This window comes from Microbacterium sp. 20-116, assembly GCF_041079415.1.
Classification (GTDB): domain Bacteria; phylum Actinomycetota; class Actinomycetes; order Actinomycetales; family Microbacteriaceae; genus Microbacterium.
On the sequence record NZ_JBFYGP010000006.1, the window covers coordinates 112,593 to 168,112 of the forward strand.

Sequence of the window (55,520 nt, forward strand, 5' to 3'; positions counted from 1 at the left end):
CGGTCGGGGGCGGCGGGGCGCGAGAACAGGGCCCGGGGCGTTCCGGCGGCGGTCGCATCCTGCGCACGGGCGCGCGCATCGAGCTGGGTGACTGGCGACTGGCGTACTTCCGCGCCGAGTTCGCCGACCACGGCCGACCGTACGGGGGCCGCCAGGGCGGCGAGCTCTCGGATCAGCGCAAGCAGCCGCCGCGCGGCGGCTCGGGTCCACTCAGTCGGGCGACCGATCCGGAGTAGCGCTCACGCGCCGGTCGTCCCGCGGGCCCCTTCGGCGTCGAGACGGCATTTCGCTGACGAAACCGTTGCAGCGTGCAACCGAGATGTCAGCGAGATGCCGTCTCGCGGTGGTCAGGGGCTTCTCGCGTCGGCGGAGGGGCACACGCCCGGCCGTGCTCACGGGAGCCGCACGGCGCGTGGCCGCCAGGGCGCGGCATCCGGGGTCTAGAAGACGATCGTGTGGTTGCCGTGGCGGATGATGCGGTCCTCGGCGTGCCAGAGCACGGCCCGAGAGAGCACCTGGCGCTCGACGTCGGCGCCGCGACGCGCGAGCTCGGCGGACGAGTCGGCGTGCGTCACGCGGACGGTGTCCTGCTCGATGATCGGGCCCTCGTCGAGATCGCTCGTGACGTAGTGCGAGGTCGCGCCGATGAGCTTGACGCCGCGCTCCTTCGCCTTCTTGTACGGCTCCGCGCCGATGAAGGCCGGCAGGAACGAGTGGTGGATGTTGATGACCGGCACGCCGATCTTGTCGAGGAAGTCCGGCGAGAGGATCTGCATGTAGCGCGCCAGCACGACGAAGTCGACGTTGCCCACGAGCAGCTCGAGGATGCGGGCCTCGGACTCCGACTTGTCGGGACCGGGCGTCGAGGGCACGTGGAAGAAGGGCACACCGAACGAGCGCACGTCCTCGGCGGCCGTGGTGTGGTTCGACACGACCATGGGGATGCTCACCGGCAGGTCGCCGCGGCGGTGGCGCCAGAGCAGGTCGAGAAGGCAGTGGTCCTGCTTCGACGCGAGGATCGCCATGCGCTTCGGCGTCGACAGGTCGGTGAGCGTCCATTCGAGCTCGAAGCCCTCGCCGAGGGTCTTCGCGAGATCGGCCTCGATGTCGGGCAGAGCCACCGACAGGTTCGGGCGGTGGAACACGACCCGCTGGAAGTACGCGCCTCCGCGAGGGTCGTCGGAGTACTGGTCGAAGGCGACGATGTTGCCGCCCTGACGGGCGATAAGCGCCGACACCGCGGCGATGATGCCGGGGGTGTCGCTGCCGTGGACGATGAGGCACGCGTGATCGGGCTGCAGGTGGGGGCTCGCGGAGACCATCGGACCATTCTGCCGTGCGCGGGTGGCGTCTCCGACCACGGGTGCGGAGCGGTCTGCCCGCGCTCGGAGGGCCGAGGCCGCCCGTCCCGCTCGGGCGACGGTGAGACCGAGGTGCCCGCCCCGCGGACTCAGAGACGCACGACCACCTTCTGCGCCGAGACGCCCGCGCGCTGCCGATCGAGAGCGTCCTGCAGCGCGCCGAGGCCCTCCCCGACGACGAGCGGCGCCGGCGCCGGGCGCAGGGCCCCCTCGGCCAGCATCCGCGGCACCACCTCGCCCCAGAGGCGCGGACCCATGGCGTCGTCGCGCAGGCTGCTGCCCCAGACGAAACCCGCGCGGATGCCGAGGCGCCGGGCGCGCAGGTTCGAACGCACCGTCCCGAGCCCGATGCGAGCGAAGACCGGCAGCATGGCCGGGAACAGGCGGCGGCTCCCGACGAGGGAGTCGAGCGAGATCGGCGTGCTGGCCATGGCCAGCCGCTTCCCACCCGTCCGCGACAGCACCTCGAGGCACGCGTCGGTCGAACCCGCGCCGAGAGCGACGGCGCCGACGACGGAGCGTCCGGCCACGGCCGCGACGAGGTCGTCCACCGCCGAGGGGGAGCGATGATCGACGACGTCCCCCGCGCCGAGCGAGCGCACGGTCTCGGCGTTCTTCCCGGATGCCGTGGTCACCACGTCGTAGCCGGCTGCGCGCGCCAGTTGGATGGCGTTCATGCCCACGCTGGTGGATCCGCCCCAGATCACCACGACGCCGTTCTCGGCAGCTGACGCCGGGTCACCCGGCATCCGGAGTCCGAGATGCTGCGGCTGGAACAGGGCGCAAGCGGCCGTGGAGAGGCCGAGCGGGAAGACGGCGGCCTCCTCGTCGGAGAGATTCTCGGGGGTCGGGGCCGTGAGGCGCTCGAGCAGGGTCGTGTAGTCCTGGAAGGCCCCCTCGCGGAGCGGATCCCTCCCGCGGTCGGTGCCGGTCGCGAGTCCGAAGACGCGCTGTCCGACGTGGAATCGCGTCACGTCCGCGCCGACCGCGACGACCTCGCCCGCCACGTCGGAGCCCAGGACGGCGGGGGTGCGCAGCCACCGATAGGTGACGCGACCGGTGCCCTGGATGACCCAGTCGACGGGGTTGATCGCCACCGCGCTCACGCGCACGAGCACCTCGTCGGCGGCCGGCATCGGGGTCTCGAGGGTGGCGGGGCTGAGCGCGGTGCGAGGGGCGGGGAGTGTCGCTGCGGCGTGGACGGGCATGGGGGCACCTTTCGTGCGATGACACGGAGTGTCTTCACTATAGACGTGATGACACCAGGTGTCGTCACGTAGGATCGCGGCATGGCCAGATGGGCACCCGATACACGAGAGCGTCTGCGCGCGGCGGCCATGCAGCTCTTCGCGGAACGCGGCTTCGAGGCGACGACGGTGCCCGACATCGTCGAGCGAGCGGGGGTGACGCGCCGGACGTTCTTCCGTCACTTCGGCGACAAGCGCGAGGTGTTCTTCGGAGATGACGAGATCCCCCGGCTCGCCGCCGAGATGCTCGCGGCCGCTCCCGCCGAGACGCCGCCCTTCGCGATCGCCTGGGCCGGATTCCAGACCCTCGCCGCCGAACGGTTCGAGCCCCGCCGCGACGAGATCGTGGCCGCGCGGCGGCTCATCGAGGCCGAGCCCTCCCTTCGCGAGCGCGATCTGCAGAAGCAGGCCGATCTGCGCGCCGCCGTGGCCGAGGGCTATCGCGCACGGGGCGTCGATGCGCTGCGAGCGCGCGTGCTCGCGGGCGTCGCGGTCGAGCTGCTGCAGACGGCTCTGGAGCAGTGGGCGGACGACGAGGCGCGCACGCCCCTGGTGCAGCACCTCGAACGAGTGCGCGACGAGATGGCGGACGTTCTCGACGCCGGTCCGTCTGCGTAGACGACCCGCGGAGGATCCGGCCTGCGCCGGGGCGCGATTCGTGCACTGGTGCGGTCAGTGCGCGCCCCAGTGCACCGATCGCGCCCCGGTGCGGAGAGTGCTCACCCCGCAACACGGGCCGGCGCACCGGTCGCGCGCCGAGCAGGACCGCCCCGCCGCCGATGTCGGTGGGCGGCGATAGCCTGGAACGCGTGATCAGCTCCCTCCGCCTCGACCGGCCGGGGTGGCGCACCTGGACGCTGTGGGGCGTGGGCGTGCTCGCCTACGTCGTGTCGATCATCAACCGCACCTCGCTCTCAGCCGTCGGGGTCGACGCGGCCGTGCGCTTCGGGGCGGATGCCTCGGCGTTGTCGATGTTCGCCGTCATCCAACTGTTCGTCTACGGGGCGATGCAGATCCCCGTCGGGCTCCTCCTCGACCGCTTCGGCGCGCGTCCGATGATCGCGATCGGCATGGTCCTGATGGCCGCGGGCCAGCTCGTCATGGCGTCGGCGGATGCCGTGGGGATCGGCATCCTGGCCCGTGTCCTGATCGGCGCGGGAGACGCGGCGATCTTCCCGAGCGTGCTGCGCGTGATCGCGACGTGGTTCCCCGCCCAGCGGGCGCCCGTGCTCGTGCAGCTGACCGGCATCATCGGTCAGCTCGGCCAGATCGTCGCCGTCGTCCCGCTGGCGGCCCTGCTGCACGCCACGAGCTGGAGCGTGGCCTTCGGCAGTGTCGCGGGTCTCGGTCTGTTGTTCGCGGTGCTGACCTTCCTGATCATCCGCAACCGTCCGCCCGAGCGCCGATCCGACCCGGTCGACACGTCCGTCGACACGCAGACGGGTGCGATCCGCGTCGTGCGGTCGGCGCCCGACCTGCGGCAGGGCTTCCGCGAGTCGTGGGCGCACCCCGGCACGCGCCTCGGCTTCTGGTCCCACTTCGCCACGCCCTTCGCGGGGACGGCGTTCATGCTGCTCTGGGGATTCCCGTTCCTCACGGCGGGCGAGGGCCTGGCGCCGGCCACCGCGTCGCTCGTGATGACCTCGCTCGTGCTGTTCAGCATCCTGAGCGGTCCCGTGATCGGGGCGCTGTCGAGTCGGCATCCCACCCGTCGCTCTCGCTGGCTCGTGCTGCCCACGGTCGTGTTCCAGGCGGTCGTGTGGATCGTGGTGATCGTCTGGCCGGGGCCGGCGCCCGTGTGGCTGCTCATCGTGCTGATGTTCGCGCTGTCGACCGGGGGACCGGCTTCGATGATCGCCTTCGACCACGCACGGACCTTCACGCCCAGTCACCGCCTCAGCACCGCGACCGGAATCGTCAACGGCGGCGGGTTCTTGGCGGCACTCCTGGCGATCCTCTTCATCGGTATCGCGATGGACGTGCAGGGGGCGGGCAGCCCCGAGACCTACTCGCTCGACGCGTTCCGCCTGGCTTTCCTCACGCAGGTGCCGCTGTGGCTCGTGGGGGGGATCGCGATCGTCATCGAGCGTGGGCGCACCATCCGTCACGTCGGCGGCGTGCTGCCGCGGTGAGCGGGACGGGCCGCGATGCGAGGATCGACAGCATGAGCGCGATCGACATCCGCCCCCTCGACACCGTCGACGGCATCCACGAGGCCGCGCGCGTGCTGGATCGCGTGTGGGGCGAGGACGGGACCATGCCCGCCAACATCCTGCGGGCGCTGGAGCACGCCGGCAACTACGTCGTGGGACTCTTCGACGGCGACGAGATGATCGGCGCGTCAGCGGCCTTCTTCGGTCCACCCGCCGAGCGGTCGATGCACTCGCACATCACCGGGATCGTCCCGGGGTATCAGGGCCGCGGCCTGGGCCGGCAGCTGAAGAACCACCAGCGCGAGTGGGCGCTCGAGCGCGGCGTCGGCCGCATCACGTGGACCTTCGACCCGCTCGTCGGCCGCAACGCCCACTTCAACCTCGCCGTCCTCGGCGCGCGCGTGACCGACTACCTCGTCAACCAGTACGGCGAGATGGCCGACGCCGTCAACCGCGGCGACGAGTCCGACCGGCTCCTCGCCGTCTGGGCCCTCGCAGAGCCGCCCGCGCCCACCCCGACGGATGCCGAGATCGCGGCCGTCGTGCCCGTGCCCGACGACATCGAGGGTCTGCGCGCCCGCGACCTGCGGGCAGCCGCCGAATGGCGTCGGCGTGTGCGCGACGAGGTGCGTGGGCACCTGGCATCCGGTCGCCGGATCGGCGGCTTCGACCGCCGGGGCTACCTCATCGTCTGAGGTTCAGGCGTCCGAGACCGGCTCGTCCCTCTCGGCCGCCGGGTCGCCCTGTCCCGGACCCGGGCGGACGGCCGCGTCGTCGCGCACGTCGATGCGCGTGACGCCGTCGTGCTCGCTGACGTCGAAGCGCGGGGCCGCGTCTTCCTCCGTCGCCTTCGGCGCGCTCGTCAGCTGGTCGTGACGGTTCTCTTCGAAGCTCTTCTCGTCGCTCATCGTTCTCACTCCTCGCCGGCCGAACGCCAGGCGTCCGACTCCATGTGCGATCCCGCCTGCGGGCCCATGTGCAGCATCCCGCCGTCGACGACCCAGCTCGCGCCGGTGACGTAAGCGCTCGCCGGCGACGCCAGGAAGCGGATCACGTCGGCGACCTCGTCGGGCTTGCCCGGGCGGCCGAGCGGGATGCCGGGGCGGTGGGTGCGATCGGCATCTTCGGCGGACATGTCGTTGATGGGGGTGGCGATCTCGCCGGGAGCGACCGCGTTGGCCGTGATGCCGTACTGAGCGAGTTCGAGCGCCATGGTCTTGATGAGGCCGCCGACGCCGTGCTTGGCCGCGACGTAGGGGGCCGAGCCGACGCGGGGCTGGTGCTCGTGCACGCTCGAGACGACGATGAGTCGGCCGCCGCGACCCGCCTTGACCATGCGCTTCGCCGCGGTGTGAAGGGCCAGGAAGGCACCGTCGAGGTTGAGCGAGATGTCGGTGCGCCAGGTGTCGAAGTCGAGGTCGAGGAAGCTGCCGCCGATGCCGCCGCCGGCGTTGTTGACGAACACGTCGAGACCGCCGAGCTCGTCGGCCATGGCGTTCACGGCATCCGGGACCGCGTCGAAGTCGGTCGCGTCGAACTGCGCGACGGTCGCCCGCACTCCGCGCTCGCGGACGGCGGCGGCCGTCTCTTCGGCACCGTCCTTGTCGGAGTGGTAGGTGACCGCGACGTTCATCCCGGCGTCGGCCAGGGCGAGCGCGGTGGCCGCGCCGATGCCCGAGTCGGAGCCGGTGACGATCGCGTGGCGGGGGGTGAAGTCGTCGCTCATGCGGCCGACGCTACGCGCGGGCGCGGGCCGACCGGCCGCCCTTGCCACGGCCGGGTGCGGACGTTATGGCCCGGCACGCCCGCGAACCGTCGGCGAGGGCCCGCTAACCTGCCCCCATGCCCCTCACGTGCCCCGCCTCCCTCGTGACCCTGGATGCCGTGGAGCTGCGCGTGCTGCACATGCCCCTCGTCTCGCCGTTCACCACCTCGTTCGGCACCGAGACGGTGCGCGAGGTCATCGTCGTCACGGCCGAGACGGCCGAGGGCCGCGGCTGGGGCGAGGTCGTCACGCAGCAGGCGCCGCTGTACTCGAACGAGTACACCCAGGGCGCATGGGACGTGCTCACCCGGTATCTGGTCCCGGCTCTGCTCGAGCGCCGCACGTTCGCGCCCGACGAGGTCGCCGGCATCCTGCGTCCCTTCGTGGGGCACCGCATGGCCAAGGCGGGGCTCGAGCTCGCGATCATCGACGCCGCCCTGCGTGCCGAGGGCCGCAGCTTCGCCTCGTCGATCGGCGCCGAGCGCGACCGCGTGCCCTCGGGCGTCTCGGTCGGCATCCAGAGCGCCCCGACAGCCCTGGTCGACACCGTCGGCGGGTACCTCGACGAGGGGTACGTGCGGATCAAGATCAAGATCAAGCCCGGCCGCGACGTCGACGACACGGCCGCCGTGCGCGAGGCCTTCGGGGCGATCCCGCTGCAGGTCGACGCGAATTCGGCCTACACGCTCCAGGATGCCGACACCCTCGCCGAACTCGACCGTTTCGGGCTCCTGCTGATCGAGCAGCCCCTGCAAGAGGACGACCTGGTCGATCACGCGACCCTCGCCCGGAGGCTGACGACCCCGGTCTGCCTGGACGAGTCCATCGTCTCGGACAAGGCGGCGGCGGACGCGCTCGCGCTCGGGTCGGCGGCGATCCTCAACATCAAGGCCGGACGGGTCGGCGGCTACGTCGAGGCCGTCGCGATCCACGATCGTGCGCGGGCGGCGGGGATCCCGGTCTGGTGCGGAGGCATGCTCGAGACGGGGATCGGCCGTGCCGCCAACGCCGCGCTGGCCGCGCTCCCGGGCTTCACGCTCCCGGGGGACATCTCGGCATCCGCCCGCTTCTACGCGCACGACATCGTCACCGAACCCGCCGTGCTGGAGGACGGGCACGTGCGGGTCCCGACCGGTCCGGGCCTGGGCGTCGAGATCGACGCGGCGGCGCTGGAGCGGTTCACCGTGCGACGCGAGAGGGTCGTGCGGTGAGGCGGCGCGGCGGTGAGAGCAGCGGCCGCGAGGGGCTCAGCGAGACCTCGGGCGAAGACGTCCCGTGGGGTCGTCCCGCGGTTGACGGCATCCCCCTTCCTCCGTTCCGGGATGCCGCCGCGCACAGGTCGTACCTGCTGTCGTTGCAGACGTTCATCGCCCTCCTCGACGAGGGAGAGCCGGCGCCCGCGACCATCGCGCTGCTCGCCGCCCTCGCCGCCGAGATCCCCCGGGACGACGCCGGGGTTTCCACGCAGTTGTCTCCGCTCGCTCTCGACGTGAGCCTGTCGACGTTCTTCCCCGCGCCGTGGACGCCGAAGGCCCTCGCCGGAGCACTCGCCGTGCGCGGCCCGTTCGCTCCGAGAGGGGGGTGGGGAAGCTGGGCGTGGGGCGGCGATCCCGACTATCGGGCGACCATCCACCGCGGTGGATGGTTGATCGAGCGGCACGAGCGCGGCTCCCGCACCCGAGCGACTCTGGCGCACGAGGGCGATCTGGTGCTGCTGTGGATGGACATGTTCCGCAACCGCTTCCCCTACCCGATCGCGCACATGCCGTCGACGGGGGCGGAGAGCCCCGCGGCCCTGGCCGCCGCAGCGCGCGCCACCCGCGGCGCCCATGCGGCGAACACCGCGATGCCGTACCTGCAGAACTGGCGGGCGGAGCGCGATCGGGCGCTGACCGGCGGGCCGGAAGAACACGGGCCGCTTCGATAAACTGGATGCCGCGCACTCGCGCTCGATCCCCACAACTTTCCCGACCATTGGAGCCACCGTGGCCGAACAGTCCCGCCTCGACAAGGTCATCGCCCTCGCCCGCCATCGCGGGTTCGTCTTCCAGGCCGGTGAGATCTACGGCGGTTCGCGGTCCGCGTGGGACTACGGTCCCCTCGGCACGGAGCTGAAGGAGAACATCCGTCGGCAGTGGTGGCAGACCTTCGTCCGCGGTCGTGGCGACATGGTGGGCCTGGACTCGAGCATCATCCTGCCCAAGCGCGTGTGGGAGGCCTCAGGGCACGTCGCCACCTTCACCGACCCGCTGGTCGAGTGCCTGCAGTGCCACAAGCGCTTCCGCGCCGACACGATCATCGAGGACTTCGAGGCGCGTAAGAACCGCAAGGCCGAGAACGGTCTCGCCGACGTCCCGTGCCCCAACTGCGGCACCAAGGGCCAGTACACCGAGCCGAAGTCGTTCTCGGGCCTGGTCAAGACCTACCTCGGCGTCGTCGACGACGAGTCGGGCCTGTACTTCCTGCGCCCCGAGACGGCGCAGGGCATCTTCGTGAACTTCTCGAACGTGCTCACGGCATCCCGCCGCAAGCCCCCGTTCGGCGTCGGCCAGGTCGGCAAGGCGTTCCGCAACGAGATCACGCCCGGAAACTTCATCTTCCGCACGCGCGAGTTCGAGCAGATGGAGATCGAGTACTTCACCCCGCCGGCCGAGGCGAACGAGTGGTTCGAGCACTGGGTCGAGGCCTGCTGGAACTGGTTCATCGAGCTGGGCATCGACCCCGAGAACATGAAGCGCTTCGACGTCCCCGAGGACGACCGCGCGCACTACTCCGCCGGCACGATCGACGTCGAGTACCGCTTCGGCTTCCCGGGCAAGGAGTGGGGCGAGCTCATGGGAGTCGCCAACCGCACCGACTACGACCTCAAGAGCCACTCCGAGGCCTCGGGCCAGTCGCTCACCTTCTTCGACCAGGCCTCGGGCGAGAAGTACACGCCCTACGTGATCGAGCCCTCGTTCGGTCTGACGCGCGCGATGATGGCCTTCCTCGTCGACGCCTACCGCGAAGAAGAGGTGCCCAACGCCAAGGGCGGCACCGACACCCGCACGGTGCTCAAGCTCGACCCGCGTCTCGCGCCCGTCAAGGTCGCCGTCCTGCCGCTCTCGCGCAACGAGCGCCTGTCGCCGTTGGCCCGCGAGGTCGCCGACACGCTCCGCGCGGCCGGCTGGAACATCGACTTCGACGACGCCGGCGCCATCGGCCGCCGCTACCGCCGCCAGGACGAGATCGGCACGCCGTTCTGCGTCACGGTCGACTTCGACTCGCTCGACGACAACGCCGTGACCGTGCGCGACCGCGACACGATGGGCCAGGAGCGCATCGGCCTCGACGCGCTGCAGGGCTACCTGGCCGAGCGCCTGCGCGGAGCCTGACCCGCGAGAACGAGAGACCGGATGCCGTGGCCCGAGGCCGTGGCATCCGGTCTCTCGTCGTCTCGGGGGAGTCGTGACAGCGCCGTGACAGCGCCCCCGCCGCCGTGACAGCGGTGCGGCAGAGCCTCCGGCGCATCCTGTCGTCATGACCACTTCCTCCACCCGCACTCCGGCCGTACGAGCCGAGGGGCTCGTCAAGACGTTCGGCTCGAACCGCGCCGTCGACGGCGTCGATCTCGTCGTCGAAGCCGGCACGGTCTACGGGGTCCTCGGCCCCAACGGCGCCGGCAAGACCACCACCATCAGCATGCTCACCACGCTGCTGCGACCCGACGGCGGCCGCGCCGAGATCTTCGGCCACGACGTCGCCCGCGAGCCGCACGTCGTGCGCCAGCTCATCGGCCTGACCGGGCAGTTCGCCTCGGTCGACGAGAAGCTCTCCGCGACCGAGAACCTCATGATCTTCGGGCGCCTGCTGGGCCTGTCCCGCGGTGATGCGCGCCGCAAGGCGAGCGAGCTGCTTGAGGAGTTCGGGCTCGCCGAGGCCGCATCCCGACCGCTCGCGAAGTTCTCCGGCGGCATGCGTCGCCGGCTCGACCTCGCGGCATCTCTCATCGCCCAGCCGCCGCTGATCTTCCTCGACGAGCCGACCACGGGCCTGGACCCCCGCACCCGCGGACAGATGTGGGACACGATCCGCCGGCTCGTGGCATCCGGATCCACCGTCGTGCTCACCACGCAGTACCTCGACGAGGCCGACCAGCTCGCCGACCGCATCGCCGTCATCGACCGCGGACGCGTCGTCGCCGAGGGCACGGCGCTCGAGCTCAAGGCCTCCGTCGGGCAGGCCTCGCTCGTGCTGCGCCTGCGGCCGGGCTCCGACCTCGACGCCGCCCGCGCGACCGTCGGACGGGTCCTGGATGCCACGGCCATCGTCTCTCCGGAGGCGGCGCGCCTCACGGTGCCGATGTCCGACCCCGACCAGGTCACCGACCTGCTCGTGGCCTTCCGCGAGGAGGGACTGCACCTGAGCGAGTTCAGCGTGCAGCAGCCCACCCTCGACGAGGTCTTCCTCACCCTCACCGGCTCGGGTGTGCCGACCGGCGACACCGCGGCGCGCGAGAGCGCCGACGACCTGGAAGGAGTCCGCTCATGAGCGCCCTCACTCTCGAACGCGACCTGCCTCGCACCGCGAGCCTCGCCCAGACCCTGCAGAACACCGTCACGATGGCGGGCCGCGGCCTGCTGAAGATCCGGCGCACGCCCGAGCAGCTCATCGACGTCACCGTGCAGCCGATCCTGTTCACCCTGATGTTCACGTACATCTTCGGCGGCGCCATCGCGGGAGACGTGCAAAGCTACCTGCCGATCATCATCCCCGGCATCCTCGTGCAGACCGTCATCACGACCTCGGTCGTCACCGGCACACAGCTGCGCGAAGACATGGACAAGGGCGTGTTCGATCGGTTCCGGTCGCTGCCGATCGCCCGCATCGCGCCGCTGTCGGGGGCGCTCCTCGCCGACACCGTCCGCTACGCCATCGCCACCGTGCTGACGTTCACGATGGGCTTCATCATGGGTCTGCGTCCGGCCGGCGGCATCTGGGCCGTGGTCGCCGCGGGCCTGCTCGTCATCGCCTGCTCGTGGGCGATCAGCTGGATCTTCGCGTTCTTCGGTGTCATCGCACGCAGCGCTTCGAGCGTGCAGGGCATCTCGATGCTGATCCTGTTCCCGCTGACGTTCCTGTCGAACGCCTTCGTGCCCTCGAACACGATGCCCTCGTGGCTGCAGTGGTTCGTCGACGTGAACCCGGTCTCGCACCTCGTCACCGCGGTGCGCGACCTCGTCAACACGGGCGCGGCGGGCTCCGACGTGATCATCTCCCTCGTCGGCGCGGCGGTGATCGTCGCGGTCTTCGCCCCGCTCACGGTGCGCGCCTACATGCGCAAGGCCTAGTCGAGAAGCGCGAGAAGGGTCTCGGCATCCACGTCCGAAAGAGCGGGACGGATGCCGGCAGCGGGCGCCGGGGTCACCTCGGCGCCCGCTGCCATGCGCTCGCGCACCCACACGGCGAACGGGGTGCGTTCGTCGGCGCCCCCGCGGACGGCGTCCGCCCGGGCGAGCGCCTCCTCGGCGCGGTCGAGGCGGTCGACGGCCGCGTTCCACCCCGCCACCGTGAGGAGCACGATGGCGATGATGGGATGATCCCGCGAGTCGACGGCGCGCATGAGCCCCGTGCGCAGGGCTTCGCGGGCCTCATCGTGTCGCCCCAGGAGCAGCAGAGCCTGGGCTCGTTGCGCGTCGATCCACGCGAGGAACTGGTCCGGGATGCCGGGTTGTCCGGCCAGGTCCATGCGTTCCATCTCGCGCAGGGCTGCCTCGCCGTCGTCGGCGGCGATCTCGATCTGGGCCGCGGTCATGCGCGCCTGCCCCAGTGCGCGGACGGATCCGTCCGCCGTCGCCGCGCGATCGATGTCGGCCGCCCGCTGCCGGGCGTGGTCGAGACGGCCGAGCCGGAGCAGGATGCCGACCGCCTGGGCCTCCTGCTGAAGAAGATCAGGCGTGGAGGTGAGGCCGCGGATCGCGTCTTCCGAGCGGTCGATGACCGCCAGCGCCTCGTCGAGACGGTCGGCGAGCACGAGCCACTCCGAGCGCAGCTGGCTGGCGAAACCCGTGCCCCACGGGTCGCCGAGCATCTCGAACATCTCCAACGCCTTCGCGCTCTCGACGCCCAGTACATCCATGTCGCCGGCGTTCTGCGCGGCTCCCGCGCGCAGAGCGTGCAGGATCGCGCGCGACCACGGGGGAGCCTCGGCGAGCTCGTCATCGCTCACGTCGACGTGCCAGGTGCGGGCGTTCTCACCCTCTCCCGCGAGGATCACGGTCGCAGCCAGCCGCAGCAGTGGGGCCACCAGCGCCGTCACCTCGGAGGGGTGCGCCGACGCCGCGGCTTCGAGCTCGGTGCGGCGGGCAGCATACGCCTCGCCGGTCACGGTTGCGGATCGACCGAGCTCGGGGAAGGACGCGGAGAAGAGGGCGAGCGACTCGACCACCACCCGGGCCTCGCTGTCGAGCGGGGCATCGGGGTCGGCGAACTCTCCTACGGCACGGCGCAGATCGTCGCCGCGTTCGCGCACCGCCCACGGCCACAGCAGGCTGCGCAGCAGCGGGATGCCATCTCTCCGATCGCTCGAGTCGACGTAGGTGCGCAGGGCTGCGGCCAGGTTCTCGTCGTTCGCGTCGAACCAGGCGAGGGCTTCCCGCAGCCCCGGCCCGCGCACGTTCTGCTCCCATCGCGCAGCGAGCCGGGTCAGGACTCCAGCCGCTCGCGCGCGGAACGACGCCTCGTTCCCGTCGTCGCGCAGGCGTTCGAGGCCGTACTCGCGCACGGTTTCGAGCATGCGGAACCGACCCTCGCGTCGGACGAGCAGCGAGCGGTCGACGAGGGCGTCGAAATCCGCGGCATCCCTGTCGAAGGCGCGAGCCACGGGGGCAGCGTCGGCCGCTCCGATCCCGTCGGCGAAGACCGCGGCGACCTGCAGGGCGGTGCGCTCGCCGTCGCTGAGGGTGTCCCAGCTCCAGTCGATCAGCGCGCGCAGGGTGCGGTGCCGCTGCGAGCTGAGCCTCGGCCCGTTCGACAGGAGCGCGAAACGGTCGTCGAGGCCCTCGTCGATCTCGGTGAGGGTCAGGGTGCGCGATCGCGCGGCGGCGAGTTCGATCGCCAGCGGCAGTCCGTCCAGGCGTCGCACGATGCGCTGTGCGGTCTCGCGCTCGTCGTCGTCGGGAACACGTCCCCGCGCCGACCGCACACGCTGGGCGAAGAGCGCGTCGGCGTCCGCCGGGGGGAGCGGCCCGAGGTCGACGAACGCCTCGCCGGCGATGCCCAGCGGTTCGCGACTCGTGGTCAGCACGCGCACTCCCGGGCTCATGCGCAGCAGATCGAGGGCGGCCTCGGCAGCCTCGTGGATGACGTGCTCGCAGTTGTCGAGCACGATCACGACGCGTCGACCGGTGACGGCCTCGGCCACGCGCTCGGCTGCGGTCAGGGGTGCGCCCGCCGATTCGGGCAGGCGGATGCGACGACCCACGGCACCCGCGATCGCCGTCCACACGTCTCCCGCGGCGGCCGGGGCGAGCTCGACGACGATCGAGTCGGCGACCGCGCGCGCCGTCTCGACGGCGAGGGTGGTCTTACCCGCGCCGCCGGGACCGATGAGGGTGACGAGACGATCGGTCGTCAGACGTTCGCGGATGGCATCGAGCTCGACCTCGCGACCCACGAGGGCGGTGAGGGCCGCGGGCGTGACATCGGCAGCGGGGAACGGCCCTGTCGCGGGCGCGGGCGCGGCGGTGACCAACCGCTCGGCGTGCGATCGGTCCTCGAGCAGGTCGCGGACGAGCCAGTCGAATCCGTCGTGCGGGGTCCACACCTCACCGTTCCACAGGGCCAACGCTTCCCGCGCCGGTGCGGCATCGCTCGTGGCACGAGCCTGAGCGACGAGATCCTGGAAGCGCGTGATGTCGATCTCTGTCCGCGGCAGGTCGAGTCGATAGCCGCCGGGGGGCGATGAGACCGCGCCGGCGGGGAGCGTCCGACGCAGACGCGAGACGAGGGATTGAAGAGCGGCGCGGGGATCGTCGGGGGTGTCGAGGCCCCAGATGTCCTCCGCCAGCGCCCGGTAGCCCACCGTGGTGCCGGCGTCGACGGCGAGGCGCAGCAGGAGCGACTGCTGCCCGCGGCCGGGCACGGTGGCGTCTCCCTCACCCGTGTCGACGCTCAAGCCGCCGAAGAACCGCACCCGCACGGTGTCCACCCTAGGTCGCGGGGTGCAGCGTCTCGCCCGGATCGCCCCTGTGTCCGGCCGTGCTGTCGCGCACGACGAGACGCGGGTGGGCGACTCGGACGGGATCGGCGAGGGTCTCGGCATCCCAGACCTCGACGAGCAGCTCGAGGCATGCCGCACCGAGCTCGCGCGCGGCGAGGTCGATCGAGGTGACCGGCGGTGACAGCAGGGCGTGGGCGGGCTCGTCGACGCACGCAGCGACGAGCAGGTCGTCGCCGACCCTGCGCCCCGCGCGGGCGGCGGCGGCGAGGGCGGTCGCCGCCGATCCGCTCGGGGCGATGACGACGGCGTCCACGGTGGGGTCGGCGACGATCTCCGTCACCACGGTGGCGATCTCGGCCGCCGTCGGCACGAACGACACGGTTCGTGACAGGCCGTCGAGGCCGTGCTCGCGGGCCCAGCTCTCGTAAGTTTCGGCGAGTTCCCGGCTCCACGCGGTCCCGTCGGGAGGGAGGACCGCCGCGATGCGCTGCGCCCCGCGCTCGCTCAGGTGCGCGAGCAGACGTCGCAGGGCGGCGGCGTGATCGATGGCGACGCTCGCACTCGTGCGTCCCATCCCGCCGAAGACGTGTTCGCCGCTGACCACGGGACGACCGGAGTCGAGCAGGGCTCGGATGCCGGCATCCTCGATCGAGGCGTCGACCACGACATATCCGTCGACGAACGATGCCGGGGCGCCGCTCGCGGCGTCGTCGCGATGGGGGAGCAGGATCACCGACAGTCCGCGGCGATCCGCGGCATCGACGACTCCGAAGGCGAAGTCGGTGTAGTACGGGAGGTGGGTCGTTCCCGCCGGGAGGTGGAGTCCGACGGCCCCCGATCGGGCGGTGCGGAGGTTCCGCGCGGGCATGTTCACCGAATAGCCGAGGTCGCGGGCGACGGCCGTCACGCGGTCGCGTGTCTCAGCAGACACCCCCGATTTCCCCCGGAGTGCGAAGGACGCGGCGGCGATCGAGACGCCCGCGCCGGCGGCCACGTCGTGGAGCGTCGGCTTGCGCGGGGTCACGAGCAGTGACGTTACCGGACGCGGGATCGGGGTGACCGTGCGGCGAAGTCTTGCGGGTTCGCGTACTTAAACGTTTAATGTCAGGGAAACACAACGAGCACGGAGACCGAAACACACGGTCCCTAGCCTCGGGTCACCGGACGCGCTCGACGACGACGCATCCCGGCCCATCCCGTGTCCGCCGCTCGCCGGCTCCCCCGAGAGGTTCCCGTGTCCACTCCCGTTCAGACCACTCCGACATCCGTCGGCGCCGCCCGGCTCCCCATCCGTTTCCCCACCGCCTCCTCGACGTTCCTCGTCGGTATCGCGGGCTACCTCGGCGTCAACATGTCGCCGTACATGATCGCCGCCGTCCAGGCCGGTATCGGTGCAGACGTGCTCACCGCGAGCTGGATCGTCACCGCCACCCTGCTCCTCACCGCCCTCGTCGGCCTCGCCGTCGCCCCCGCGTGCGCGGGACCGCGCCGCCGCCTGGTCGCGCGGGTCGGCCTGATCCTCGCGGTCGTGGGTTTCGGTGCTGCGGCGCTCCTCCCCGCCCTCGTCGTGACCGGGCTGCTGGTCGGCGGTGTCGGCGCGGGCGGGGCCGTCGCCGCCGCGGGTGCCGCGCTCGCCGCGTTCCGCAACCCCGATCGCGTGGCGGGCCTGAACGGTCTCGCCAATCGCGGCCTGATCACGATCATCCTCGCCGTCGTCCCGCTCATCGGTCTCGCCCCGCTCGACGTCTTCGGGTCGATGGCACTGTTCAGCCTCATCGCCCTTCTGACGGTCTCGTGGATGCCGGCAGCCCCGGCCGCCAGCGTGCACGCGGCGGCGGCGGTCGGCGAAGCCGTCCCCATCGAGGTGCCGCCCACCGGAACCCTCCGCACGGCCGCGCCGCCCTCGCGCGTGGTCACGATCGCGGGCTTCGTGCTCCTCGTGGTCTTCGCCCTGTGGGCCGCGAGCGAGGATTCGCTGTGGGCCATGGCCGGGGTCATGGGCGCCGACAACGCCGGTCTGACGCCCGAGGGGCTCAGTCTCGCGCTCAGCGGTGCCACCGCCGGCGGCCTGCTCGGCACGATCGCCCTCGTCGCGGTCGGCGATCGCCTGGGTCGAGGCATCCCGCTCGTCGTGCTGCTGGTGGCCGGCGGCATCCTGAAGATCGTCGAAGGCTCCGTGTCCGACCCGACCCTTTTCGTCGTGGTCTTCATCGCGTGGAACACGATCTACGCGGTCGCCTTCATGTACTTCGTCGCCACCGCTTCGGCCCTCGACGTCGACGGTCGGTGGTCCGGTCCGTTGCTGGCGACCTACCTCGTCGGCTCGGCGCTCACGCCGGTGATCGGCGCATCCCTGGTGGGGCTCCTGGGATACCAGGGCTTCGCCCTCACGCTCGCCCTGGCGAGCTTCGTCCTGGCCGTTCCGGCCGGCATCATCGGCGTGCTCTCCCGACGGCTCGAGCGCGCCGCGAAGGAGGCAGCATGACGCGCACGCTCTACCGCGGGGGGCGGATCTTCACCGCCCACACCGATCCGAGTCGGCAGTGGACGGATGCCATGGCCGTCGACGGCGAGACGATCGCCGCCATCGGATCCGAGGCGCTGGCGTTCGCCGCAGACACGGTGGTCGACCTGGAGGGAGCCGTGGTGCTCCCGGGCTTCACCGACGCCCACACCCACCTGCTGATGATGGGCGCGGCCCTGGCGCAGGTGCCGCTGACCGACGCGCGTTCGCTCGATGCGATCCAGGCGCTCCTTCGCGAGGCGCGCGACGCAGCGCCCGATGCGACGGCGATCTGGGGTCGCGGGTGGCTCTTCGACTCGGTCCCCGGCGGGGCTCCGACCGCGGCGATGATCGACGCCGTCGTCTCCGACGTCCCCGTGTACCTGGATGCCAACGACTACCACTCGTGCTGGGTGAACTCCGCCGCTCTGGCCGAACTCGGCATCACTCGGGACACTCCCGATCCGCTCGGGGGCGAGATCGGCCGCGACGTCGACGGGGAGCCGAACGGCATGCTCTTCGAGACAGCCGCGATCCGGTACGCCTGGGCTCGCCGCGACTCCTCGACGACCGACGCCGAGCGCGATGCGGCGGTCGATCGCGTCATCGACGCATACGTGCGCGCCGGCGTGGTCGGCGTGGTGGACATGGCGTTCAACGAGCACGGCCTCGCCGCCTTCGAGCGGGCGGCGGAGCGGCACGGTGGCACGCTCCCGATCCGGCTCGCCGCGCACTGGCTCGTCGAGAACACGGGCGATCGCGAACAGAACCTCGCGCAGATCGACCGCGTGATCGAGCTGGTGGAGCGCACCCGATCGTCGTGGGTGCGGGTGGTGGGTATCAAGCTCATCCTCGACGGCACGATCGACGCGTGCACGGCGGCGATGGGCGCGCCCTACGCCGACGGATCGAACGCCGCACCCATCTGGCCCCTCATCGACCTCGCGCCGGTCGTGGGCGCCGCCGACGCCGCGGGCCTGCAGATCGCCATGCACGCGATCGGCGACGCCGCGAGCGACGACGCACTCACCGCGCTCGAGCGCGCCTACGCCGCCAACGGCGAGCTGCCCCGGCGCCACCGCATCGAGCACCTCGAGTACGCCGCTCCCGGAACCGCCGAGCGGATGGTACGCCTCGGGGTCACGGCATCCATGCAGCCCGTGCACGCCGACCCGGCGATCTACCCGAACTGGGCCGCCATGCTGGGCGACGAGCGCGCCGACCGAGCCTTCGCGTGGCCGGAGTACGAGCAGGCGGGGACGCTGCTGGCTTTCTCGACCGACGCCCCGACCGCCCCGTACGACGCTCTCGCGAACATGTACGTCGCGACGACCCGGGCCTCTGCGCTGGACACGTCGGTTCCGGCGGTGCATCCCCAGTTCGCCCTGCCGCTGGCCGACAGCATCGCCCACGCCACGCGCGACACGGCGGCCTCGGTGGGCGACGGCGACTGGCGCGGGCGGCTGGCCCCCGGTTTCGCGGCGGATTTCGCCGTCCTCGACGCCGACCCCTTCGCCGAGGGCGCGGCCACGCTGCTGAGCGCGCGCGTCGTGCGGACCGTGCGGGCAGGAGAGACGGTCTTCGAAGAGACGACAGGGGACTCCGCGCCGCGCCACTGAGCTCGCAGCCCCGGTTGGGGAGGAGGGACGCGGTGGACAACCTCGGCGCCGCCCTCGCACTTCGCTAGCCTGGGGCGACGACCGACGCCGAGGGGGCACGATGACGGAAGTCGACGCTGGGGCACAACTCTCCGGGTTCGCATGGCCGCCGGGGCCGGGCGCACTCGTCGACACCTCGCGCTGCCCGTCGTGCTTCACGCCGATCGCCGCATCCCCGTGTGCCTCCTGCGGTCTCGACCTGACCGATGCGCGCACGGCGCGTGTGCTCGAACTGTCCCAGCGGATCGTCGCGCTCGTCGACGAGCGCGCCGACGTCCTCATGCGGGTGCACCGTGATGCGGAGGCCGCGGCTGCGGCAGCCCGCGCAGAAGACGAGCGGATGCCGGCTCCCCCGACGCCCGAGCTCCACCCGGTGCTGCCATCCCCGGTGGCGGCGCCCCCGGGCGACTCGATCGCGGCTGCGCCCGCACCGCTCTCGACGACGGCATCGGCTCCGGTCGCAGCCGCCGACGTGGTGTTCGCGCCACCGTCGGGGCCGGTGATCCCCCCGGGGCCGCTGGTCCAGCCGGGACCAGGCTCCCCGGCCGTGCCTCCGTCCGACGGTGTTCCCCCCGTGGAGCCGTCCTCACCCGTCCCCGCGGGGCCGTCCGCGCCCCGGCGTTCGAGCGTCCAGGTCTTCCTCCTGTCGGTCGGCGTGGTCCTCCTCGCCGTGGCCGCGGCCTTCTTCCTCACCGTCGCGTGGATCAGCGGCGGCCTCGTCCTGCGCTCCGTCATCATCGGACTCGTCACGGCCGCGATCATCGCCACCGCGTCGTTCCTGCGCCGACGCGGTCTCGGTGCCACCTCCGAGGGCATCGCGCTGCTCGGGATCGCTTTCGTGGCTCTCGATGTCTGGGCCGTCCGCGCCAATGACCTGGGCGGGGCGGCGAGCCTCGAACCGAGCGTGTACTGGGGCGCGACGACGGTGGTCGCGGGTGCCGCGTTCGTGGGCTGGTCGCGTCTGTCGCGCCTGCGCGCTCCGCTCTCGGTCGCCGTCGCGGCCCTCGCGGTCGGGCCCGCGATGCTGGTCGCCGGTCTCTTCACGCGCGATGCGGCCCTCGGGTGGTACGCGTGGGGGCTGGTGCTGCTGCTTCTGGCCCTCGCGGCACCGTTCGCGCCGCTCCTCGCTCGGGCTCCTCGCCCGGCGTTGACGATCGAGATCGGGGTCGTCCGGGGTCTCGCCGCCGTCGGTGCGGTCGTCGCGATGACCTCCGCCCTGATCGTCGACCCGCGCAGCACGGCGACCCCCGCGGTCCTCGGTGCGGTGCTCGCCCTCGGTCTCGCCCTCCACGCCCGGTCGTTCGCGCGCCGAGGTGCCGCGAGCCTGGCGCCGACGGCCGCGGTGGCCGCGGTCGTCGTCCTCGGGGTGGAGATCGCGGGCACGGTCGTCCGTGCGGCCGACGCGACCCTGTCGGTCACCGTCCCGGTGCTCGTCGCCTCGGCCGTCGCGCTGGGGCTCGACGCCGCCGCGCGTCGCGCCGCTCCGGGCCTCGGGCGGACGACCGTCGTCGTCGCTTCTCTGGCCGCGGCGATCGCCGCCGCCGTCGCCGCGATCCTGCCGCTGGTCGCCGCGATGAATGCTGTCGGAGCCGTGGTGGGTCGGTCGATCGTCGTCTTCGGGCGATCCGCCCTCGACCTCGATGCCCCGGATGCCGTCAGCACGGCGGCCGTGATCGCACTCGCGGCAATCGTCCTGCTCGCGGTCGCGGTCTGGCGTCTGTCGGGATCGTGGGCGCAGCGCCGCACTCCCGCGCTGATCGCCGGGGCGGCCGTCGCTCTGCTCGCGGGACCTCAGCTGCGTGTCGTGATCCTCGTGGTCGCCTGGTACCTGGCGCTCGCCGTGGTCGCCGTCATCGTCCTCCGCCGCCGTCGCGGCGACATCTCCCTCGCCGCGGTCGGGGGTTTCCTCGCCCTCGGCGCGGGGTGGTTGTCGTCGTTCTCCTCTCCGCTCGCGTGGGGGCTGTCCAGCGTCGTGGTCGCCGCCGTGCTCGCCGCGGTCGCCGGCGCGCATCCCGGTATCCGGGTGCCGTCCACGGTCGGGGTCGTCCTGTTCCTGTCGGGGAGCGCCGTCCTCGTTCCCGGGGCGCTGCGCGCCGGAGCCGACCTCGTCATCGCCGGCGCCACGCCGACCACGGTTCCTCTCGCGATGGCATCCCTGTGTCTCGTCGCCGTCGTCGCCCCGCTCTGGCGACGGCGGGGTCTCGACGTCGCGCAACGCAGCGCCGGCGTCGTCGCCGCCCTGTCGGCGATCGTGGTGGTCGCCGCCCCCGCGCTGTGGTTCCGCACGGGCACCGCGGCCGACGGCTGGATGCTCGTGTGCGCGCTGGTCGCCGCGGTCGCGTCGGCGGCTGTCCTCACGACGCCGTACCGGCCGTGGCGCGTCGCGCGGCCCTTCGCGGCGGTCATGACGCCCCTGCTCGTCGCGGGCGCGGCCGGTTCTGCGCTCCGGCTGATCGAGCCGCTGCCGCTGGTGCCGGCGATCGTCTATGCGGCGATCGCCCTCGTCAGCGCCGCGGCGGCCCTGCGCCTCCTCCGCGCGGACACGTCCACCCGTGCCTGCCTCGACACGGGGGCCGCGCTCGTGGCCGCCGTGTCGATCGTCGTCGTCCCCTCGCAGGGAGTCCGGTGGCTTCCGCTCCTGCTCGCGGCGGTGACCGCTGTGCTGTGGGCGACCGACGGCGACGGTCTCTTCCGCTCTCGCGGTCCGCGCCGGCACCTCATCTGGCTCGCGCTCGTGCTGGGCACCCTCGCGCTGTGGACGCGACTGTTCTGGCAGCAGACCGAGACCGTCGAGCTCTTCACCGTGCCGGTCGGCATCGCGCTGCTCGGCATCGCGGCCGGTCACGAGCGCGCTCGGCGGCTGGGAGGGGATCTTTCCGCGGTCACGCCCGCGGTGATCGCCGCCGCGGGAACCACCGTCGCGCTCGCTCCCAGCGCCCTTTCGGCCCCGGGAGATCTCGTCCACGTGCTGGCGGTCGCGGTCCTCTCGGCCGCGGTCCTGGTGGTCGGGGCCTGGGTACGTCCGCCGCGGACCCCCGACGAACTCCCCGTCGCGGTCGCCGCCGCCGGGGCGCTCGCGCTCGTACTGCTCACGGTCGCGCAGCTCGTCCCCTCCGTCGACCGGGGCGGCATCGGCATCGCGGATCTCGTCGTCGTGGTGTCGGTCGCGGCGATCGGCGCAGCCGCCGCGGGCGTCGCGCGACGCCCGGCCCCGTGGGCGGGGTCGTCCGCGCGCAGCGCTCTGGTCGGGGCCGCCGCACTCCTCGCGCTCGGATCGGCTGTGCTGGTCGCCGTCGACGGCGGCCCGATCGGGCGCATGGTGTTCGCGGTCGTGCTGCTCGGTGCCGTCGGCGTCGCCGCCCTGCGCGTGCGCCACCGGCTCGGGGGAATGCCGCTCGCGATCACCGCGCACTCCGGAGCGGGCCTCGTCGCCCTCATCGGCGTGGGGGCGGATGTCCGCCCGATCGAGTGGGCGACCGTTCCTCTCGCGCTCGTGTGGATCGCTGCCGCTTTCTTCGACCGTCGCCGCCCGGTCGCCCCGGCCTCGGTGCTGTTCGCCGTCGGCGGTGCGGCGGTCGGACTCCTGCCCTCAGCGGCGCTCGCCGACGCGTCGCTGGTGCGCGCGATCGGCGTGACGCTGGCGGCGATCGCCGTGCTGGTGGTCGGGGCTGTTCTGCTTCGCGGCGCGCTCGCCCCGCTGGCGACCCCGCTGATCGCCGTCGCCTCCCTCGGGCTGATCGTGGCCGCGTCGCTGCGCGGCCTGCACGAGCTCGCGACGGCGCTGTTCGACCTCTGGCTCGTCGCCGCGACCGTTCCTCTGGTGGTCACGGCCGTCCTCCTCCGCCGTCGGCGCACAGACGTCCTGCCCGGGCTGTCCCAGGCTCTCGCGATCGCCGCTCCCGCTGTCGCGGTGGCTCTCACCGCCACCCGTCTCTCGGCCACGGGCGAGGGCCCCCTGCGTCTGGTCGTGACGCTCGTCGCCGTCCTCGCCGTCGGTCTGTGGTGGCGGGATGCGGCCGTGCGGTGGGCCGCGATCGGCCTGTCGGCCGTCCTCGCGCTCCTGGCGATCGTTCTCGGCAGTGCCGATCCCGTGGAGGCGGCCACGGCGCCGCTCGCTGCGGCGCTCCTGGTCCACGGCATCCGGACTCTCCGTCAGCGTCCAGCGTTGCGGACGTGGCCGGCACTCGGTATCGGTCTGGCGCTGCTGCTCGTCCCCTCGCTGCTGTTCGACTTCTCGAGCGGCAACGCGCTGTGGCGCGTCCTCGCTCTCGGCGTCATCGCTCTGGCGACGCTGCTGGTCGGTGCCCGGTTCCGGTGGCAGGCCCCGGTTCTGCTCGGCGGCATCGTGCTGATCGTCCACGCCGTCGCCCAGCTCTGGCCGTGGATCACGTCGCTCTACGAGAGCGCCTCCGGCCTGTGGTGGCTGTGGCTCGGCATCGCCGGTGTGCTCCTCATCGTGATCGCGGCCACGTACGAGCGCCGCATCCGTGAGGTGAGGGCGGCCGCCCTCGCGATCAGGTCTCTCCGGTGAAGGAGGCAGCGCCTACGTCGTCGTCGCGTCCTTCGCGGCCGCTTTCGCGGCCCGCTTGGTCTCGCGCACCTTGGTGAGCGACTCCGGGTCCACGATGTCGGCCACCGAGCGGAACGAACCGTCCTCGCCGTAGGGGGCCGACGCTTCGCGCCATCCGGCTCCGTCGAAACCGCGCTGCTTGCCGAGCAGGGCGAGGAAGATCTTCGCCTTCTGCTCGCCGAAGCCGGGCAGCGCCTTCAGACGCTTCAGCACGGTTCTGCCGTCAGGGTCGTCGCGCGTCCAGAGATTCTCGGCCTTGCCGCCCCAGTCCTGCTCGATCGCCGCGCACAGCGCCTGCACGCGCTCCGCCATCGACCCGGGGTAGCGGTGCACCGCGGGTGACTGCGAGAACGCGGCGGCGAAGTTGTCGGGGTCCTGGTGCGCGATCGCGCCGGCATCCATCGACCCTGTGCGCTCCTGGATCTTCAGCGGTCCGGCGAACGCGGTCTCCATCGCGACCTGCTGGTCGAGCAGCATGCCGATCAGCAGAGCGAGCGGGTTGCTCGACAGCAGTTCGTCGGCGGCGGGGTCGTCGGTGATGCGCAGGCTCATGTGCTCATTCTCGCGCGTCTCGACGCGGGCGCGCGAGAGCGCATCTCGCTCCCGAGTCGGCGTCAGGTCGCCACCGCTACGTCAGCCGGATGCCGTTTCGTCGCCCGCCGCGGCTGCGTCGGGCTCGGCGATCCATTTCCGCGCGAAGGGCACGGCATCCATCGAAGCGAGGTCGGCGGTGACCTCGGAGATCTGTTTCTCGAAGTGCGAGACGCTGCCCGGCTTCAGTCGTTTCACGAGCGACCTGTCGACCCGGCGGATCACCGTCTCCGACACGGACGGCGCGTCTTCCTCAATCTGCAGCAGCCCCAACACGAGCGTCGCCGCCCACCGCGGAGCATTCCCGCGCCGACGTTCTCCCGCGACGACGTAGACCTCGGATGCCGGTGTGCTCACGGCATCCATCCTGCCCGACGCGCGCGTTTCGACGAGGGATCCGGCTCCGACGCAGCCGGCGCGGAGACCCGCTCCCCGCACCGAGGACCGCGGCGCGATGAGGGGTGGGAGGGCCCTCAGCCCGCGTCGGCGATGTCGCGACGCTCGGCGGCCGCGGGGTCGGCGACCTCGATGCCGAACAGCGCCGAAAGAGCGTCGATGTACTCGTCGGCGCGGCCGGTCTCAGCGAGTTCGTGCGCCCGGGTGGTCGGGGTGTGCAGCAGCACGCCGACGAGGTGACGAAGCGCCTGCTCGGTCTGACCGCCCTCGTCGCCGCGGGCGCGCACGCGGGCGACCTCGGCGTCGAGCACGCCGAAGACGTGCGCGCGCAGGGCCACGACGGCGGGGGTGATGTTCTTGCGCTCGCCGACCGAGGCGAAGCGGCGGGCCGCGTCGCGCACGAGATCGCGTGCCGCGTCGGTCGCCTGAAGCTCCTCGAGTGGGGCGTGCAGGCGGATCGTCTCGAGGTCGAGCAGGTCGACGCCCGGGACGGTGGCGACATCGGGGTCGACGTTGCGGGGCAGACCGAGGTCGATCACGAGTCGGCGCGCGGTGTGGTCGACGGGGCACACGCCCGCGGCGCCGTCGACGGCGGTCTCGTACGCGCCCCGACCCGCGGCGAAGGTCGCGGCGCTGAGCACGTGGTTCTCGCTCGTGGTGCAGGTGATCACGAGATCGGCGTGGGCGACGGCGCTCGGGAAGGTCTCCGCCGAGACGGCCCGCAGACCGTGCTTGACCGAGAATTTCGCGGCCCGGCCCGACGGTGAGTAGACCGAGATGTCTTCGGCGCCCTGGTCGCGCAAGGCTGCCACGGTGGCGGCGGCGTAGGCGCCGGTGCCGACGAGCAGCACCCGCTGGGTCGACCAGTCGGCGATGCGACTGTCGGCGAGTTCGAGGCCCAGGCGTACCAGGGAGCGTCCGGCGCGGCCGATCGCGGTGGAGTTCTTCACACCGCGCTGGGCTTCGGACGCGCGCTGGAACAGGCGCTCGAGTTCGGCGGAGGTGGTGCCGAGCTGACGCGATTCGTTGAGAGCGCGTCGCACCTGACCGGCGATCTCGCCCTCGCCGACGACGACGGATTCGAGCCCGGATGCCACCGAGAACAGATGCTCGGCCACATCGCTGCCACCGAGGACGGTGTAGGAGCCCTCGAGCTCGCTGGCCGGAACGCCGGTCGCGGACTCGATCGCCGCGAGGGTGGCCTCGATGCCGAGGGCGACCGCGGCGGTGACGGGCTCGTCCATGTCGACGTACGCCTCGAAGCGGTTGCAGGTCGCGACGACGACGGCGCCCTGGACGCACTCGTCGTGCTCGGCGATCAGGGGGGCGACGGGTGTCGCGGGTACGCTGAGCCGCTCGAGGAGATCGAAGGACGCGGTCTTGTGACTCGCGCTGACGCACAGCAGCACATCCATATTCTACGCTCGCGCTCCCCGGGGTATTCCGGGCGGCCTCTCGACGTCAAGGCATCCCCCGTCTTCCCCAGGCGCGGGTGGAAGGATGGATGCCATGGCCTCCCTCGACGCGCCCCTGCTCCGTGCCCTCCGTGGCGATCGTCCCGAGCGGCAGCCGGTGTGGTTCATGCGTCAGGCGGGGCGCTCGCTGCCCGAGTACCGCGAGCTTCGTGTGGGCACCCGCATGCTCGACGCGTGTCTGACTCCCGACCTCGCGGCGGAGATCACCCTCCAGCCCATCCGTCGCCACAAGGTGGATGCGGCCATCTTCTTCAGCGACATCGTGGTGCCGCTGCGTCTGGCCGGCGTCGATGTCGTGATCGAGCCGGGTCGCGGTCCGGTGTTCGCCGACCCCGTGCGCACCGCGGACGACGTGGCGCGGATCACCGCGATCGACCCCGACGACGTCGCCGCCGCGGCCGAGCCGGTGCGCGAGGCGGCCCGGCGCGTCACCGCCGAGCTCGACGAGGCGGTTCCCCTCATCGGGTTCGCCGGTGCCCCCTTCACCCTCGCCGCCTACCTCGTCGAGGGTGGGCCGAGCAAGGAGCACCTGCGCGCCCGCGGCATGATGCACGCCGATCCCGCGTCGTGGCACCGCCTGGCCGGCTGGCTCTCGAAGGTCTCGCGCGCCTTCCTCGATGCGCAGATCGCGGGCGGAGCGCAGGCCGTGCAGCTCTTCGACTCGTGGGCGGGGTCGCTGTCACCCGCGACGTTCCGCGAGTTCATCGCTCCGCACTCGCACGCCGCCCTCGAGGGCATCGAGGTGCCCCGAATCCACTTCGGCGTCGGCACCGGCGCCTTCCTCGACGACATGCGCCTCGGCGGTCTCGCCGACGCGGTGGGTGTCGACTGGCGGATGCCGCTCGATGAGGCGGCAGCCATCGTGGGTCCCGACGTCACGCTGCAGGGCAATCTCGACCCGGCGTTGCTGGGGGCTCCGTGGCCGGTGCTCGCCGCCCATGTCGACGACGTGCTCGCCCGTGGTCGCGCGGCGCGCGCGCACATCCTCAACCTCGGTCACGGCGTGCCGCCCGACACCGACCCCGAGGTGCTGACCCGCATCGTCGCCCGCGCCCACGGAGAAGACGCGTGAGCGAGCCCCTCGACCGGCTCGTCCGCCACGCTCACGAGACGCGGGTCGTCGTCGTCGGCGGCGGCATCTCGGGTCTGGTCGCGGCGCGCGAGTGCGCGAAGGTCGGCCTGCAGGTCACGGTGCTCGAGGCGTCCGAGGTGTTCGGCGGAGTCCTCCGCAGCGCCGAGGTCGGCGGGATGACGCTCGACGTCGGCGCCGAGAGCTTCGCGACGCGCGGCGGCATCGTGCGAAAGCTCCTCGACGAACTCGGTCTGTCAGACGACATCGTCTCGCCCAACCCGGCGGGCGCGTGGGTCGCGGGTGTCCCGGGAGTCGGGGCGGCGCCGCTGCCGAAGGGCGGGGTGCTCGGCATCCCCGACAATCCCTTCGCCCCCGACGTGCGACGCGTCATCGGCTGGTCGGGTTCGTGGCGCGCGTACCTCGATCGGCTCCGTCCCCCGCTGACGATCGGTCACGCGCACAGCCTCGGAAAGCTCGTGCGGTCGCGGCTGGGTGCGCGGGTGCTCGAACGCCTGGTCGCTCCGGTCACGAGCGGGGTCTATTCGGCCCGCCCCGACGACATCGACATCGACCTGGCGGCCCCGGGACTGAACGCGGCACTGACGCGGACCGGGTCGCTCACGGGCGCGGTCGCCGACCTGCGTGCGAGCCGTGCCGCCGCGCGGTCCGCCGATCAGCCGGCATCCGACGTCCCCATCGTGTCGGGCGGTGCCGCGAAACCCGCCGCCCCGGGTGGCGCTGTCGAGGGAATCGCGGGAGGCATGTCCCGCCTGGTCGACGCTCTCGTCGCGGGCCTGCGCGAGAATGGCGTCGAGCTGCGCACCGGGGTTTCCGCCCGTGCGCTGACCAAGACCGACGACGGCTGGACGGTCGCGACCTCCGCCGACGACGAGCCGCTGGCGGCCCGGGCCGTGATCGTCGCCCTTCCCGAGGGGCCCGCGCGCGAACTGCTGGCGCCGGTCGTTCCGGGCCTCGAGGTGGGTGACCCGGTCGCCCCCGTCGTCGAGGTGGTGACCCTGGTCGTCCATGCCCCCGCGCTCGACCGGGCACCGCGCGGAACGGGCGTCCTCACCGTTCCCGGAAGCCACGTCGCCAAAGCGCTCACGCATTCCACGGCGAAGTGGGATTGGGTTCGGGATGCCGCTGAGCCCGGCATCCACGTCGTGCGCGTCTCGTTCGGAGCACAGGGCGAAGAGCCCGCGACCGCGGCCCTCGACGACGAAGCGGCCGCAGCCCTGGCCCTCTCGGAGGCCTCGGCGATGCTCGGCGTCGAGTTGTCGGCATCCGCTCTGCGCGATGCCCATCGGGTGCGCTACGTGCAGTCGCAGCCCGCCGCGACCATCGGACGGGCGGCCGAGACCGCTGCCGCGCGGGGCGCCGTGCGCGCGGTGCCGGGTCTCGGCGCGACGGGCGCGTGGATCTCGGGCACGGGCCTCGCCCAGGTCATCCCCGATGCCCGCGACGAGGCCGACCGCGTCCGCAGCGACGCGCTCTGGTCCACCTGACCGCGATCGCCACTCGACCATGCCGCGCCGCCTGTCAAGGGTGGATGCCGATCGCGGCATACGTGACTACTGTGAGATTCGACCAGCACTGGATCGAGCGTGAGGAGACCCCATGAGGGGCAAAGCAGCACTCGTCGTCGGACTCGTGGCGGGCTACGTGCTCGGTGCACGCGCAGGCCGCGACCGGTACGAGCAGATCAAGACTCAGGCCGGCAAGGTCTGGGACCAGCCCGTCGTCCAAGGACAGGTCGAGAAGGTGAAGGCGTTCGGCGTCTCCGCTCTCAAGTCCGTCCCCGGCGTGGTGTGGAAGGGCGCGAAGTCGGTCACCGGCGCGGCGTCCGGTTCCGGCACCGTGCAAGAGCGCGCCGAGCGCGCGGGACGCGCCGCGAAGCAGTCGGCCCACGAGGTGGCCGATGTCGTCGAGGATTCCGTCGACGACGCCAAGCAGGCGGAGAAGGCGGCCACCACGCGCGCGCAGGCGGCCAAGAGCGGCTCCACCTCGTCCGGGAGCTGACGCATGACCACTCCGCGCGGATTCCGCGATCGTTCCGACGACAGTCTGTTCACCCTCATTGGCGACATCCCCGAGTTGGTGCGCAACCTCGTCGTCGCCGAGATCAACGGCGCGAAGGCGTGGGCGCAGCGCACGGCGAAAGACGCCGGGATCGGCGCCGGATGGTTCGTCGGCGCTCTGATCGTCGTCTTCTGGGCCGTTCCGGTCTTCTTCGCGTTCGTGATCGCGGGGCTGTCGTCGTGGTGGCCCGTCTGGCTGTCGGCGCTCGTCGTCTTCGGCGTGATGATCGTCGTCACCGCGATCCTCGCCCTTCTGGGCTACCTGCGCTTCAAGAAGCTCTCGAAGCGCGAGAACCCCGGCAAGGCCATCGCCGAAGACGTCCGAATCGTGAAGGAGGCCCGCGATGAGTATTGATCGTCCCGTCCCCGTTCCGCGTACCGCGGTGCCCCTCGGCATCACCGACCCGGTGCAGTCGGCCCGCGCCGAGCTCAAAGCCGCTCTCGCGGCCATCGAGGTCAAGGCCAACGCCCCGCGTCGCGCGAGCGAGGCCGTCGAGCGCAAGGTGCAGGAGGTTCGCCGAAAGGCCCAGCAGAACCCCGGTGCTGCTGCTGCCGTCGTCGCGGGCGTCGCCTCGCTCGTCGGCCTGGCCGTCTGGGGCATCGTTCGCGCCTACGCGCGCTGAGATCGCGCGAAGCGGCCCGTCTTCCTCCGGGAGGGCGGGCCGCTTCGTCGTTCCCGGGCGCCCGTGCCGGCCCGTCGTGCGGAGTTCGTCTGCGGCGCGCCGGGTTGTGCGGCCGTGTGGCGGTGAGTCTGCCGTGATCTCCGCGGGACGGTTCGGGACCGGATGCCGAAACCCTGCCGCCCGGCCCGAGGCCGGGATCCCGCCGCCCGACCGGATGCCGAAACCCCGCCGCCCGACCGGAGGCCGGGATCCTGCCGCCCGACCGGATGCCGAAACCCCGCCGCCCGACCGGATGCCGAAACCCCGCCGCCCGGCCCGAGGCCGGGCCCCCGCCATCCCGCCTACGGCTCGTTGGCGAAGAGCCCCCGCAGCAGGTCTTCGAAGTACTCGGGTGTCACGGCGATCGGGCCCGCGTAGGCGTGGTCGAATCCGGCGATCGCGTACAGCAACAGGGCCACGAACAGCGCGAGCATGCTGGACATCAACAGGTGCACCCGGAGGTTTCGCACCTCGATCAGGCCGAGGAGGATCGCGTTGAGCACCGCGCCGACGCCCAGCACGATCCAGAGCACGCTCGGCAGCGCGAGGTGGGTGAGCGCGATGCGGTCGCGGCGGTTCTCCACCAGCAGCTGGAACTGATCGAGGGACTGCTGCACGTAGAGGGTCTCGGCGGCCGTCGTCGGCTGCACGGCGCCGATCGCCCGTTGCATGGCCGAGACATTGGCATCCGTCTCGGCCGGAATCTCCAGACGCCGCTGTCGTGGCCAATCGAGGTCGATGACGTTGCGGGCGTACTGGGTGATCTGTGCCTGCAGTTCGTCGCCTTGCGGGTCGGGGAGCAGCGCCGCGGTGCGGTACAGCGAGGCGAGCGACGACGACTCCTCGAGCACGACGCCGTCGACCTCGGTGAAGTTGCCGTAGGCCGCCGTGGCGATGAGCGCGAGGGTCACGCCGTAGAAGACGCCGTAGACGCCCACCGCGTAGCTGAGCACGCGGTCCCACTCCTCACCGCGCGGTGCTGCCCGGCGTACCCACCTCCGCAGGGCCAGCAGGATCGCGCACGAACCTCCCACGACCAGGACGATGAACAGCGGCAGCCCCAGATACATGGGGAGGTCGTACAACCACATCGGCAGGCCTCTCGAAGGGCGTACCCCGACGCCGTCGTCGCACAGTACCAACGGGGGAGCGGCGTGCGCACGTGGCGGTGGTTCGTCGGCGAGTCAACCGGTTTGGACCGCCGCCCCGACCGGACGAGACTGGGAGTATGTCCGACGACAGCTCCTCCTCTGTGTACACGTTGTGGGCGGTTTTCCGCCGCGATCCCGAAAACGCGGTCACCGCCACCGACGCGACCGAACTGGCCGATCTCGTCTCGCTCATCGAGGCCGACGGCGTCACCGTGCGCGGTTTCTACGACGTGAGCGGCCTGCGCGCCGACGCCGACCTCATGGTCTGGTTGTACGGCGAAGACCCGCAGGCCCTTCAGCGCGACCTGCGGCGCCTCCGCCGCACCGACCTGCTCAAGAACCTCCTCCCCACCTGGAACGCGATGGGCGTGCACCGCGACGCGGAGTTCAACCGCTCGCACGTGCCCGGCTTCCTCCGCGGTATCGAGGCGCAGCAGTGGCTGTGCCTGTACCCCTTCGTGCGCAGCTACGAGTGGTACCTCCTGCCCGAGGCCGAGCGCCGCGAGATGCTCATCGAGCACGGCAAGAAGGGCTCGGCGTACAAGGGCGTCATCGCCAACACGGTGGCGTCGTTCGCCCTCGGCGACTACGAGTGGCTCCTCCCCATGGAAGCGGACGTCCTCACCGACCTCGTCGACATGATGCGTGACCTGCGGTACACAGAGGCCCGTCGCCACGTGCGCGAGGAGGTGCCGTTCTACACCGGTCGGCTGGTCACTCTCGACGAGATCCCCGAGATCCTTCAGTGACCGCGCCCCTGCGTCTCGGCACTCGCCGCAGCAACCTGGCGATGACCCAGTCGCAGATGGTCGCCGATGCCGTCTCAGCGGTATCCGGTCGTCCCGTCGAGCTGGTGCCGATCGTCTCGGAGGGCGACGTCAACCGCGCCTCGCTGTCGCAGCTGGGCGGACGCGGGGTGTTCGCGAACGGTCTGCGGGAGGCGCTCGCCGCGGATCGCTGCGACTTCCTCGTGCACTCGCTCAAAGACCTGCCGACCCAGCAGCCTGACGGTCTGGTCATCGCGGCGACGCCCGCGCGGGCAGATGCGCGCGACGTGGTCGTTACCCGCGACGGCACCCCGCTGGGCGCTCTCGCCGCCGGTGCGCGTGTGGGCACCGGCTCGCCCCGTCGTATCGCCCAGGCGCTGCGCCACAACCCGGGAGTCGACATCCGCGACATCCGCGGCAACGTCGACTCGCGTCTCGCACGGGTGCGCGATGGAGAGCTGGATGCCGTGATCCTCGCGGCCGCGGGCATCTCGCGGCTCGGCGGCGACCTCGGTGGCCTTCTCGCCGAAGAGCTCGGTCTGTCGGAGTGGCCGACCGCTCCGGGGCAGGGCTCGCTCGCCGTCGAGACCCGCGACGACATCGATCCCGAGATCTACGCCGCTCTCGCCCGGTTGGACGACGAACTCACCCGCGTGGCCATCACGGCCGAGCGCACGGTCCTCTCGGCGCTCGACGCCGGGTGCAGTGCCCCCGTGGGCACGCACGCCTCGCTTGCCGAGGGCGACCTGCGTCTGCGCGCGATCGTCTACGCGCTCGATGGGACACAAAGGATCGGCGTAGACCGGACGGTGCGTCTCGACCCGGGGTATGGTGGGGACACTACGGGCAGTGGCAATGGAGCGGATGCTGCCGACGACGGGGGACCGATCGCGCAAGCGACGCGAGCGGGCCGAGAAGCCGCGCGTCGGTTGCTCGAACGCGGGGCGGCCGACCTGGTACCACGAGAGTCGACCACATGAACGAAGGCCACCAGCACACGCCGAACCCCTCGACGGGCAGCGTGCCGAAACCGCTTGCCGGTCGACGCGTCCTCGTTCCCCGAGGAGGCCCCTGGGGCGACGGCGTCGCCGCGAGCCTTCGACAGCTCGGCGCCGTGCCCGTCATCGCGCCGCTGATCAACTTCGCACCCACGAACGATCAGGCGACCCTCGACGAGGCCCTCGCCGATCTCGCCGCCGGCGCCTTCGACTGGCTGACGCTCACGAGCGCCACCACCGTCGACGTGCTGTACGCCTACAAGGCGGTCATCCCCGCCGAGACGAAGGTCGCGGTCGTCGGTGAGACCACCGCGGCCGCTATGCAGGCCGTCGGCTACCACGTCGATCTCGTCCCCGAGCGCGACAACTCGGCCCAGGGCATGGCCGAGCAGATGATCGAGCTCGAGACCGAGCCGCGGAAGGTCCTCACCCTCCGAAGCGAGATCGCCAAGCCCGTGCTCACGCGCCTGCTCATCGAGGCCGGGCACGATGTCCGCAGTGTCGTCGCCTATCGCACGGTCGGGGTCCCGGTCACCGAGAAGATCGCCGGCGACGTGCAGTCGGGGCGCATCAACGCGATCCTCGTCACCAGTGGCTCGGTCGCCGAGCAGGTCGTCGAGCAGTTCCCCGAGGTTCCGGCATCCACCGTCATCGCCGCGATCGGTCCGCGCACCGCCAAAGACGCCAAGCGCGCCGGACTCAGCGTCGACGTCGTGGCCGAGACCCAGACAGTCGACTCCCTCATCGACGCCGTCGCCCGCTTTCCCCTGAACACCGACGAATCGACCCCATGAGCTTTCCCGAGCACCGCCCGCGGCGTCTGCGCCGCACCCCCGCCGTCCGTCGTCTCGCTCGAGAAACGCACCTCGTGCCCTCGCAGCTCGTGCTGCCGATGTTCGTGCGCGAGGGAATCACCGAGCCGAGCCCGATCGGTTCGATGCCGGGCATCGTGCAGCACTCGATGGACTCGCTCCGCCGTGCGGTCGCTGAGGCGGCCGAGCAGCGCATCGGCGGGGTCATGCTCTTCGGCGTGCCCGAGACGCGCGACGCCGTGGGCTCCGGGGCCGACGACCCGAACGGCATCCTGAACCTCGCCACCGAGGCCGTGGTGGCTGAGGTCGGCGACGCGGTGGTCGTGCAGACCGACCTGTGTCTCGACGAATTCACCGACCACGGTCACTGCGGCGTGTTGCGCGAAGACGGCGCCGTCGACAACGACGCCACTCTCGAGCGCTACACGGCGATGGGTCTGGCGCAGGCGCGCGCGGGCTCGGCCATGCTGGGCCTGTCGGGAATGATGGACGGCCAGGTCGGTGCGGTGCGTGAGGCGCTGGATGCCGAGGGCTTCACCGACACGCTGATCCTGGCCTACTCGGCGAAGTACGCGGGCGCCTTCTACGGCCCCTTCCGCGAGGCCGTCGACTCGCAGCTGAAGGGCGACCGCCGCTCGTACCAGCTCGACCCCGGCAACGGCCGCGAGGGCGTGCGCGAAGCGCTGCTCGACGTCGAAGAGGGCGCCGACGTCGTCATGGTCAAGCCGGCCCTGCCGTACCTCGACGTGCTCGCCGACGTGAAGGCCTCCGTCGACGTCCCCGTGTGGGCGTACCAGGTGTCGGGCGAGTACGCGATGGTCGAGGCCGCCGCCGCCCACGGCTGGATCGATCGCCGGGGCGCGATCATGGAGAGCCTGCTCGGCATCCGCCGTGCCGGTGCCGACGCGATCCTGACGTACTGGGCGGTCGAGGCCGCCCGCTGGCTGCGCGCCGAGCTCTGAGCCCTGTCTTGCGGGGTCGTCGGGTGGCCGTGAAGCGCCCGGATCCGACCCCTTTCCCCGTGCTGCCCGGAAGAATGGATGCCATGACCGATCTCAACGACCAGTGGTTCGCCCGCGCGAAGGACGTCATCCCGGGGGGCGTGAACTCGCCCGTTCGCGCGTACGGCTCCGTGGGTGGCACGCCGCGGTTCGTGCAGTCGGCCTCCGGCTCTCGGATCACGGATGCCGCGGGTCGCGAGTACGTCGACCTCGTCGCGTCGTGGGGCCCGGCGCTCCTCGGTCACGCGCACCCCGAGGTGGTCGGGGCGGTGCAGTCCGCGGCATCCCGTGGTCTGTCCTTCGGCGCCCCGACGGGGGCCGAGGTCGAGCTCGCCGATCTCGTCGCACAGCGCGTGCAGGTCGGCGACCTGAAGCCGATCGAGAAGGTGCGCCTGGTCTCGACCGGCACTGAGGCGACGATGACCGCCATCCGCCTGGCGCGCGGTGTCACCGGTCGCGATCTGCTGATCAAGTTCGCCGGGCACTACCACGGGCACTCCGACGGGCTGTTGGCTGCGGCGGGCTCGGGCGTCGCCACGCTCGCGCTGCCCGGATCCGCGGGTGTTCCCGCTCCGATCGCCGCGCAAACGCTCGTGCTGCCGTACAACGATCTCGACGCGGTGCGCGAGGTGTTCGAGGTGCACGGCGAGAACATCGCCGCGATCATCGTCGAGGCCGCCTCGGCCAACATGGGAGTCGTTCCGCCGCTCCCCGGCTTCAACGCCGCGCTCGCCGACATCGCGCACAGCCACGGCGCCCTGTTGATCATGGACGAGGTGCTCACCGGTTTCCGCGTGCACCCCGCCGGATTCTGGGGCCTGCAGGCCTCGCAGGGCGAGCGCTATCTGCCCGACATCCTCACGTACGGCAAGGTCATCGGCGGCGGCATGCCTCTGGCCGCTCTCGCCGGTCGCGCCGAGATCATGGACCATCTGGCGCCCCTGGGCCCGGTGTACCAGGCGGGAACGCTGTCGGGGAACCCGCTGTCGGTGGCTGCAGGCCTCGCGACGCTCCGCCTCGCGACGCCCGAGGTCTATGCGGCGGTCGACGCCGCGGCCGCTCAGGTGTCGGAGGCGCTGGACGCCGCGCTGACGGCCGAGGGCGTCGTGCACGCCGTCCCGCGCGCGGGGTCGCTCTTCGGCGTCGCGTTCCTGCCCGAGGTACCCCTCGACTACGCCACCGCCCTGACGCAGCAGTCGTACCGCTACGCCCCGTTCTTCCACGCGATGCTGGATGCCGGCGTCTCGCTGCCCCCGAGCGTGTTCGAGGCCTGGTTCCTCACCGCCGCCCACGACGACGTCGCCCTTGACCGCGTGCTCGAGGCGCTGCCGGTGGCGGCGAAGGCGGCCGCGGAGGCGCTGGATCCGACGCTGCTCGCGCAGTAGGGATCATCCCCGAGGGGGATGCGTTTCGTCCTTTGCGATGATGCGCGGGGCAGGCCCGGTCGCGAGGCTGGAGTCATGCTCCCCGCACGCACTCAGCCCACCGCCTTCTCGTCGCTGCTGTCGCGGCTCGCGTCGTGGTGGCCCACCTCCATGGCCCCGCGGCGTCGGCGCGCGACGTGGCAGCCGTGCCCGCGCGGCCAGGTCTGATCAGCGCCAGGTCCAGCTGAGCAGGGCCGAAAGGGCCCGGATGCCGGCCTCGCCGACGTCGCCGTACTGGCTCGCTATCGCGCGGACGGTGCGGTCGGCCCACGCGGCGAGATCCGTGGCGTCGGCGCCGGGGGTCACGGCATCCATTCGCTCGATCAGGCCCTCGACACGGTCGCGGAGGGCTCGGTCGGGGACGGATCCGGGATGCCGGCCGGGGACGGCGGAGCCGTCGGCCCAGATGTAGGCGGTGAGGGCGGTGTCGAGGGTCATGGTGTCTTCTGAACGGTCTAGAACGGAGAGGTCTGCGGTACTACGAAGGGCCAGCGCCAGGTGAGGGCGTCCAGGGCGTCATCGGAGAGGCGGGGCATGATCAGCCCCAGACGGGCTCGGACGCGGCCGAGGAGCCCGTCATCGGAGGGCGCCACCTCGTGGAAGACGATCGATGCGGAACCGCGGACGAACGCGGCCAAGACCGGCTCGAGCGTCGGGAAATCTTTCGGGAATCGCGCCGCCACAGGGGCGACGTCGTCGATTGGTTCCGGCGTCACGCCCCACCCGGTGAAGAGCACGATCGCCTCGCTCAGCTGTGCATCGTCGACGACGGGCGCTGACGCGATGCGCTGTTCGGGGAAGCGCGCTCGGGCGTCGGCGACCGTGGCGGGATTGCGGAACCTGCTGTTGGCGGTCCACCAGGTCTGGCAGAAGTCGCACCGGTACAGGAAATCGTCGGGCGACGTCGCGACGATGAAGGCGGGCTGACCTTCGCGCATCGCCAGGTCGAGGCACGCGGGGCAGCCGAGGGGTTTCGGCTGCTCCGGGTCGTGAATGCGGGCGGAGAAAGATCGCATTAGGACTCGGTGTGGGCGCCGCTCTCTTCGTCGAGGAAGAAGAATGGCTCCACGAACTTGCCCGGGGTGGTGATGGTTGACGGCTCACCAGCCTGTGCCAGCTGCAAAAGCTCATGCACGGCGGCGACAAGGGCATCGAGAGTCGGAGGGAGATCAGCCCTCGGGTCCGGCTCCGCCAGTTGCTCGACGATGACCACCGGACGACCGTCCGGGAGACGGGTGTGGGCCACCTCGAGGAGGACGACCTCCGGGGGAAGAACCACCTCCTGCTCCGCGGGATGCGCGGAGAACGCCGCGATGTCGCGTCCGGTACGGCTGACGATGGCGGCAATCGCAGGCGTGGAAAAGTTCTCGGTCGCGATCCGCGGGTCTTTACTGGTGGCGGTGACGCCACGGGTCCATCGAGCAGGCGCGAGCTGCGGGACCGAGGGGAGTCCGTGGAACACGATTCCTGTGTAAGTCGGTAGCTTCTCGAGCGCTTGCAGGAAGCGCGTCGCCGCTTCTGCGGGATCGAACATGAGTGCTCGTGTTTCGTGCGTGTTCGTCAGCGGTGCGGCTACAGCCCCAGCGACCGGCGCAATTCGTCGTCGAAGTTGCGCGTGACGCGTTCGGATTCTGCCTTCTCTCCGGGAGTCAGGCGCACCCCCGGGCGATGCGTCCTGCGTACTTGTTCGAGGATGAAGGCGCACGCCTCCGACTCCGATGCGAAACGCGCCAGTTCAGACCACTGGCCACGATCCTGCGCCCCAACCGCGAAGGAGGACGGCCCGTCTTCCCGGAGGATCAGATCACCGGTAACAGGATCGCCGTCGCCCACGCGTGGGTGTTGAGGGCTCGAGATGGGAGCAGAGCCGAACTCATCGCGGAGCAGACCGCACAACTGCTCGAATGTCAGGTCTTGCATGCTCAATTCTCGACTTTCGTGAGGTACCCGTGTTCCTCAAGCCACTGGACGGGCTTCGGGAGGTGGAACTGAACGCCTCCACCGGGCTGCTCGAACCATGGCGCGATGGCACCGGCGCGCGGCATCCCGGACTCTTCGTCGAAGGGCTTGGTCACCCGGTACTGGAAATAAGGCTGACCGACCGAGTCCGGCGGGATCGCTCGCTCCGGGAACGGCGTGCCCGAAGGCGACGTGTATCTACCGTACGGCTCGCCGTAGCGGTCCATGATGTAGCCCTCGGGGAGGTCGACTTCCTTCGGGGCCCTCCCCGCCGACAGGTCGAACCCGTCATCCGGCGGGTAGCGCCATCCGCCCGTCGATTTGTCGTAGTTGACGCTTTCAGGGTTCCAGTACTTCTCAACGAACTCAGACTCCGAGAGGTCGCCGAAGCGCTGATATGAATCGGGGATGTTGGTGTGCCCCGGGGTTGCGTCGGTGACTTCCGAGGGACCGAGGTGATCCGATGGATTCCGGGCGACCGGCGGCGGATCGGGAAGCGGCGAGGTCGGCTCGTGCGGGTGTGCGGAAGGCGCGTCGGCGGCGGGCCTGCCGCCGGCGGCACGGCGGGGCACCTTCTCGAGGAGACTCGCCCCCTTGCTCATCAGCGCCCGCAACTCGTTCAACAGGTCCCCGAGCTTGCCGCACGAGCGCAGCAGGCCGGTGAGCTTGCCGCTGATCTTGGCGGTCCAGCTCGCAACGCGGGAAGAGACCTGGCTGATGATCCAGGGGGTGGCGAGGCCCACGGTGACGACGGCTTCGGTGGCCCACGAGATCGCCGAACCGACGAGCTGCGAAAGGATGTCGCGGACGAGGTCGTGGACGACTTGGACGATCGTGGAGGCGATCTGCAGTCCGGTGGCCATGGCGCCCGCCCATAGGCCGGAGGCGCGGATGTGGGCGGCTGCGTCGGTCTGGAACCGGCGGTAGGCCTCGATCGCTTCGCCGGCCATGTCGTCGAGGTCGCTGACGACGCGGTCGAGGTAGTCGGCGGAGCTGTTGAGCTGGTTCTGGACGTTGGTCCACGTCTGCGAGAACCCGGCGACGGCGCCGGCATCGCCCGTGAGGTCGTTGAACCAGCCCTTGATCGGCTCGAAGTGGTCGATGAGCCAGCCGAGGCCGGCGGCGATGAGCGAGCCGAGCGGGTCGATGGCGGTGGCGACGGTATCGACGACGGTGCTGAAGGCGGCGAGGCCGCCCTCGACCCAGTTGCCGGACTCGATGGCGGATGCCAATTGGGTCCCGGAATCGAGGAGCCCGGCGCCGCTGAACGGCGTCGCTGTGTCGACCGGACCGGCGACGAGCGCGTTGCTCACAGGCCCGTCTCCAACGCGCGGATCGACTCGAGCACCTTCTGCTCGTACGCGTCCATGTCGCTGCCGACCCCGACGATCTCGGTGGCGGAGCGGCGCACCATGTCTTCGGCGGCACCGATCAACGACCGAGCGGCGTCGGCCACCATCGTCGCGGGCGGCACGAGGAACGAGCACAGCACCCCGAACGCCTCGGCGTTCAACCCGCCAGATGACCCGGCGTCACGGGCGACGGAGATGTCGGATGCCACGGCGCTCAGTCGCGAGGCGTGCGAGCCGATGAGCTCGGAGTCGACGGCGATGCGATCGGCCACGCGCGTCAGACCCGGAAGCCCATGGGCTGGGCCGGGGGCTCACGATCGAGTTCACCCGCGAGGTGACCGACGATCGGAGAATCAGCCCCGAACGCGACCCGGGTGATCTCCAACGCCTGCTCGCCTGCCAGCACCTGAGCGCGCCCGGCGGTCTCGACGATCAGTTGCTCCAGCGCATCGGGACGCAGCTCGTACGCCGCATCGGCGAGGCGGATACCGGCCAGTCGACCCGCTGCGTCGACGGTCACCGTGACCTCGCGACGCGGAGAGGTCGCCGAAGCGCGGACCGCGTCGATGTCCGCCTGCACCTGCTGCGCCTGCGCTGCCCGAACCTGCGCTTCGGCCACCTGCTGCTCGATCCGGGCGATGGCCGCCTCGGCTTCACGAGAGGAGAAGAGGTCTGTCACTCGGGTGATCGTAGCCCTCAAGTCCATGACCTGGGTCAAAGATGTGAGAACTTTCATTTTCGCGCCGTTCGTGCTGGCGCCATCTGGGTGAGGTGTTTCAGTCTTCTATGCGCGCTTCGGGGAATGCCGCTCGAGCGGCATCCGGTGACACGGGGTTCTGGTAGCGCTGCGTTCCGATCCACCACGTCCGGCAGAAGTCACACCGATACAACAGGTCGGACGGAGACGTGGCGAGGACAAATCGCGGTTGATACGGCTTTCCCGAGTGCATCAGGCAGGTCTGACATCCGAGATCCTCGCTCATTCATGGCTCCTCACTCGAGTGATCGTAACTCCAGGGCGATCGACGGTGACACCGGCGGCGAGCACCGCAGATCGGGTGGAAGACTGAACCAATGCTTCTCTCCCAGCCCCGTGTCGTCGTGCTCGCCGGTGGAGTCGGGGGGTCGAAGTTCACCCTCGGCGTCCGCGCCGCCCTTCGCCGGCTGAACGCTCCCGAGGCCACCGTCATCGTCAACACGGGCGACGACCTGTGGCTCTCGGGCGTGCGGTTGCAGCCCGACGTCGACTCGATCACCTACGCCCTCGCCGGGGTGAACGACACCGAGCGCGGCTGGGGTCGCGCGGGCGACACCGAACGCGTCAACGAAGAACTCCAGGCGTGGGGCGCGGGCTGGCCGTGGTTCACGCTCGGCGACCTCGACCTCGGCACCCACCTGGCCCGCACCGGGTGGCTTCGTGACGGACACACCCCGACCCAGGTGCTCGCGCGCATGGCGGAACGGTGGCCGCTCGGCATCCGGATGCTCCCCATGACCGACAGCGAGGTCGACACCCACGTGCTGCTCGAGGACGGCGGGCGAATGCACTTCCAGGAGTGGTGGACGCGCCATCGCGCCAAACTCACGCCCCGCGCCTTCGAGAACCCCGGGATCGCGGATGCCGTGCCCGCCCCGGGCATCGCCGAGGCGATCGCGGGGGCCGATGTCGTCCTCATCGCGCCGTCGAATCCCGTCGTGTCGATCGGGCCGATCCTGGCGGTTCCCGGGATTCAGGATGCCGTCCGGGAGACGTCCGCGAAAGTCGTCGGCGTCTCGCCGATCATCGGCGGGCGGGTCGTGCGCGGCATGGCCGACGTGTGCCTGACGGCGATCGGGGTCGAGACCTCCGCCGCGGCAGTCGCCCGGCACTACGGCGCGCGGTCGGCGGGCGGCGTGCTCGATGCGTGGCTGCTCGCGGAGGAGGATGCGGCTGCGGCCGCGGACGTCGAGGCCGCCGGTATCCGCGCGGTGGTCGCCCCGTTGTGGATGCGAGACGAGGCGACCTCGGCCGCGATCACCGAGGCGGCACTGGGGGTCTGAAACGCGACGGTCACACTGAGCGTGGGCGGAAGCAGCAGGTCTGCGGGCCCCAATCCCCTCACCCCCCCGCACAGGCTCGTACCCTCGGGCGCCGCGTCCACGACCGTCGTGGTCACGGCGCTGGAGCCGGTGGCCGTCCCCGCTGGCAAGTCGGCGACCGGATGCAGGAGAACCTGCCGTTCGCCGATGAACGCCCCGGTCTCGGGATCGATGATGATGTCCTGGCGGAAGCCGCCCTCGGTCTCGTCGCGGCCAATCGCGGTGCCGGTCCGGCCGTTCAGCGTGGCCTGCTGCTCGGTGATCGTGACGCCGGGGATGAGTGCTGCGGTGTCGTAGAAGACCGAGCGCAGTTCGGCCGAAACGGTTCCGGAGCGGAGGCGATCGGCGATCCACACCAGGGCCTCTCCATCGCGCGACGGTCCGGCAGCCCCGTTGTCCTGATAGATCTTCTGGAGCAGTTGCCGTGGGTCGCGAGGGAGCGCGGCGGCGGTGTCGGCATCGAGGGTGACGACGGAGTAGCCGCTCTCGGTCTTTCCTCCCGGGAACGCTTGACGTGCGTCGTGTTCGAGGCCCCCTGCCTCAGCGGCGAACGTCTCCGAGCGGGGGCCGAACGTCTGCACGGGCTCACGCGCGCACCGAACCTCGATCCAGTCAGCTGATCGGTCGGCTGGCACCCAGAGGGCTCGCAGATCGCGTTCGAGAAATGTCGTCAGGTCGCCGTCCCGGAGGTTGCCGTCGTTCTCGCGGCGGGCCTCCTCGGCATCCGCCTCGGTGGTGCCCATGGCGGCGTACAGAGCGTCGGTGCGCACCTCGAGGTACTGTCCCGGACCGACGACGGGGTCCGTCACGCTGCGTGCCGCCGCGGCGGCTGAGCCCAATACCGCCGCTGCGGCGGGGTCCGCACCGACCGGGGCGCCGAGGGCGCCGCCGAACACGAGCACCCCGGTGAGGGCGCAGGTTGCCGCCACAGCCGAACCGACCCAGATCCACCGCTGGCGTGGATGACGGCGAGCGGGGGGAGCGGCGGGCGCGTCGATTGCGCGTAACAGCGCGGCGCGGCCGCGGATCACGTCGTCAGGATTCCGCTCGGGAACGTCGGCCCGGACGCGGTTCAGCAGCGAGATCTCATCCACGGTGGTGCTCTCTTTCTCGGCTCGGAGCCGGGGTGATGTGCGGGGTGATCGCAGCGCGGACCTTTCGCCGCGCGCGGCTCAGACGTGAGCGGACCGTTCCCAGGGGAATGTCGAGGGCTTCGGCGATCCCCGCATAATCGAGGTCTCCGAACGTATGGAGCAGCAGCACGTCACGGTCGCCGCGTGACAGGTCGGCGAGCGCGGTGCCGAGGTGCGGGGCGAGTCCATCGGCATCCATCCGCTCCTCGGCGGTCTCGATGTCGTCGACGTGCACTCGTGCGATGTCGGCCGCGAGCATTCCTCGCCAGGCCCGGGCCTCGAGGCGCGAGTGCTTCTGCATCAGGACGGTGGCGATACCGAGGAGCCACGGGCGCGCGTCGAGGCCACCGGTGAACGAGGCCCGACGCGCGAAGGCGACGAGGAACGTCTCGGACGTCACGTCTTCGGCGAAGGCTACGCCGAGGCGTCTGCCGACGTAACGGTGCACCACGCGCTGGTGCCGGTCATAGAGATCGGCGAAGACGGCCCCGTGTGTCAGGGCCGCACGATGATGTCGCCGTCGTGGGTGCTCACACTGGGTATTGTCCGATTCGCGGAAAAGGTTCTCGATTCGCTCGTCGGATTTCGGGAATGCGGTCGAACGCTCGGACACCCAGCCCGCTCAGGCCGCTGCCCCCGCCAAGACCGCCGCCGTCCGCGGCCCCACGCCCAGCGCCACGGCCTCGGAGAGCTGCGCGGCGGTGTCGACGTCGCGGTGCAGCGTCGAGTCGCGCGCGACGCTCAGGTCGGTGCAGCCGAGCAGGCGGTGGCGTGCGGCGGAGTCGGGACCGAAGGCCGAGACCCACACCGCCCCGGCGCGTGCAGTGATGAGCGTGGAGCCCGTGCCCTCGGCATCCGTGACCAGACCTCGTTCGACGGATGCCGCGCGCTCGAGCGCGGCGTCGAGATCGGCGGGCCGCAGGGCGGGGACGTCGCCGAGCAGGGCGGCGCGGGGCGAACCGACACCCGCGACGGCTGCCCCCAGAGCAATGGCTGCGTTGAGACCGCGGGTGTCGCCCTCGGGCACGACTTCGACGGTGCGCGAGCGGCGGAACTCGGCGCGGACGCCCTCGTCGTCGGTGACGACGATGACGCGTGACACCAGGTCGGCGGCGGCTGCGGCGGTGATGGTGTCGAGCGCGATGGCGCGCGCGAGGGCCTCGCGGTCGGTACCGACGTCGGTGAGACGCGTCTTGCCGACCGCGGCGGGTTTCACCGGGACGACGATCGTCCAGCCGGAGGTGTCGGGGGTGCTCATTGCCTCCATTGTGTGCCGAACCCCCGACATTTCCGCGCGGGGGTAGCGGGGTGCCGCAAAAGATGCACGGCCCGCCCCGCCGCCCGCCTCAGCTGAACCGCTTGCGCAGGCGAGGGAGGATCTCCTCGCCGTACATGCGCAGGAACTCCTCCTGGTCGTGGCCGGGGTCGTGGAACACGAGGTGGCGGAAGCCGAGGTCGACGTACTGCGCGATGCGCTCGACGTGCTCGTCGGGGTCGGTCGAGACGATGAAGCGCGACGCCGCCCGCTCGATCGGCAGTTCGTTCGCGAGCCGCTGCATCTCGATGGGGTCGTGGACGCTCATCTTCTCTTCGGCGGTGAGGGCGAGCGGCGCCCAGAAGCGCGTCTTCTCCATCGCGGTGTCGTGATCGGGGTGGTACGACACCTTCACCTCCATGAGGGTGTCGACGTCGTCGCGCGTGCGGCCCGCCTTGGCGAGGCCGTCGTCGAGGGCGGGGAGGAGCTTGTCGGTGTAGAGCTCGGGATCCTTGCCGCTCGTGGTGATGTATCCCTCGGCGATGCGACCGGCCAGGCGCGTGGCGGCGGGGCCCGAGGCTCCGATGTAGATCGGCACCTTCTGCTCGGGGCGGTCGTAGATCGTGGCGTCCTTGACCGAGTAGTAGGTGCCCTCGTAGGTGACGCGTTCGCCGGCCCACAGCTCGTTGATGATCGCGATCGCCTCTTTGAGTCGCTGGAAGCGCTCGGGCGGCTCGGGCCACTCGAGACCGAGCGTGACCTCGTTGAGGGCCTCGCCCGTCCCGACGCCGAGCACGACGCGGCCGGGGTACATCACGCCGAGGGTCGCGAACACCTGCGCGATGACGCCCGGGTGGTAGCGGAAGGTCGGGGTCAGCACCGAGGTTCCGATGATGACGCGCTCGGTGCGCGCACCGAGGGCACCGAGCCAGGGGAGGGCGTTGGGGGCGTGACCGCCGTCGTGCATCCACGGCTGCAGGTGATCGGAGAGGAAGACGGAGTCGAAGCCCATCTTCTCGGCGAGCACCCCGAAGTCGAGTAGCTCGTTCGGCCCGAACTGCTCGCTCGAGGCCTTGTAACCGAATCTGAGGGGAATGCTCATGCGTGGCTCCTCTTATGTGTCAGCTGCGCACGGGGCTGTGCGCGGGTTCGAACTCCGACCCGTCGGCGCCGGTGAGGCGCTCGCGGAACGCCTGGACGGTGCCCGGCCATAGCAGGGTCAGCCGCCCCGAACGCTCGTCGACGTACCAGTTGCGGCATCCGCCGGTCATCCAGGGAGTGGATGCCGCGGCGGCGGCGATCTCGTCTGTGTAATCCGCCTCGGCCTCGGGGCGGACACGCAGCACCCGGTCGGGGCGGCGGTCGCGCTCGGCGAGAGCGCGCACCACGTAGGCGGCCTGCTCCTCGGCCATGAGCACGGCGGAATTGTGCCCGAGGCTGGCATTGGGGCCGTTGAGGACGAAGAGGTTCGGGAAGCCCGCGACCACGGTGGAGCCGAACGAGGTCATGCCCTCCGACCAGTGCTCGGCGAGGGTCGTCTCGTCGCCGCGGACGAGATCGGCGTAGGGCTGCTGGGCCGCGGCGAATCCGGTGGCGAGCACGAGCACGTCGGCCTCGTGGGTCTCTCCCCCGGCGGCGGTGAGCGTGGAGCCGTCGACGCGCGAGAGGGCCGTCGGCTCGAGGGTCACGGCCTCCGAGGCGACGGCGGGGTAGAACGCGTCCGAGAGCAGCACGCGCTTGCAGCCGAAGGCGTAGTCGGGGGTGAGCGCCGCGCGCAGTGCAGGGTCGGCGACCTGCGCGTGCAGGTGTGCGACGGCGGCATCACGGGCGGTGGCGGATGCCGCGGCGTCGCCCGAACGCGAGGCGAAGCGCTGCTCGCCCTCGGCGTAGAGCTCAGCCCGTAGGCGCGCGAGGGCTCCGGGATTTTCGGCGAGCCGATCGCGCTCAGCGGCGGGGATGTCTCCGCCGCCCCGGGGCATGATCCAGGCGGGCGTGCGTTGGAACAGCGTGACGTGGGCGGCGGTGCGGGCGAGTTCGGGCACGAGCTGCACGGCGCTCGCTCCGGTCCCCACCACCGCGACGCGCATCCCCGTGAGGTCGGCGTCGTGGTCCCAGCGAGCCGAATGGAACAGCGGCCCGGGGAATGACTCGAGCCCGGCGATGGCGGGGACGTTCGGCTCGGTCAGCCGACCGCACGCGAGGACGAGGGCACGGGCGACGAGCGGCTCGGCGCCGGTGTCGATGCGCCACACTGCGTCCTCGGCATCCCACCGCGCTCCGAGCATCGGGGTGCGAAGACGCAGTCGATCGCCCAGGGCTTCGCTTTCGGCGACGCCGCGCAGGTAGTCCTGGATCTCTCCGCCGGGGGCGAAGGTGCGAGACCATCGCGCGTTCGGGTGGGCGGCGAGGCTGTACAGGTGCGCCGGCACGTCGCAGGCGACACCCGGGTAGGTGTTGTCGCGCCAGGTGCCGCCCACGTCGTCGGCGCGTTCGAGCACGACGAAGTCGTCGCGCCCGGCGCGGCGGAGGGCACCGGCCATGGCGAGGCCGGCGAACCCTGCCCCGACGATCGCGGCGTCGAGGATCCTCACGCGCGCGGCCCGTCGGCGGGGAGGGCGTAGCGGGTGCCCCCGCTCGTTTCGATGTACGGGGCGGACGGGTCGGGCAGCGGCACCGCCACCCGGTAGTCCGTCGTCCGCAGTCGGAAGGGACGCATGAGGCTTCGCGCGATGCGCTCGGCTGCGGAGACCGGCAGCTCGAGCCCGTGCTCGATACCGGTATCGGGCAGGACGCGTCCGTCGTAGAGCGTTCCGCCCAGGTCGTCTCCGCCGGAGCGCAGCAGCGCGGCCGCCGTCTCGCGACCGACGCGGGTCCACGGGATCTGCACGTGCGAGATGCTCCCCGACAGCGCGAGGCGCGACACGGCGACCATCGCACGATGCTCGTCGACCGGGCTGCGGCCCTCGACGAGCGCCACGTCGCCGCCGGGCAGGGGAATCGGTACGAACTCGGCGAAGCCGCCGGTCTCGGCCTGGATCTCGCGCAGGCGCCGCAGATGCGCGATGCGCTCCTGGGCGGTTTCGACATGCCCGTAGAACAACACCGACGTCGAGCGGAACCCCGACCGGTGAGCCGCGGTGATCCCCTCGATCCACCTGTCGATCTCGAGATCGAACGGTGCGACGAGGGCGCGCACACGCTCGCTGAGGACCTTCACGCCCGTACCCGGAACGGTGTCGACCCCGGCCTCGCGCATCGCTGCGAGGGCACCGTCGAGACCGAGACCCCCGCGCTCGGCCAGGTCGCGGACATCGGCAGGGCGATAGGCGTGGACGTGGATGCCGGGAGCTGCGCGCTTCACCGTGCGCACGAGGTCCAGGTAGGCGGCGGGATCTTCGGCGGGCACGAGCGAGCCCTGGATGCAGATCTCGGTGGCCCCCAGGGCCGCGGCGTCGGCAGTGATCTCCGCTGCGTCCTCGAGATCGAACTCGCCGCTGCCCGTACGGCCGGCGCGCCGGAACCCCTTCGAGGTGAGGTTGCGGTTCTGCACGAGGGTCACGGGTTCGCCGACGGTGTACCGGCGGGCGTCATCGGCGGCCGCGGTGAGCTCGTCGAGCTCAGCGCCTTCCGCGCGCAGGAGTCGTACCCAGTCGTCGTCGTCGAGATCGGAGGCTCGGGATGCCGCCCGCTCGGCCAGCCGCTTTACCCCGGGGTCGTGGTCGGGGGCGCCCCGGCGAGCGGAAGAGGATTCGCCACGGGAGGACGCTTCGGCGCGTAGGGATCCTCCCGCTGCGGAATCTCCTTCCGTCGAGACGTCGTCCGCGCCCGTTGCGCGGGCATCGGTGCCCCGCGGGATCACGTCGGCCGCGAGCCCCGTGGCATCGGCCAACGCCAGAACCGGCTCGTGCAGCGCCGGGTCGATCCAGCGAGCGGCATCCGCGACGTACTCGGGGTGTGCGGTGAGACGCTCGCGCAGGTAAAAGCCGCGGGTCGCGGTCTGGGCGGCGAGGTCGTCGATCTGCGGCCACGGTCGCTCGGGGTTGACGTGGTCGGCGGTGAGGGGCGAGACCCCGCCCCAGTCGTCGATGCCCGCCTCGATCAGCAGCCCCAGCTCGCGCGGGTCGGAGAGGTTCGGCGGGACCTGGATGCGCATATCGGCGCCGAACACGAGCCGCGCGACGGCCACCGCGGCCAGGTAGTCGTGCATGTCGGCATCCGGCGCGCCCTGCATCGCGGTGCGGGGCTTCGCACGGAAGTTCTGCACGATGACCTCTTGCACGTGACCGTGCCGGTCGTCGATCTCGCGCAGGGCGACGAGCGACTCGGCGCGGTCGCGCACGGTCTCGCCGATCCCGACGAGAATGCCCGTGGTGAACGGGATGCCGGCGGCCCCGGCGTCGTCGATGACCTTCAGGCGCAGCGCCGGGTCTTTGTCGGGCGAGCCGAAGTGCACCTGCCCGGGCTCCTCGTACAGCCGGCGCGAGGTGGTCTCGAGCATCATGCCCATCGACGGCGACACCGGGCGGAGGGCGGCGAGCTCGTCGGGGTGCATGACGCCGGGGTTGGCGTGCACGAGCATGCCGGTCTCGGCGGTGATGAGTCGGGCGATGTGCGCGACGTAGTCGATGGTCGAGGCGAAACCGTGATCGTCCAGCCAGGCGCGGGCTTCGGGCCAGCGCTCTTCCGGGCGGTCGCCGAGGGTGAGGAGCGCCTCTTTGCAGCCGAGAGCCTGACCCTGGCGCACGACGGAGAGCACCTGCTCGGGGCTCATGTACGCCGGCTTTCGCAGCAGGCTCAGCTGACCGGGGGTGTCGACGAAGACGCAGTAGTGGCACCGGTCGCGGCACAGCGTGGTGAGCGGGACGAACACCTTGCGCGAGTACGTGATGACGCGGTGGCGCCCGGCGCGGTCGAGACCCTCGTCGCGCAGGGCCGAGGCGACGCGCAAGAGCGCAGGGAGCGGGGCGCTCAACAGCGCCTCGGTCTCATCGACGTCGGGGCGGTGACCCGACGAGATCGCCGCCAGAAGGTCGTCGATCGAAGCGCCTCGGGCCGGTGCGACTCGCGGCGCAGCGCTGCCCGTGCTCATTCGTCCAGGCTATCCCGCACCTCCGACGTACGGGCCGCCTCGACGCGCACCGGGTGATCGTTGCGCTCCTGTGAGGTGAGGGAGGGGTGGGGGCTGCCGGACGCTGGCAGGATGGAAGGCATGGTGACCCTGCTGCTCGACTCGACGCAGCTCGAGGTCGTGCTCTCGCCGACCGAGCGTGCGATGTCTTTCCGCAAGAGCAACATCGTCGTCCCCCGTGAGCACATCGAACGGGTGCAGCTCACCGACGACGCGTGGACCTGGATCCGCGGTGTCCCGAACCCCGGGATCAACCTGCCCGTCGCGGTCGGCGCGGGCACCTGGAAGTCGGCCGGTGGGAACGACTTCGTCATCATCCGGGGTCGCAAGCCCAGCGTGGTCATCGACCTCTCCGGTCATGAGGAGTTCGAGCGCCTGGTGCTGACGACGAAGCACGGGGTCGCGTTGCTCAAGGCGTTGCGTCTCGACGTGGCATCCGAACCCGAGAACGTCGCCGACATCGTCCGCTGACGCCCGCGCGGGCCAGCGCCCACGCTCGGGCTGTCGCCCGCCGGCACCCGCGCCCCCCTCCGCTCGTTGAGTGTCCAAAACACCCGGACGAATTTCTCAAGCGTCCGGGTGTTTTGGACACTCAACGGGTACCACGACGCCTGAGACGCAGCTTCCGCGAGCCAGCGCTAGGAGGTGAACTGCACCACGGTGTCCCACGCGAGCTTGACGATGAGGATCGACAGCGTGACGAGGAACACGATCCGCACGAAACCGCTGCCCCGCCGGGTCGCCATGTGAGCGCCGATGAAGCCGCCGGTGACGTTCATCGCGGCCATCGCGAGCCCCAGCACCAGCAGGATCTCGCCGTGGACGCCGTACACCGCGAGGGCGGCCAGATTCGTGGTGAGGTTCGCGATCTTCGCGTTGACGCTCGCCTGCAGGAAGCCGTAGCCCAAGACGCTCACGATGAGGATGACGAAGAACGAGCCCGTTCCCGGCCCCAGGATGCCGTCGTAGAACCCCACCGCGAGACCGATCGCCGCCGCCCGCCAGGCGATGGCCACCGCCTTGTCGTGCCGCGGTTCGTGGTGCAGGCCCATCCGGGGCTTGAGCAGGGTGTACAGCGCGACCGCGATCACGGCCACGAGGACGATCGGGGTCAGCACCTCGCGGGGGACGAACCGCGAGAGCGCGGCGCCGGCGGTGGAACCCGCATACGCCCCCGCCACGAGGGGGATCAACAGGACGAGCTGCACCCTGATCTTGCGCAGGTACACCCAGCTCGCCGACAGCGTTCCGAAGAACGAGGACAGCTTGTTGGTGCCGAGGATGAACGGGGTCGCGACGTCTTTCGGAACGGCGATCACGAGCGCGGGGAGCTGGATGAGTCCGCCCCCGCCGACCACCGCATCGACCCAGCCGGCGACTCCCGCGGCGATCAACAGCAGCACGAGGGCGGCCACCGAGACGGGGAGCCACTCGGCGATCACCGGTCCATCGAGCACGGTTGATTCTCACTGACCCCGCAGCAGCCGACCAAATGCGGGGACGATGAGCGCACTCGTCGCGGGTGCGCCCCGCTCAGTCGATGTCGCGGCGCCAGGTCGTGAAGAAACCGATGACGAGGAAGACGACCGCGTACCCCAGCAGAACGAGGCCACCGACCCACCAGTCGAGAGCGCTGTTGTTGCCCGTGCCCATGGTGCCGAAGATCGTCTGCCCCACCAGGGCGTCGCTCGCGGCGCTCGGGAACCACTTGACCACATCGCCGAAGCCCTCGACGAGCCCGCCGATGGTGCGCACGATCGGTTCGATGAACAGTGTCACGGCCAGCACGATGACGATCGCGGCGACCTGATTGCGCACGACCGTGCCCACGCCGATGCCGATCAGGGCCCAGAGGGCGAACGCCAGCAGCATGCGCCCGATCAGCACCCACGTGTCGGAGGAGCCGAGCTCGGCGTCGATACCGAAGACGCTCAGCACGCCCGCGCCGGCGGCGACGGCGGCGATCGAGCCCAGGATGCCGTAGAGCAGCCCGACCACGATGCCGATGACGAATTTGCCGACGAGGACGACGCCGCGGCGCGGGGTCGACAGGAAAGTCGGGGTCAGCGTCTTGTGGCGGAACTCGGTGGTGACCATGAGCGTGCCGATGAGCAGCGGGAAGACGTAGCCGACCGCGGTGGCCGAGCTGTAGACGAGAGGCGGAACGCCGGCGCTCGACATCAGGGGGCCACTCGCTCCGGTGAGCTCGCCCGAAGCGAGCCCTCCGAAGACGAAGGCGAGGGCGGCGGCGGTGAAGCCGACGTAGGCGACGAGCACGATGCCCAGCACCCACCAGCCGGCGGTGCTGAACTGCTTGGTGTACTCGGAACGCGTGGCGGCGACGAGGCTCATCGCTGCACCTCCTGGCCGGCGGGCGTCTTCTCGGACGGGCTCTCGGGCCGGTCGCCGGAAGGTGTGGGCGCGACGATGTCGATCACACCGGTCGAGGCCACGGCGTAGGACTGGCGCGGACCGGCCTCAGACGTCAGGGGCGTCTCGGCCGCGGTGCGCAGCGTGCGGGGTGGGGCGATGACGGCGACGAGGGCGGTGGAGGGACGCGCGTCGTCGTGCGGGGCCGGTGCCTCGGAAGAGAGATCGTCGTGGCTCACCGCGGGGGCGGGTGCGCCGGTCGGTGCGGGGAAGGCGTCGAGACCCGTCGCGGGCGCCGGGGTCGCGGCATCCGGGATCGATTCGGTTGCGGGGACCGCACCCGCGCTCTCGTGCACACGCACCCCGCTCACGAGCTCCAGGAAGATGTCTTCGAGGCTCGCGCCCTTGCTCTGCAGGTTCGACAGGGCGATGCCCGCGCCGGCGGCCAGGCCGCCGATCTCGACCGGGTCGTGGTGGCGGATCGTGAAGCCGTTGCGCAGCAGCTGGTACCCGATGCCTCGCTCATCGAGCACGCGCGACAGAGCCGCTCGGTCGGGGGAGTCGACGACGGTGGCGTACTCGTCGGGGTCGGCGAGGTCTTCGATGCCGCCCTGGAACACCAGACGGCCGCGCGAGATGATCAGCAGCGCGTCGACCGTCTGCTGGACTTCGGCCAGCAGGTGCGAGGAGATGAGGACGGTGCGCCCCTCTTCGGCCAGGTGGCGCAGCAGGGAGCGCATCCAGCGGATGCCCTCGGGGTCGAGGCCGTTCGAGGGTTCGTCGAGGACGACGACGCCCGGGTCGCCGAGCAGTGCCGTGGCGAGCCCGAGGCGCTGGCGCATGCCGAGAGAGAAGCCGCCGACCCGTCGGCCCGCGACGTCGGCGAGACCGACCAGGCCGAGCACCTCGTCGATGCGGGAGGCCGGCAGCCCGGCGGCGCGGGCGTACACCTTGAGGTGGTTCGCGGCGGAACGGCCGGGGTGGAAACTCGAGGCCTCGAGGGCGGCTCCGACGGTCTGCAGCGGCGACGACAGCTCGCTGAAGTTCTTGCCGCCGATCGTCGCGGTGCCCGAGGTGGGACGCACCAGCCCCAAGAGCATGCGCAGCGAGGTGGTCTTGCCGGCGCCATTGGGACCGAGGAAGCCGGTGACCTGCCCGGGTTCGATGCGGGCGGAGAGATCGTCGACGGCGGAGATCGAGCCGAAGCGTTTGGTGAGCCCGGCGAGCTCCAGCACCTGTCCGTCGGGCATACGGCACCTTTCGTTCTGCGTGCGTTCTTCCTATCTTCCCCGATCCGGGGGCGAAAACACAGTTATCCACAGCCGAGGGCGCGGCGGACCGGCTGTGTAACGTGGCACCGTGCACGCACAGCGAACCGAAGACGTCAGCGCGGGCGACACCGCTGCCGACAGTGTCCTGGTCGGGGGTCGCGGTGGCCTCGGTCATCTGACGCTGAACCGTCCGAGGGCGATCAACGCCCTCGACCTCGAGATGATCCGCGCCCTGAACCTCACGCTCGACCGCTGGGAGCAGGACACCGACGTCGACGTGATCCTGCTCGACGGTGCCGGCGATCGTGGATTCTGCGCCGGCGGGGACGTGCGGGCGCTCCACGAGATGGTGACGGCGGGCCGCGTCGACGAGGTGCACGCCTTCTTCCGCGAGGAGTACGCGCTCGACCATCGGATCGCGATCTCGCGCAAGCCCGTGGTCGCGATCGCCGACGGCGTCTGCATGGGCGGCGGCATAGGCCTGGCCGGTCACGCGGCCATCCGCATCGTGACCGAGCGCTCGAAGCTCGCCATGCCCGAGACACGTATCGGGTTCACTCCCGACGTGGGCGGATCGTGGTTGTTGGCTCGAGCCCCCGGCCGGCTGGGCGAGTACCTCGCTCTCACCGGCGGGACGATGGATGCCGCCGACGCGGTGTACGCCGGCTTCGCCGACCATATGGTGCCGACCGCGCATCTCGAGGCGCTCTACGAAGCACTTGAGAACCGCGCCGATCCGTCGAGCCCCACCGAGCTGGTGCTGCTGTTCGATGAGACCCCGGAGCGCTCACGGCTCGAGGACGCCCGCGAATGGGTCGACGACGCCTTCGCGGCCGACGACGTCTTCGGCATCCTGGACCGCCTTCGTCGGCGTCCCGAGGTCGAAGCGCGCGAGACGGCCGAGCTGCTGGCCTCGTCGGCGCCGACCGCGCTCGCGGTGACGCTCGAGGCCGTGCGTCGAGCTCGCGAGCTGCCCTCGCTCCGCGCTGCCCTCGCGCAAGAGTACGGACTGGTCATGTGGTTCGCCCTCACGCAGCCCGACCTCGTCGAGGGGATCCGCGCGCAGGTCGTCGACAAGGACCGGTCGCCGTCGTGGTCTCCCGCGCGACTCGACGACCTTCCTCCCGAGCGCGTCGCCGAGGCCTTCGCCTACGCGCCCGAGCCCGCGCTGTGGTGATCGAGGCCTGACCTCGCCGTCCGGGCCGCACTCAGCCGCAGCGGGTTAGCCTGAGAGGCGCCGCGTCCTCGCGGCAGAACGGATGAACGCACGTGTTCGACAGTCCTATGTCGTCCTCGGCATACGAGGTGCTCCGCGTCGCGGCCGACATCGACGAAGAGGGCCTGCGCCGCGCGTACCGCGTGCGTCTACGCGAGACGCACCCCGACACCGGGGGCGACGCCGCGTTGTTCGTCCAGGTGCAGCGCGCGTGGGAACTCGTGGGAACGCCCGAGGCGCGCAGCGCCTACGACCGGGGCCGCGGGACGGCTCCCGGGGAATGGGGCGGTGGGGTGCCGGCATCCGCTCCCTCCCGTCCGAGCGACACGCGTCCGCGCGCACGCTCGCACGGCCAGCCCGGCGGGTGGCGACGCGAGCGCTACCTCGGACTCATCCGCGAGTGGGTGGGACGCGGCGTCGAGATCCCCGACCCCTACGACCCCGCACTCGTGCGCTCGGCTCCGCCCGAGATCCGGCACATCCTCGCCGACGCGCTCGCCGAAGAAGAGACCGCGCGCCTCGTCTCGGAACTGGGCATGGGCTACACGGTGTGGCACGACGTGTTCGCCGATCGCGACGGGCGCGACCCGGAGCAGAAGCTTGACCACCTCGTGCTCGGACCCAGCGGCCTCTACGCTCTGCTGAGCGAGGACTTCGGCGGCCCGGTGGGCGTGCGGCGCGGCGAGATCACCGGAGCGAACGTCATCGGCTCCCCGGTGACCGAGCTCGTGTCGCGGGCGCGTGTGATCGCGCGAGCGGCCGGCGTCCGCTTCAGCGGAGCGATGGTGGTGCTTCCCGACGACGCCGTGCTCGATGCGATCACCGAACTCGGCAAGGTGCGCGGAACGCCCGTGGCCCTGGTCACGCGCAGCGCCCTGACCACTCTGTTGCGTCGGGGGATCACGGGGGGTCGCGAGGTCGGCGGCACCGAACTGTTCGATATCCGCACCAGGTTGCAGCAGCGCGTGCGGCACGTCTGATCAGCGACAGGTCGCCGCGACCTGCCTAGGGTGGAGTCATGAGTACCGACGAGACCTCGGGTGCCTCGGCATCCGACGACATGAAGCGCAAGTTCAAAGAGGCGCTGGAGAAGAAGAACGGCCAGCACCGTTCGGGTCAGGCGCACCTCGACGGCCACTCCGCCGTGCAGGGCACGCACGGAGCGGTCACCAAGCGGGAGTTCCGCCGCAAGAGCGGCTGAGGCCTCCGCCCATCGTCACCCGAGGTGTCGGGGACCCCTCTCATGAGCGGCGTCCCCGGCACCTCACGCGCGTTTCAGGGGCGCTTCGAAGAACGCCAGCTCGAGCGACATGGATCGGTCGTACGCCGTGGCCATCTCGTGCCGGAGGGGAACGGATGCCGATCGTGCGGCGGCATCCGCGATGCGCGCCGCCTCGGCGGATGACGCGGCGAACGTCTCGTCTCCGTAGGCCGTGAGCCAGTCGGCGTAGGGATGGTCGTCGGCGAAGGTGCCTCGCCAGCGCACGCCGATGTCGGTGTACAGAACGAAGCAGGGCAGGATCGCGGCCACCAGCACCGCGTACGACCCGGCGGCCGCTGCCGCGTGCAGGTGGTCGGTGTAGGCCCAGGTCGCCGGGGCTGCCTCGAGCCCGGCCGGATCGACGTGCGACTGGTGCAGCGCCGCCTCCTCGACCAGGCACGACACCGAGGCCGTCGCCCAGAACCGCTGTTCGTCGACCGTAGGAGCCAGAGCCGCCGCGCGGGCGAGCACGCGGGCGTACTCGCGCAGGTACAGCAGATCTTGCCCGAGGTACCAGGCGAACGCGTCGCGGTCGAGATCCCCGGATGCCAGACCCCGCACGAACGCGCACGCATCGACGTCGGCGCGGATCGCGGCGGTGGCATCCCACCG

General features: G+C 71.2%; 54 protein-coding genes and 1 pseudogene (2 of these 55 cut by a window edge). 28 read left to right on the plus strand and 27 right to left on the minus strand.

The features are described from left to right. A protein-coding gene (locus AB6V29_RS12560) for an FHA domain-containing protein (protein ID WP_369358996.1) crosses the window boundary here: on the plus strand, window positions 1–236 show its 3' portion. It extends 655 nt beyond the left edge of the window; only the last 236 of its 891 coding nucleotides appear in the window; its start codon lies beyond the left edge, outside the window; its stop codon occupies window positions 234–236. Window positions 237–440: 204 nt separating this feature from the next. On the opposite strand, the gene purU is transcribed toward AB6V29_RS12560, so the two are convergent. Both purU and AB6V29_RS12570 read right to left on the minus strand, forming a co-directional pair. Next, window positions 441–1,322 (minus strand): formyltetrahydrofolate deformylase, encoded by an 882-nt coding sequence (purU, locus tag AB6V29_RS12565; protein ID WP_094735542.1) that lies wholly within the window; start codon window positions 1,320–1,322, stop codon window positions 441–443. Between the two features lie 128 nt (window positions 1,323–1,450). Further along, complete coding sequence (locus AB6V29_RS12570; RefSeq protein ID WP_369358999.1) at window positions 1,451–2,569, minus strand: zinc-binding alcohol dehydrogenase family protein; 1,119 nt, start codon at window positions 2,567–2,569, stop codon at window positions 1,451–1,453. An 81-nt stretch (window positions 2,570–2,650) separates the two neighbouring features. Between AB6V29_RS12570 and AB6V29_RS12575 the strand changes: the two genes are divergently transcribed. The 3 genes from AB6V29_RS12575 to AB6V29_RS12585 all read left to right on the plus strand — a co-directional run bounded on the left by AB6V29_RS12575 (window position 2,651) and on the right by AB6V29_RS12585 (window position 5,456). Continuing rightward, complete coding sequence (locus tag AB6V29_RS12575) at window positions 2,651–3,226, plus strand: TetR family transcriptional regulator (RefSeq protein ID WP_267788532.1); 576 nt, start codon at window positions 2,651–2,653, stop codon at window positions 3,224–3,226. A 191-nt stretch (window positions 3,227–3,417) separates the two neighbouring features. Next, window positions 3,418–4,740 (plus strand): nitrate/nitrite transporter, encoded by a 1,323-nt coding sequence (locus tag AB6V29_RS12580; RefSeq protein ID WP_267788531.1) that lies wholly within the window; start codon window positions 3,418–3,420, stop codon window positions 4,738–4,740. A gap of 32 nt (window positions 4,741–4,772) precedes the next feature. After that, on the plus strand, window positions 4,773–5,456 hold the full coding sequence (locus AB6V29_RS12585; protein WP_369359002.1) for a GNAT family N-acetyltransferase: 684 nt from the start codon (window positions 4,773–4,775) through the stop codon (window positions 5,454–5,456). Window positions 5,457–5,459: 3 nt separating this feature from the next. Here the strand turns inward: AB6V29_RS12585 and AB6V29_RS12590 are convergent, their stop codons facing one another. Further along, window positions 5,460–5,669 (minus strand): multidrug transporter, encoded by a 210-nt coding sequence (locus tag AB6V29_RS12590; RefSeq protein WP_267788527.1) that lies wholly within the window; start codon window positions 5,667–5,669, stop codon window positions 5,460–5,462. A gap of 5 nt (window positions 5,670–5,674) precedes the next feature. Continuing rightward, window positions 5,675–6,487 carry an SDR family oxidoreductase gene (locus tag AB6V29_RS12595; RefSeq protein WP_369359004.1) on the minus strand — a complete coding sequence of 271 codons (813 nt, stop codon included), beginning with the start codon at window positions 6,485–6,487 and terminating at the stop codon, window positions 5,675–5,677. Between the two features lie 116 nt (window positions 6,488–6,603). Between AB6V29_RS12595 and menC the strand changes: the two genes are divergently transcribed. From menC to AB6V29_RS12620, 5 genes are all read left to right on the plus strand, one after another. Beyond that, window positions 6,604–7,737: an o-succinylbenzoate synthase gene (gene menC / locus AB6V29_RS12600; protein ID WP_267788525.1), complete on the plus strand. Its 1,134-nt coding sequence runs from the start codon at window positions 6,604–6,606 to the stop codon at window positions 7,735–7,737. Next, window positions 7,734–8,453 (plus strand): hypothetical protein, encoded by a 720-nt coding sequence (locus tag AB6V29_RS12605; protein ID WP_369359007.1) that lies wholly within the window; start codon window positions 7,734–7,736, stop codon window positions 8,451–8,453. Before menC ends, AB6V29_RS12605 begins: the two co-directional genes overlap by 4 nt. A 58-nt stretch (window positions 8,454–8,511) precedes the next feature. Further along, window positions 8,512–9,900: a glycine--tRNA ligase gene (locus AB6V29_RS12610; protein ID WP_267788523.1), complete on the plus strand. Its 1,389-nt coding sequence runs from the start codon at window positions 8,512–8,514 to the stop codon at window positions 9,898–9,900. Between the two features lie 145 nt (window positions 9,901–10,045). Then, window positions 10,046–11,056: an ATP-binding cassette domain-containing protein gene (locus AB6V29_RS12615; RefSeq protein ID WP_369359008.1), complete on the plus strand. Its 1,011-nt coding sequence runs from the start codon at window positions 10,046–10,048 to the stop codon at window positions 11,054–11,056. Next, the gene (locus tag AB6V29_RS12620) at window positions 11,053–11,856 is read left to right on the plus strand and encodes an ABC transporter permease (RefSeq protein WP_369359010.1); all 804 of its coding nucleotides are present in this window, start codon (window positions 11,053–11,055) and stop codon (window positions 11,854–11,856) included. The genes AB6V29_RS12615 and AB6V29_RS12620 overlap by 4 nt, the downstream gene beginning before the upstream one ends. Here the strand turns inward: AB6V29_RS12620 and AB6V29_RS12625 are convergent. Further along, the gene (locus AB6V29_RS12625) at window positions 11,853–14,705 is read right to left on the minus strand and encodes an AAA family ATPase (RefSeq protein ID WP_369359011.1); all 2,853 of its coding nucleotides are present in this window, start codon (window positions 14,703–14,705) and stop codon (window positions 11,853–11,855) included. The genes AB6V29_RS12620 and AB6V29_RS12625 overlap by 4 nt on opposite strands. A gap of 10 nt (window positions 14,706–14,715) precedes the next feature. After that, window positions 14,716–15,750: a LacI family DNA-binding transcriptional regulator gene (locus AB6V29_RS12630; RefSeq protein ID WP_369359014.1), complete on the minus strand. Its 1,035-nt coding sequence runs from the start codon at window positions 15,748–15,750 to the stop codon at window positions 14,716–14,718. Window positions 15,751–15,960: 210 nt separating this feature from the next. Here AB6V29_RS12630 and AB6V29_RS12635 point away from each other — a divergent pair, with 210 nt between their 5' ends. The 3 genes from AB6V29_RS12635 to AB6V29_RS12645 all read left to right on the plus strand — a co-directional run bounded on the left by AB6V29_RS12635 (window position 15,961) and on the right by AB6V29_RS12645 (window position 23,418). After that, window positions 15,961–17,211: an MFS transporter gene (locus tag AB6V29_RS12635; protein WP_369359016.1), complete on the plus strand. Its 1,251-nt coding sequence runs from the start codon at window positions 15,961–15,963 to the stop codon at window positions 17,209–17,211. Continuing rightward, a complete protein-coding gene (locus AB6V29_RS12640; RefSeq protein ID WP_369359017.1) occupies window positions 17,208–18,848 on the plus strand; it encodes an amidohydrolase in 1,641 nt (546 codons plus the stop codon). The genes AB6V29_RS12635 and AB6V29_RS12640 overlap by 4 nt, the downstream gene beginning before the upstream one ends. A 100-nt stretch (window positions 18,849–18,948) precedes the next feature. Next, on the plus strand, window positions 18,949–23,418 hold the full coding sequence (locus AB6V29_RS12645) for an SCO7613 C-terminal domain-containing membrane protein (RefSeq protein ID WP_369359019.1): 4,470 nt from the start codon (window positions 18,949–18,951) through the stop codon (window positions 23,416–23,418). Between the two features lie 12 nt (window positions 23,419–23,430). On the opposite strand, the gene AB6V29_RS12650 is transcribed toward AB6V29_RS12645, so the two are convergent. The 3 genes from AB6V29_RS12650 to AB6V29_RS12660 all read right to left on the minus strand — a co-directional run bounded on the left by AB6V29_RS12650 (window position 23,431) and on the right by AB6V29_RS12660 (window position 25,853). Then, a complete protein-coding gene (locus tag AB6V29_RS12650; RefSeq protein WP_369359022.1) occupies window positions 23,431–24,009 on the minus strand; it encodes an HhH-GPD-type base excision DNA repair protein in 579 nt (192 codons plus the stop codon). A gap of 81 nt (window positions 24,010–24,090) precedes the next feature. Beyond that, window positions 24,091–24,405, minus strand: a complete 315-nt coding sequence (locus tag AB6V29_RS12655) for a hypothetical protein (protein ID WP_267788510.1) — start codon at window positions 24,403–24,405, stop codon at window positions 24,091–24,093. A gap of 116 nt (window positions 24,406–24,521) precedes the next feature. Continuing rightward, entirely contained in the window at window positions 24,522–25,853 is a 1,332-nt protein-coding gene (locus tag AB6V29_RS12660; RefSeq protein WP_369359024.1) for a glutamyl-tRNA reductase, read from the minus strand. Window positions 25,854–25,953: 100 nt separating this feature from the next. Between AB6V29_RS12660 and hemE the strand changes: the two genes are divergently transcribed. The 5 genes from hemE (at window position 25,954) to AB6V29_RS12685 (ending at window position 29,692) form a co-directional block, all read left to right on the plus strand. Next, window positions 25,954–26,991: a uroporphyrinogen decarboxylase gene (hemE, locus tag AB6V29_RS12665; RefSeq protein WP_267788507.1), complete on the plus strand. Its 1,038-nt coding sequence runs from the start codon at window positions 25,954–25,956 to the stop codon at window positions 26,989–26,991. Next, window positions 26,988–28,496: a protoporphyrinogen oxidase gene (hemG, locus tag AB6V29_RS12670; RefSeq protein ID WP_369359026.1), complete on the plus strand. Its 1,509-nt coding sequence runs from the start codon at window positions 26,988–26,990 to the stop codon at window positions 28,494–28,496. The genes hemE and hemG overlap by 4 nt, the downstream gene beginning before the upstream one ends. A gap of 112 nt (window positions 28,497–28,608) precedes the next feature. Continuing rightward, a complete protein-coding gene (locus AB6V29_RS12675; RefSeq protein ID WP_181906402.1) occupies window positions 28,609–29,010 on the plus strand; it encodes a hypothetical protein in 402 nt (133 codons plus the stop codon). 3 nt (window positions 29,011–29,013) lie between these two features. Continuing rightward, window positions 29,014–29,424, plus strand: a complete 411-nt coding sequence (locus AB6V29_RS12680; protein WP_210075893.1) for a phage holin family protein — start codon at window positions 29,014–29,016, stop codon at window positions 29,422–29,424. Then, window positions 29,414–29,692, plus strand: coding sequence for a hypothetical protein (locus tag AB6V29_RS12685; protein WP_369359028.1), 279 nt, complete (start codon window positions 29,414–29,416; stop codon window positions 29,690–29,692). Before AB6V29_RS12680 ends, AB6V29_RS12685 begins: the two co-directional genes overlap by 11 nt. A gap of 341 nt (window positions 29,693–30,033) precedes the next feature. Here AB6V29_RS12685 and AB6V29_RS12690 read toward each other — a convergent pair whose 3' ends face one another. After that, a complete protein-coding gene (locus AB6V29_RS12690; protein ID WP_369359030.1) occupies window positions 30,034–30,822 on the minus strand; it encodes a DUF4239 domain-containing protein in 789 nt (262 codons plus the stop codon). Window positions 30,823–30,959: 137 nt separating this feature from the next. On the opposite strand from AB6V29_RS12690, the gene hemQ reads away from it, so the two are divergent. The 6 genes from hemQ (at window position 30,960) to AB6V29_RS12720 (ending at window position 36,052) form a co-directional block, all read left to right on the plus strand. Next, window positions 30,960–31,631 carry a hydrogen peroxide-dependent heme synthase gene (gene hemQ / locus AB6V29_RS12695; RefSeq protein ID WP_267788499.1) on the plus strand — a complete coding sequence of 224 codons (672 nt, stop codon included), beginning with the start codon at window positions 30,960–30,962 and terminating at the stop codon, window positions 31,629–31,631. Then, window positions 31,628–32,629, plus strand: coding sequence for a hydroxymethylbilane synthase (gene hemC, locus AB6V29_RS12700; protein WP_369359033.1), 1,002 nt, complete (start codon window positions 31,628–31,630; stop codon window positions 32,627–32,629). The genes hemQ and hemC overlap by 4 nt, the downstream gene beginning before the upstream one ends. After that, window positions 32,626–33,441, plus strand: a complete 816-nt coding sequence (locus AB6V29_RS12705) for a uroporphyrinogen-III synthase (RefSeq protein WP_210075904.1) — start codon at window positions 32,626–32,628, stop codon at window positions 33,439–33,441. The genes hemC and AB6V29_RS12705 overlap by 4 nt, the downstream gene beginning before the upstream one ends. Continuing rightward, a complete protein-coding gene (gene hemB, locus AB6V29_RS12710) occupies window positions 33,438–34,421 on the plus strand; it encodes a porphobilinogen synthase (RefSeq protein ID WP_210075906.1) in 984 nt (327 codons plus the stop codon). Before AB6V29_RS12705 ends, hemB begins: the two co-directional genes overlap by 4 nt. A gap of 83 nt (window positions 34,422–34,504) precedes the next feature. Beyond that, window positions 34,505–35,845: a glutamate-1-semialdehyde 2,1-aminomutase gene (hemL, locus tag AB6V29_RS12715; protein ID WP_369359036.1), complete on the plus strand. Its 1,341-nt coding sequence runs from the start codon at window positions 34,505–34,507 to the stop codon at window positions 35,843–35,845. 75 nt (window positions 35,846–35,920) lie between these two features. Beyond that, window positions 35,921–36,052: a hypothetical protein gene (locus AB6V29_RS12720; protein WP_267788495.1), complete on the plus strand. Its 132-nt coding sequence runs from the start codon at window positions 35,921–35,923 to the stop codon at window positions 36,050–36,052. On the opposite strand, the gene AB6V29_RS12725 is transcribed toward AB6V29_RS12720, so the two are convergent. Genes AB6V29_RS12725 through AB6V29_RS12755 form a run of 7 tightly spaced genes read right to left on the minus strand, consistent with a single transcriptional unit; the run spans window position 36,053 to window position 39,874 of the window. Next, complete coding sequence (locus AB6V29_RS12725) at window positions 36,053–36,322, minus strand: hypothetical protein (RefSeq protein WP_369359039.1); 270 nt, start codon at window positions 36,320–36,322, stop codon at window positions 36,053–36,055. Window positions 36,323–36,339: 17 nt separating this feature from the next. Further along, window positions 36,340–36,900 (minus strand): hypothetical protein, encoded by a 561-nt coding sequence (locus tag AB6V29_RS12730; protein ID WP_369359042.1) that lies wholly within the window; start codon window positions 36,898–36,900, stop codon window positions 36,340–36,342. Next, window positions 36,900–37,418 (minus strand): hypothetical protein, encoded by a 519-nt coding sequence (locus AB6V29_RS12735; RefSeq protein ID WP_141378282.1) that lies wholly within the window; start codon window positions 37,416–37,418, stop codon window positions 36,900–36,902. Before AB6V29_RS12735 ends, AB6V29_RS12730 begins: the two co-directional genes overlap by 1 nt. 38 nt (window positions 37,419–37,456) lie before the next feature. Continuing rightward, complete coding sequence (locus AB6V29_RS12740) at window positions 37,457–37,804, minus strand: hypothetical protein (RefSeq protein WP_141378281.1); 348 nt, start codon at window positions 37,802–37,804, stop codon at window positions 37,457–37,459. 2 nt (window positions 37,805–37,806) lie between these two features. Then, complete coding sequence (locus AB6V29_RS12745; RefSeq protein ID WP_307313640.1) at window positions 37,807–39,156, minus strand: TNT domain-containing protein; 1,350 nt, start codon at window positions 39,154–39,156, stop codon at window positions 37,807–37,809. Beyond that, window positions 39,153–39,467 carry a hypothetical protein gene (locus AB6V29_RS12750; protein ID WP_056224595.1) on the minus strand — a complete coding sequence of 105 codons (315 nt, stop codon included), beginning with the start codon at window positions 39,465–39,467 and terminating at the stop codon, window positions 39,153–39,155. Before AB6V29_RS12750 ends, AB6V29_RS12745 begins: the two co-directional genes overlap by 4 nt. A 5-nt stretch (window positions 39,468–39,472) precedes the next feature. Continuing rightward, window positions 39,473–39,874 carry a YbaB/EbfC family nucleoid-associated protein gene (locus tag AB6V29_RS12755; RefSeq protein WP_267788486.1) on the minus strand — a complete coding sequence of 134 codons (402 nt, stop codon included), beginning with the start codon at window positions 39,872–39,874 and terminating at the stop codon, window positions 39,473–39,475. Window positions 39,875–40,269: 395 nt separating this feature from the next. Between AB6V29_RS12755 and cofD the strand changes: the two genes are divergently transcribed. Further along, a complete protein-coding gene (gene cofD / locus AB6V29_RS12760; RefSeq protein ID WP_369359048.1) occupies window positions 40,270–41,235 on the plus strand; it encodes a 2-phospho-L-lactate transferase in 966 nt (321 codons plus the stop codon). 191 nt (window positions 41,236–41,426) lie between these two features. On the opposite strand, the pseudogene AB6V29_RS12765 reads toward cofD, so the two are convergent. From AB6V29_RS12765 to cofG, 6 genes and pseudogenes are all read right to left on the minus strand, one after another. Beyond that, window positions 41,427–42,368, minus strand: a pseudogene (locus tag AB6V29_RS12765) (CU044_5270 family protein); the annotation flags it as partial. Continuing rightward, window positions 42,361–42,906, minus strand: coding sequence for an RNA polymerase sigma factor (locus tag AB6V29_RS12770; protein WP_210076168.1), 546 nt, complete (start codon window positions 42,904–42,906; stop codon window positions 42,361–42,363). The pseudogene AB6V29_RS12765 and the gene AB6V29_RS12770, both read right to left, overlap by 8 nt. 123 nt (window positions 42,907–43,029) lie before the next feature. After that, window positions 43,030–43,665 carry a 2-phospho-L-lactate guanylyltransferase gene (cofC, locus tag AB6V29_RS12775; protein WP_369359051.1) on the minus strand — a complete coding sequence of 212 codons (636 nt, stop codon included), beginning with the start codon at window positions 43,663–43,665 and terminating at the stop codon, window positions 43,030–43,032. Window positions 43,666–43,753: 88 nt separating this feature from the next. After that, on the minus strand, window positions 43,754–44,764 hold the full coding sequence (gene fgd, locus AB6V29_RS12780) for a glucose-6-phosphate dehydrogenase (coenzyme-F420) (protein WP_307313625.1): 1,011 nt from the start codon (window positions 44,762–44,764) through the stop codon (window positions 43,754–43,756). Between the two features lie 19 nt (window positions 44,765–44,783). Continuing rightward, window positions 44,784–46,253 (minus strand): NAD(P)/FAD-dependent oxidoreductase, encoded by a 1,470-nt coding sequence (locus AB6V29_RS12785; protein WP_267788476.1) that lies wholly within the window; start codon window positions 46,251–46,253, stop codon window positions 44,784–44,786. Then, complete coding sequence (cofG, locus tag AB6V29_RS12790; protein ID WP_369359055.1) at window positions 46,250–48,751, minus strand: 7,8-didemethyl-8-hydroxy-5-deazariboflavin synthase CofG; 2,502 nt, start codon at window positions 48,749–48,751, stop codon at window positions 46,250–46,252. Before cofG ends, AB6V29_RS12785 begins: the two co-directional genes overlap by 4 nt. A 120-nt stretch (window positions 48,752–48,871) precedes the next feature. Here cofG and AB6V29_RS12795 point away from each other — a divergent pair, with 120 nt between their 5' ends. After that, complete coding sequence (locus AB6V29_RS12795) at window positions 48,872–49,261, plus strand: hypothetical protein (protein WP_267788472.1); 390 nt, start codon at window positions 48,872–48,874, stop codon at window positions 49,259–49,261. A 167-nt stretch (window positions 49,262–49,428) separates the two neighbouring features. Here the strand turns inward: AB6V29_RS12795 and AB6V29_RS12800 are convergent, their stop codons facing one another. The 3 genes from AB6V29_RS12800 to AB6V29_RS12810 form a co-directional block, all read right to left on the minus strand. After that, window positions 49,429–50,247 (minus strand): TSUP family transporter, encoded by an 819-nt coding sequence (locus tag AB6V29_RS12800; protein WP_210075931.1) that lies wholly within the window; start codon window positions 50,245–50,247, stop codon window positions 49,429–49,431. 76 nt (window positions 50,248–50,323) lie between these two features. Next, window positions 50,324–51,142 (minus strand): ABC transporter permease subunit, encoded by an 819-nt coding sequence (locus AB6V29_RS12805; protein ID WP_267788471.1) that lies wholly within the window; start codon window positions 51,140–51,142, stop codon window positions 50,324–50,326. After that, window positions 51,139–52,410 carry an ABC transporter ATP-binding protein gene (locus AB6V29_RS12810; RefSeq protein WP_369359059.1) on the minus strand — a complete coding sequence of 424 codons (1,272 nt, stop codon included), beginning with the start codon at window positions 52,408–52,410 and terminating at the stop codon, window positions 51,139–51,141. Before AB6V29_RS12810 ends, AB6V29_RS12805 begins: the two co-directional genes overlap by 4 nt. 109 nt (window positions 52,411–52,519) lie before the next feature. Between AB6V29_RS12810 and AB6V29_RS12815 the strand changes: the two genes are divergently transcribed. The 3 genes from AB6V29_RS12815 (at window position 52,520) to AB6V29_RS12825 (ending at window position 54,848) form a co-directional block, all read left to right on the plus strand. After that, the gene (locus tag AB6V29_RS12815) at window positions 52,520–53,608 is read left to right on the plus strand and encodes an enoyl-CoA hydratase/isomerase family protein (RefSeq protein WP_267788468.1); all 1,089 of its coding nucleotides are present in this window, start codon (window positions 52,520–52,522) and stop codon (window positions 53,606–53,608) included. A 92-nt stretch (window positions 53,609–53,700) separates the two neighbouring features. Beyond that, complete coding sequence (locus AB6V29_RS12820) at window positions 53,701–54,627, plus strand: DnaJ domain-containing protein (protein WP_267788467.1); 927 nt, start codon at window positions 53,701–53,703, stop codon at window positions 54,625–54,627. A 38-nt stretch (window positions 54,628–54,665) separates the two neighbouring features. Continuing rightward, window positions 54,666–54,848 carry a DUF5302 domain-containing protein gene (locus tag AB6V29_RS12825; protein ID WP_210075941.1) on the plus strand — a complete coding sequence of 61 codons (183 nt, stop codon included), beginning with the start codon at window positions 54,666–54,668 and terminating at the stop codon, window positions 54,846–54,848. Window positions 54,849–54,911: 63 nt separating this feature from the next. On the opposite strand, the gene thiD is transcribed toward AB6V29_RS12825, so the two are convergent. Beyond that, a protein-coding gene (gene thiD / locus AB6V29_RS12830; RefSeq protein ID WP_369359062.1) for a bifunctional hydroxymethylpyrimidine kinase/phosphomethylpyrimidine kinase crosses the window boundary here: on the minus strand, window positions 54,912–55,520 show its final stretch. Its footprint extends 828 nt past the window's final position; the window shows 609 of its 1,437 coding nt (coding positions 829–1,437); the start codon falls outside the window, past its right edge — the gene reads right to left on this strand; the stop codon is at window positions 54,912–54,914.

Bases quoted from the DNA above. Each gene is read 5' to 3' on its own strand.
- hemE (WP_267788507.1), top strand. From the start codon at position 25,954: ATGGCCTCCCTCGACGCGCCCCTGCTCCGTGCCCTCCGTGGCGATCGT.
- AB6V29_RS12705 (WP_210075904.1), top strand. From the start codon at position 32,626: ATGAACGAAGGCCACCAGCACACGCCGAACCCCTCGACGGGCAGCGTG.
- cofG (WP_369359055.1), bottom strand. From the start codon at position 48,751: ATGAGCACGGGCAGCGCTGCGCCGCGAGTCGCACCGGCCCGAGGCGCT.
- AB6V29_RS12675 (WP_181906402.1), top strand. From the start codon at position 28,609: ATGAGGGGCAAAGCAGCACTCGTCGTCGGACTCGTGGCGGGCTACGTG.
- AB6V29_RS12590 (WP_267788527.1), bottom strand. From the start codon at position 5,669: ATGAGCGACGAGAAGAGCTTCGAAGAGAACCGTCACGACCAGCTGACG.
- AB6V29_RS12740 (WP_141378281.1), bottom strand. From the start codon at position 37,804: ATGCAAGACCTGACATTCGAGCAGTTGTGCGGTCTGCTCCGCGATGAG.
- AB6V29_RS12575 (WP_267788532.1), top strand. From the start codon at position 2,651: ATGGCCAGATGGGCACCCGATACACGAGAGCGTCTGCGCGCGGCGGCC.
- fgd (WP_307313625.1), bottom strand. From the start codon at position 44,764: ATGAGCATTCCCCTCAGATTCGGTTACAAGGCCTCGAGCGAGCAGTTC.
- AB6V29_RS12680 (WP_210075893.1), top strand. From the start codon at position 29,014: ATGACCACTCCGCGCGGATTCCGCGATCGTTCCGACGACAGTCTGTTC.
- hemL (WP_369359036.1), top strand. From the start codon at position 34,505: ATGACCGATCTCAACGACCAGTGGTTCGCCCGCGCGAAGGACGTCATC.
- AB6V29_RS12685 (WP_369359028.1), top strand. From the start codon at position 29,414: ATGAGTATTGATCGTCCCGTCCCCGTTCCGCGTACCGCGGTGCCCCTC.
- menC (WP_267788525.1), top strand. From the start codon at position 6,604: ATGCCCCTCACGTGCCCCGCCTCCCTCGTGACCCTGGATGCCGTGGAG.
- AB6V29_RS12795 (WP_267788472.1), top strand. From the start codon at position 48,872: ATGGTGACCCTGCTGCTCGACTCGACGCAGCTCGAGGTCGTGCTCTCG.
- AB6V29_RS12810 (WP_369359059.1), bottom strand. From the start codon at position 52,410: ATGCCCGACGGACAGGTGCTGGAGCTCGCCGGGCTCACCAAACGCTTC.
- AB6V29_RS12825 (WP_210075941.1), top strand. From the start codon at position 54,666: ATGAGTACCGACGAGACCTCGGGTGCCTCGGCATCCGACGACATGAAG.
- hemQ (WP_267788499.1), top strand. From the start codon at position 30,960: ATGTCCGACGACAGCTCCTCCTCTGTGTACACGTTGTGGGCGGTTTTC.
- cofD (WP_369359048.1), top strand. From the start codon at position 40,270: ATGCTTCTCTCCCAGCCCCGTGTCGTCGTGCTCGCCGGTGGAGTCGGG.
- AB6V29_RS12620 (WP_369359010.1), top strand. From the start codon at position 11,053: ATGAGCGCCCTCACTCTCGAACGCGACCTGCCTCGCACCGCGAGCCTC.
- AB6V29_RS12595 (WP_369359004.1), bottom strand. From the start codon at position 6,487: ATGAGCGACGACTTCACCCCCCGCCACGCGATCGTCACCGGCTCCGAC.
- AB6V29_RS12720 (WP_267788495.1), top strand. From the start codon at position 35,921: ATGCTCCCCGCACGCACTCAGCCCACCGCCTTCTCGTCGCTGCTGTCG.
- AB6V29_RS12570 (WP_369358999.1), bottom strand. From the start codon at position 2,569: ATGCCCGTCCACGCCGCAGCGACACTCCCCGCCCCTCGCACCGCGCTC.
- purU (WP_094735542.1), bottom strand. From the start codon at position 1,322: ATGGTCTCCGCGAGCCCCCACCTGCAGCCCGATCACGCGTGCCTCATC.
- AB6V29_RS12805 (WP_267788471.1), bottom strand. From the start codon at position 51,142: ATGAGCCTCGTCGCCGCCACGCGTTCCGAGTACACCAAGCAGTTCAGC.
- AB6V29_RS12690 (WP_369359030.1), bottom strand. From the start codon at position 30,822: ATGTGGTTGTACGACCTCCCCATGTATCTGGGGCTGCCGCTGTTCATC.
- AB6V29_RS12725 (WP_369359039.1), bottom strand. From the start codon at position 36,322: ATGACCCTCGACACCGCCCTCACCGCCTACATCTGGGCCGACGGCTCC.
- AB6V29_RS12640 (WP_369359017.1), top strand. From the start codon at position 17,208: ATGACGCGCACGCTCTACCGCGGGGGGCGGATCTTCACCGCCCACACC.
- AB6V29_RS12615 (WP_369359008.1), top strand. From the start codon at position 10,046: ATGACCACTTCCTCCACCCGCACTCCGGCCGTACGAGCCGAGGGGCTC.
- AB6V29_RS12735 (WP_141378282.1), bottom strand. From the start codon at position 37,418: ATGTTCGATCCCGCAGAAGCGGCGACGCGCTTCCTGCAAGCGCTCGAG.
- AB6V29_RS12730 (WP_369359042.1), bottom strand. From the start codon at position 36,900: ATGCGATCTTTCTCCGCCCGCATTCACGACCCGGAGCAGCCGAAACCC.
- cofC (WP_369359051.1), bottom strand. From the start codon at position 43,665: ATGAGCACCCCCGACACCTCCGGCTGGACGATCGTCGTCCCGGTGAAA.
- AB6V29_RS12645 (WP_369359019.1), top strand. From the start codon at position 18,949: ATGACGGAAGTCGACGCTGGGGCACAACTCTCCGGGTTCGCATGGCCG.
- AB6V29_RS12585 (WP_369359002.1), top strand. From the start codon at position 4,773: ATGAGCGCGATCGACATCCGCCCCCTCGACACCGTCGACGGCATCCAC.
- AB6V29_RS12650 (WP_369359022.1), bottom strand. From the start codon at position 24,009: ATGAGCCTGCGCATCACCGACGACCCCGCCGCCGACGAACTGCTGTCG.
- hemB (WP_210075906.1), top strand. From the start codon at position 33,438: ATGAGCTTTCCCGAGCACCGCCCGCGGCGTCTGCGCCGCACCCCCGCC.